Source organism: Paenibacillus aceris (genome assembly GCF_017874035.1).
Classification (GTDB): Bacteria; Bacillota; Bacilli; order Paenibacillales; family NBRC-103111; genus Paenibacillus_E; species Paenibacillus_E aceris.
This window is the reverse complement of the sequence record NZ_JAGGKV010000019.1, coordinates 57,672-115,342: the sequence shown is the minus strand read 5'-3', so window position 1 is coordinate 115,342 and position 57,671 is coordinate 57,672. Positions and strand designations below refer to the sequence as shown.

Annotated in this window: 49 protein-coding genes and 1 pseudogene (2 of these 50 cut by a window edge); 41 read left to right on the top strand and 9 right to left on the bottom strand. The window is 43.3% G+C overall.

The window, feature by feature from the left end:
* From J2Z65_RS26660 to J2Z65_RS26635, 6 genes are all read left to right on the top strand, one after another.
* A protein-coding gene (locus J2Z65_RS26660; RefSeq protein ID WP_167052304.1) for a cache domain-containing sensor histidine kinase crosses the window boundary here: on the top strand, window positions 1-1,284 show its 3' portion. It extends 510 nt beyond the left edge of the window; 1,284 of the gene's 1,794 nt are visible here — the last part of the coding sequence; the start codon falls outside the window, past its left edge; it ends in the stop codon at window positions 1,282-1,284.
* Between the two features lie 231 nt (window positions 1,285-1,515).
* Window positions 1,516-2,376, top strand: coding sequence for an ABC transporter permease (locus J2Z65_RS26655; protein ID WP_420850755.1), 861 nt, complete (start codon window positions 1,516-1,518; stop codon window positions 2,374-2,376).
* Window positions 2,370-3,230, top strand: coding sequence for a carbohydrate ABC transporter permease (locus J2Z65_RS26650; RefSeq protein WP_167052301.1), 861 nt, complete (start codon window positions 2,370-2,372; stop codon window positions 3,228-3,230). Before J2Z65_RS26655 ends, J2Z65_RS26650 begins: the two co-directional genes overlap by 7 nt.
* Before the next feature lie 97 nt (window positions 3,231-3,327).
* Window positions 3,328-4,866 (top strand): extracellular solute-binding protein, encoded by a 1,539-nt coding sequence (locus J2Z65_RS26645; protein WP_167052299.1) that lies wholly within the window; start codon window positions 3,328-3,330, stop codon window positions 4,864-4,866.
* A 109-nt stretch (window positions 4,867-4,975) separates the two neighbouring features.
* Complete coding sequence (locus J2Z65_RS26640) at window positions 4,976-5,803, top strand: phytanoyl-CoA dioxygenase family protein (protein ID WP_167052297.1); 828 nt, start codon at window positions 4,976-4,978, stop codon at window positions 5,801-5,803.
* Between the two features lie 28 nt (window positions 5,804-5,831).
* On the top strand, window positions 5,832-6,590 hold the full coding sequence (locus J2Z65_RS26635; protein ID WP_167052295.1) for an SDR family oxidoreductase: 759 nt from the start codon (window positions 5,832-5,834) through the stop codon (window positions 6,588-6,590).
* A 438-nt stretch (window positions 6,591-7,028) separates the two neighbouring features.
* On the opposite strand, the pseudogene J2Z65_RS26625 reads toward J2Z65_RS26635, so the two are convergent.
* A pseudogene (locus J2Z65_RS26625) lies at window positions 7,029-7,897 on the bottom strand (DUF3231 family protein).
* Between the two features lie 184 nt (window positions 7,898-8,081).
* Between J2Z65_RS26625 and J2Z65_RS26620 the strand changes: the two are divergent.
* The gene (locus J2Z65_RS26620) at window positions 8,082-9,782 is read left to right on the top strand and encodes an S-layer homology domain-containing protein (RefSeq protein ID WP_167052289.1); all 1,701 of its coding nucleotides are present in this window, start codon (window positions 8,082-8,084) and stop codon (window positions 9,780-9,782) included.
* Window positions 9,783-9,851: 69 nt separating this feature from the next.
* Here J2Z65_RS26620 and J2Z65_RS26615 read toward each other — a convergent pair whose 3' ends face one another.
* From J2Z65_RS26615 to J2Z65_RS26595, 5 genes are read right to left on the bottom strand one after another with little or no spacing between them, the layout of a single operon-like run.
* Window positions 9,852-12,200, bottom strand: coding sequence for an S-layer homology domain-containing protein (locus tag J2Z65_RS26615; RefSeq protein ID WP_167052287.1), 2,349 nt, complete (start codon window positions 12,198-12,200; stop codon window positions 9,852-9,854).
* 48 nt (window positions 12,201-12,248) lie between these two features.
* Window positions 12,249-13,814 carry a DHA2 family efflux MFS transporter permease subunit gene (locus J2Z65_RS26610; protein WP_167052285.1) on the bottom strand — a complete coding sequence of 522 codons (1,566 nt, stop codon included), beginning with the start codon at window positions 13,812-13,814 and terminating at the stop codon, window positions 12,249-12,251.
* 11 nt (window positions 13,815-13,825) lie between these two features.
* The gene (locus J2Z65_RS26605; protein WP_167052283.1) at window positions 13,826-15,148 is read right to left on the bottom strand and encodes an efflux RND transporter periplasmic adaptor subunit; all 1,323 of its coding nucleotides are present in this window, start codon (window positions 15,146-15,148) and stop codon (window positions 13,826-13,828) included.
* 21 nt (window positions 15,149-15,169) lie between these two features.
* Window positions 15,170-15,829 carry an HlyD family secretion protein gene (locus J2Z65_RS26600; protein ID WP_167052281.1) on the bottom strand — a complete coding sequence of 220 codons (660 nt, stop codon included), beginning with the start codon at window positions 15,827-15,829 and terminating at the stop codon, window positions 15,170-15,172.
* Window positions 15,826-16,179: a MarR family winged helix-turn-helix transcriptional regulator gene (locus tag J2Z65_RS26595; protein WP_167052279.1), complete on the bottom strand. Its 354-nt coding sequence runs from the start codon at window positions 16,177-16,179 to the stop codon at window positions 15,826-15,828. Before J2Z65_RS26595 ends, J2Z65_RS26600 begins: the two co-directional genes overlap by 4 nt.
* Window positions 16,180-16,544: 365 nt before the next feature.
* Here J2Z65_RS26595 and J2Z65_RS26590 point away from each other — a divergent pair, with 365 nt between their 5' ends.
* From J2Z65_RS26590 to J2Z65_RS26565, 7 genes are all read left to right on the top strand, one after another.
* Window positions 16,545-16,994: a MarR family winged helix-turn-helix transcriptional regulator gene (locus J2Z65_RS26590; RefSeq protein WP_167052278.1), complete on the top strand. Its 450-nt coding sequence runs from the start codon at window positions 16,545-16,547 to the stop codon at window positions 16,992-16,994.
* 31 nt (window positions 16,995-17,025) lie between these two features.
* Entirely contained in the window at window positions 17,026-17,400 is a 375-nt protein-coding gene (locus J2Z65_RS26585; RefSeq protein ID WP_205300868.1) for an ABC transporter permease subunit, read from the top strand.
* 73 nt (window positions 17,401-17,473) lie between these two features.
* Window positions 17,474-18,019 carry a GNAT family N-acetyltransferase gene (locus tag J2Z65_RS26580; RefSeq protein ID WP_167052276.1) on the top strand — a complete coding sequence of 182 codons (546 nt, stop codon included), beginning with the start codon at window positions 17,474-17,476 and terminating at the stop codon, window positions 18,017-18,019.
* Window positions 18,020-18,046: 27 nt separating this feature from the next.
* A complete protein-coding gene (locus J2Z65_RS26575) occupies window positions 18,047-18,733 on the top strand; it encodes an N-acetylmannosamine-6-phosphate 2-epimerase (protein ID WP_338111543.1) in 687 nt (228 codons plus the stop codon).
* Between the two features lie 14 nt (window positions 18,734-18,747).
* Entirely contained in the window at window positions 18,748-18,906 is a 159-nt protein-coding gene (locus J2Z65_RS26570; RefSeq protein WP_167052272.1) for a hypothetical protein, read from the top strand.
* A gap of 1,128 nt (window positions 18,907-20,034) precedes the next feature.
* Complete coding sequence (locus tag J2Z65_RS36315) at window positions 20,035-20,166, top strand: phospholipase D-like domain-containing protein (RefSeq protein WP_476739241.1); 132 nt, start codon at window positions 20,035-20,037, stop codon at window positions 20,164-20,166.
* Between the two features lie 196 nt (window positions 20,167-20,362).
* Window positions 20,363-21,901 (top strand): nucleotidyltransferase family protein, encoded by a 1,539-nt coding sequence (locus J2Z65_RS26565; protein WP_167052270.1) that lies wholly within the window; start codon window positions 20,363-20,365, stop codon window positions 21,899-21,901.
* A 391-nt stretch (window positions 21,902-22,292) separates the two neighbouring features.
* Here the strand turns inward: J2Z65_RS26565 and J2Z65_RS26560 are convergent, their stop codons facing one another.
* Window positions 22,293-23,066 carry an SDR family NAD(P)-dependent oxidoreductase gene (locus J2Z65_RS26560; protein WP_167052268.1) on the bottom strand — a complete coding sequence of 258 codons (774 nt, stop codon included), beginning with the start codon at window positions 23,064-23,066 and terminating at the stop codon, window positions 22,293-22,295.
* A 312-nt stretch (window positions 23,067-23,378) separates the two neighbouring features.
* Between J2Z65_RS26560 and J2Z65_RS26555 the strand changes: the two genes are divergently transcribed.
* Window positions 23,379-23,549 (top strand): hypothetical protein, encoded by a 171-nt coding sequence (locus J2Z65_RS26555; protein WP_167052266.1) that lies wholly within the window; start codon window positions 23,379-23,381, stop codon window positions 23,547-23,549.
* Here the strand turns inward: J2Z65_RS26555 and J2Z65_RS26550 are convergent.
* Window positions 23,542-24,438 (bottom strand): LysR family transcriptional regulator, encoded by an 897-nt coding sequence (locus J2Z65_RS26550; protein WP_167052264.1) that lies wholly within the window; start codon window positions 24,436-24,438, stop codon window positions 23,542-23,544. The genes J2Z65_RS26555 and J2Z65_RS26550 overlap by 8 nt on opposite strands.
* 172 nt (window positions 24,439-24,610) lie before the next feature.
* Between J2Z65_RS26550 and J2Z65_RS26545 the strand changes: the two genes are divergently transcribed.
* Window positions 24,611-25,654, top strand: coding sequence for a YeiH family protein (locus J2Z65_RS26545; protein WP_167052262.1), 1,044 nt, complete (start codon window positions 24,611-24,613; stop codon window positions 25,652-25,654).
* Window positions 25,655-25,749: 95 nt separating this feature from the next.
* Entirely contained in the window at window positions 25,750-26,169 is a 420-nt protein-coding gene (locus J2Z65_RS26540; protein WP_167052260.1) for a YidH family protein, read from the top strand.
* On the opposite strand, the gene lgt is transcribed toward J2Z65_RS26540, so the two are convergent.
* Complete coding sequence (gene lgt, locus J2Z65_RS26535; protein WP_167052257.1) at window positions 26,093-26,887, bottom strand: prolipoprotein diacylglyceryl transferase; 795 nt, start codon at window positions 26,885-26,887, stop codon at window positions 26,093-26,095. The genes J2Z65_RS26540 and lgt overlap by 77 nt on opposite strands.
* A gap of 189 nt (window positions 26,888-27,076) precedes the next feature.
* On the opposite strand from lgt, the gene J2Z65_RS36190 reads away from it, so the two are divergent.
* From J2Z65_RS36190 to rpiB, 24 genes are all read left to right on the top strand, one after another.
* A complete protein-coding gene (locus J2Z65_RS36190) occupies window positions 27,077-27,388 on the top strand; it encodes a potassium-transporting ATPase subunit KdpA (protein ID WP_167052255.1) in 312 nt (103 codons plus the stop codon).
* A 101-nt stretch (window positions 27,389-27,489) separates the two neighbouring features.
* On the top strand, window positions 27,490-27,771 hold the full coding sequence (locus J2Z65_RS26525; RefSeq protein ID WP_167052253.1) for a hypothetical protein: 282 nt from the start codon (window positions 27,490-27,492) through the stop codon (window positions 27,769-27,771).
* A 925-nt stretch (window positions 27,772-28,696) separates the two neighbouring features.
* Window positions 28,697-29,398: an RNA polymerase sporulation sigma factor SigK gene (sigK, locus tag J2Z65_RS26520; protein ID WP_209856171.1), complete on the top strand. Its 702-nt coding sequence runs from the start codon at window positions 28,697-28,699 to the stop codon at window positions 29,396-29,398.
* A gap of 64 nt (window positions 29,399-29,462) precedes the next feature.
* Entirely contained in the window at window positions 29,463-30,137 is a 675-nt protein-coding gene (locus J2Z65_RS26515) for an ABC transporter ATP-binding protein (RefSeq protein WP_167052251.1), read from the top strand.
* Between the two features lie 577 nt (window positions 30,138-30,714).
* Window positions 30,715-33,081 (top strand): helix-turn-helix domain-containing protein, encoded by a 2,367-nt coding sequence (locus tag J2Z65_RS35955; RefSeq protein WP_167052249.1) that lies wholly within the window; start codon window positions 30,715-30,717, stop codon window positions 33,079-33,081.
* A gap of 341 nt (window positions 33,082-33,422) precedes the next feature.
* Entirely contained in the window at window positions 33,423-34,367 is a 945-nt protein-coding gene (locus J2Z65_RS26505) for an ABC transporter permease (RefSeq protein ID WP_167052247.1), read from the top strand.
* On the top strand, window positions 34,361-35,263 hold the full coding sequence (locus tag J2Z65_RS26500) for a carbohydrate ABC transporter permease (protein ID WP_167052245.1): 903 nt from the start codon (window positions 34,361-34,363) through the stop codon (window positions 35,261-35,263). The genes J2Z65_RS26505 and J2Z65_RS26500 overlap by 7 nt, the downstream gene beginning before the upstream one ends.
* A 30-nt stretch (window positions 35,264-35,293) precedes the next feature.
* Window positions 35,294-36,889, top strand: a complete 1,596-nt coding sequence (locus J2Z65_RS26495) for an extracellular solute-binding protein (protein WP_167052242.1) — start codon at window positions 35,294-35,296, stop codon at window positions 36,887-36,889.
* 29 nt (window positions 36,890-36,918) lie between these two features.
* Entirely contained in the window at window positions 36,919-37,818 is a 900-nt protein-coding gene (locus J2Z65_RS26490; protein ID WP_167052241.1) for a sugar phosphate isomerase/epimerase family protein, read from the top strand.
* Window positions 37,806-38,501 (top strand): histidine phosphatase family protein, encoded by a 696-nt coding sequence (locus J2Z65_RS26485; RefSeq protein ID WP_167052239.1) that lies wholly within the window; start codon window positions 37,806-37,808, stop codon window positions 38,499-38,501. The genes J2Z65_RS26490 and J2Z65_RS26485 overlap by 13 nt, the downstream gene beginning before the upstream one ends.
* A 129-nt stretch (window positions 38,502-38,630) precedes the next feature.
* The gene (locus tag J2Z65_RS26480) at window positions 38,631-40,355 is read left to right on the top strand and encodes a sensor histidine kinase (RefSeq protein ID WP_167052237.1); all 1,725 of its coding nucleotides are present in this window, start codon (window positions 38,631-38,633) and stop codon (window positions 40,353-40,355) included.
* Complete coding sequence (locus J2Z65_RS26475; RefSeq protein WP_167052235.1) at window positions 40,333-41,166, top strand: response regulator transcription factor; 834 nt, start codon at window positions 40,333-40,335, stop codon at window positions 41,164-41,166. Before J2Z65_RS26480 ends, J2Z65_RS26475 begins: the two co-directional genes overlap by 23 nt.
* A gap of 119 nt (window positions 41,167-41,285) precedes the next feature.
* Complete coding sequence (locus J2Z65_RS26470) at window positions 41,286-42,086, top strand: PHP domain-containing protein (protein WP_167052234.1); 801 nt, start codon at window positions 41,286-41,288, stop codon at window positions 42,084-42,086.
* A gap of 187 nt (window positions 42,087-42,273) precedes the next feature.
* Complete coding sequence (locus J2Z65_RS26465) at window positions 42,274-43,350, top strand: ABC transporter substrate-binding protein (protein ID WP_167052232.1); 1,077 nt, start codon at window positions 42,274-42,276, stop codon at window positions 43,348-43,350.
* Window positions 43,351-43,448: 98 nt separating this feature from the next.
* Window positions 43,449-44,573, top strand: a complete 1,125-nt coding sequence (locus J2Z65_RS26460; protein WP_167052231.1) for an ABC transporter ATP-binding protein — start codon at window positions 43,449-43,451, stop codon at window positions 44,571-44,573.
* Window positions 44,566-46,218, top strand: coding sequence for an ABC transporter permease (locus tag J2Z65_RS26455; RefSeq protein WP_167052230.1), 1,653 nt, complete (start codon window positions 44,566-44,568; stop codon window positions 46,216-46,218). The genes J2Z65_RS26460 and J2Z65_RS26455 overlap by 8 nt, the downstream gene beginning before the upstream one ends.
* Before the next feature lie 23 nt (window positions 46,219-46,241).
* Window positions 46,242-50,627: a carbohydrate-binding protein gene (locus J2Z65_RS26450; protein WP_167052228.1), complete on the top strand. Its 4,386-nt coding sequence runs from the start codon at window positions 46,242-46,244 to the stop codon at window positions 50,625-50,627.
* Window positions 50,628-50,794: 167 nt separating this feature from the next.
* Window positions 50,795-51,859, top strand: coding sequence for a HupE/UreJ family protein (locus tag J2Z65_RS26445; RefSeq protein WP_244999179.1), 1,065 nt, complete (start codon window positions 50,795-50,797; stop codon window positions 51,857-51,859).
* A gap of 695 nt (window positions 51,860-52,554) precedes the next feature.
* A complete protein-coding gene (locus J2Z65_RS26440) occupies window positions 52,555-53,889 on the top strand; it encodes an ABC transporter substrate-binding protein (RefSeq protein WP_167052225.1) in 1,335 nt (444 codons plus the stop codon).
* Between the two features lie 77 nt (window positions 53,890-53,966).
* Complete coding sequence (locus J2Z65_RS26435; RefSeq protein WP_167052224.1) at window positions 53,967-54,857, top strand: carbohydrate ABC transporter permease; 891 nt, start codon at window positions 53,967-53,969, stop codon at window positions 54,855-54,857.
* On the top strand, window positions 54,836-55,708 hold the full coding sequence (locus tag J2Z65_RS26430) for a carbohydrate ABC transporter permease (protein WP_167052222.1): 873 nt from the start codon (window positions 54,836-54,838) through the stop codon (window positions 55,706-55,708). Before J2Z65_RS26435 ends, J2Z65_RS26430 begins: the two co-directional genes overlap by 22 nt.
* 103 nt (window positions 55,709-55,811) lie before the next feature.
* On the top strand, window positions 55,812-56,519 hold the full coding sequence (locus J2Z65_RS26425; RefSeq protein ID WP_240159454.1) for an RraA family protein: 708 nt from the start codon (window positions 55,812-55,814) through the stop codon (window positions 56,517-56,519).
* Between the two features lie 28 nt (window positions 56,520-56,547).
* Window positions 56,548-57,234: an RraA family protein gene (locus J2Z65_RS26420; RefSeq protein ID WP_240159453.1), complete on the top strand. Its 687-nt coding sequence runs from the start codon at window positions 56,548-56,550 to the stop codon at window positions 57,232-57,234.
* A gap of 133 nt (window positions 57,235-57,367) precedes the next feature.
* Window positions 57,368-57,671: the 5' portion of a ribose 5-phosphate isomerase B gene (gene rpiB / locus J2Z65_RS26415; RefSeq protein ID WP_240159452.1), read on the top strand. 140 nt of this gene lie beyond the right edge of the window; the window shows 304 of its 444 coding nt (coding positions 1-304); the start codon lies at window positions 57,368-57,370; the stop codon falls past the right edge of the window.

Sequence of the window (57,671 nt, the reverse complement as noted above, 5' to 3'; positions counted from 1 at the left end):
TCCTCCTCGACGAAGTCATTAAAAGGGATTGCTGTCGTGGAAATCGATCTCGTTGAATTAACGAATCTGATCGCTCAATTCATGAATACGAAAAATCAAACATTTGCGATCATCACCAATAAAAAGAATGTTGTCCACTCGTTTGACGCTAGTCTCCCGCTTAATTCATACCGGCTGCTTCCTTATAACATGTCAGTGTTCCCGCCGGAGTTGGATGCAAGCTTTGTCGATAAAGTGTCGGAGCTTCCTCTCGGAGCAGCGGAGATCGATGGTCCACAGGGCGATTTGGTTGCTGTGAAGTCCGGGATGAATAAGCTTGGCTGGTATTTTATCGCCTTCTATGAAAATAGTTTTTTCTATCAAAATATACGCAGCCTTTACCGAAATTTCAGTACGGCGGGCGTTTTTTGGATCTTCCTTGTCTTAGCCAGCACTTACATGATAAGCCGGTATATTACGCTGCCCGTACGTACATTGGTTGCGAAGATGGACCGGATACGGGATATGGAGGTGCTTCACACCATACATGCGACTGGAAATGACGAGATCGGTCGATTGACGCGAAGCTTTAATGCGATGATGGAGCGGATTCATCATCTGCTGCACGAAACGAAGGAAGCGGAGCGACGCAAGAAGCATTTCGAGCTGAAAATGCTGCAGAGTCAAATCGCCCCGCATTTTTTGTATAACACCCTTGCTTGTATCAGTTCTTTGGCCAAGCAGCACAAAATCCACGAGGTTCGGGAAACGATCAAGACGCTTGTTGGCTTGTTGTCTTTCAGCTTTGATAAAAGCACAGAATTCGTCACTTTGGCGGACGAACTGGAAGGGCTGCGCATGTATGCGTATATTCAGAAAGTACGCTACGGTGATAAGTTCACGATGGACATCGACGCCGCTACTGCAACGCTATCGAAAACAATTTTGAAGCTAACCTTGCAGCCGCTTGTGGAGAATGCCATTTTCCACGGGATTGTACCGCTTAAGCGTGCAGGAATGATCCGTATACGGACGAAGTGCGTGAAGGATAAACTGATAATTACGATCAGGGACAACGGGCTCGGGATGGACTCGGAGGTCCTGAACAGTCTGTTTGAAGTGCGGCACAAAGCGCCAAATAAACACAGATTCACAGGAATCGGGATCATGAATGTCCATGAACGAATCGGGCTCCATTTCGGAACGGAGTATGGATTGTCCATTTTCTCCCTGCCGGAACTTGGTACGTTGATCCGAATCGAGCTGCCAGCTGTGGAACACGAACATGCAGGAATAACCAAATAAAGCGTTTGCAATAATTCGGACATTTTCGCAGGATCACTGTATATTTTCCAAAGAAAGCGCTTGCTATACTAAACTCAACCCGTTAGGAAGCGAGTGATCAGATGGAAAAGAGGTGGCCTCATGGAACAGCAAGTTGCAATTGGGAAGGAAACAGGGGCGGGGAGCAAAGTAAAGGAAACGAGGCTTAAATTATCTGCGAAGCAGGTTTGGGCCTTTCGGGCTTTCTATCTCATGCTTTTGCCTGGCGTTATTTATTACGTAATTTTCCGCTATATTCCCATGTATGGTGTGATTATTGCATTTAAAGATTTTCAAATATTAGATGGCATTCTCGGCAGTGGTTGGGCTGATCCATGGTACAAGCATTTTCAAACGTTTTTTGATTCCCCTTATTTCGGACAGCTCATGGTCAACACATTCGTCATTAGCATCTATAAGCTGCTTTTCGGCATGGCACCGCCCATTATTATGGCGCTGCTTCTCAATGAGTGCAGGCTGCGCTGGTTTAAAACTGTTGTACAGACGCTAACGTACATGCCGCATTTCTTATCATGGGTGATTATTTACGGTATTTTAATTGCACTCCTTTCGCAAAACTCCGGAATTGTCAACCGCTTTATCGAAGATGCCGGCGGACAATCGATAGGATTCATGACATCGGTTGATTACTTCCGGACGATTCTGGTCAGTTCGGAAGTTTGGAAAGATCTTGGCTGGGGCGCGATCATCTACTTGGCAGCGATGACAGCGATCGATCCGACCTTGTACGAGGCTGCACGAGTGGATGGCGCAAGCCGCTTGCGGATGATTTGGCACATTACGCTGCCAGGCATTCGAAATGTTATTGTGCTTCTGCTCATCTTAAAGCTGGGGCATATTATGGATGCCGGATTCGATCAAATTTATATTCTGTATAACATTCAAGTGTATCAAGTTGCGGATATATTGGACACCTGGGTGTTCCGGACAGGATTGCAGCAGCTTAATTTCTCGCTGGGGGCAGCCGTAGGATTGTTCAAATCGGTTATTGGGCTTGTCCTGGTACTAGGCTCCAATCACTTATCCAAGAAATGGGGTGAGGGCATATGGTAAGAGGCTGGGAAGACCGGATCGTAAATACGATCGTCGTCGTCATCCTCGGGCTTGCTGCACTGGCGGCGATCGTACCGCTGATGTATGTGATAGCCGTGTCCATCACACCTTTCTCCGAGGTACTGAAAAACGGAGGTTTCATCCTCATTCCTAAGTCCGTCACCTTTAGCGCTTATCACAAGCTTTTCACCGAAACGAATATTCCAAAAGCCTTCTGGGTGACGATCTTCATCACCGTCGTAGGTACGATTGTGAATCTGATTTTGACTTCGCTGATGGCTTATCCGCTTAGCCGTCGCAATCTCCCAGGCAGAAGCTTCTTCCTTCTGATGGTCGTCTTTACGATGCTGTTCAGCGGAGGACTCATTCCGACTTATTTGGTTGTGAAATCCTTAGGACTCTTGGATTCCGTCTGGTCGATGATTTTACCCAATGCGATTTGGAGTTTTAACATTTTGATTATGAAAAGCTTTTTTGAAAGCCTTCCGGAAGAGTTGTTTGAATCGGCCCGGATGGATGGCGCTAAGGAATTCCGTATTTTATGGCAAATCGTATTGCCGCTTTCTGTTCCTTCAATGCTCACAATTGGGTTGTTCTACATGGTCGGTCATTGGAACGAATTTTTCCAAGCGATTATGTATGTGACAGACCGCAATTTGTTTCCTTTGCAGGTCGTTATTCGCGAGATTCTCATGCTGACCCAGCAACCGCTTGAAAATGCCGAAAATATGCTTCCTACCGAAACGATGCAAATGGCGTCTGTTGTCGCTGCAAGCTTACCGATCATTCTTGTGTATCCGTTCATTCAAAAGCATTTCACCAAAGGAATGCTAATGGGCTCCGTCAAAGGTTGACCCCGTATGTCGAATGCATCAGGACTGCAGCCTGGTTCGTTCTGTTACGGCGACAATAGAAGCAACTTTAACTTTTTTAAAGAAAGAAGGGGTATCTATGAAAAAGAAATTGCTCGTACCAATTCTTCTCGCCATGACTTTCGCTGGTGGAACACTTATAGCCGGCTGCGGTGGAACACCTGCTGCGAATAAACCTGCCGACAAAACAGCGGAGAGCGGCAAAACGCCAGCCAGCTCCAAGCCAGTTAAGCTTGACATTATCGAAACGGGCAGCGGCCTTCCTTCTCCCGATCAGGACATTATTAAGCAGGAGCTGGATAAGGCGTTGGGCACGGATCTCAATCTAACCGTGTATGCATCCGGCGATGATTACAAAAATCAGTTAAACGTGCGTATGTCATCCGCGAACTTCCCGGATCTATTCGCTGTCGACCGCCAGCAATTGAAGCAATTTACAGATCAAGGGCTCTTGCTTGACCTCACGCCTTATTTGGATAAGCTGAAGTCTGTACAAGACTTTATTGGGGCTGACAGTTTGAAGAAAGGGATGCTGAACGGCAAAACGTATGCCATCGCCAAGTCGCCGCAGGTTCCTTACAATACGTACTGGATTCGCCAGGATTGGCTCGATAAGTTGAATTTGAAAGTTCCTACGACACCGGAGGAATTGCTTGAAGTTTCCAAAGCGTTCACCGAGAAGGATCCGGACGGCAATGGGAAAAAAGATACGTATGGCCTCACAGGAGGTAAACTGGGCGCTTTTGATACCGTTTTTGGTGCCTATGGCGTAGGTATGGACGGAGGTACACCAACCGTTTATGTAAAGGATAATAAAGTGGTGAATTCCCTGTATGATCCCGGGATGAAGGATGCGCTAGCTTTCGTCCAGAAAATGATTGCTTCCGGCTCGGTGGATCCAGAGCTATTGGCAAACTCAGGCCTTCAACATCAACAAAAAGCGATTAAAGGGCAAGCAGGTATCGTTTATCTGGATTGGCCGAATGTTACGAAGGAGCAATTTGTTGAGCAAATTAAAGCCGTGAACCCGAACGCCAAATGGGTGCAGGTTGATGCCATAAAAGGACCTGGCGGTAAATATGCAAGCGCCTACGACATTGGGAAGGCAGCAGCGTTGTACGCCGTTCCGAAGTCGCTTGAGAAAAATCCGGAGAAGCTGCAGAAGGTCATTGATTTATTGAACTATGTGTCCTCCAAAGATGGTTCCTTGTTGGTGCAATACGGAGTGAAAGGCAAGCACTATAATCTGGATGGCAGCAAAGTTGTTCCGACAGATTTGATGGGCAAAGAAGGCGGTTATTTCTGGCTGTATCAATTCGCAGGCCGCCCGGAAATGGATTATTTGACGGTGAAATTCGGACCGCAGGCACAGTTTATGGAATTCGCGAGCAAACAGCCGCATATTGATGGATTGGCTGGATTTGTCGATATGCCGAATGGCTACAATGCTGCAGATGCGAGTCGCTATATTGAAGAAGAATTCTCCAAATTCTTATATGGCAAGCGTCCGCTCAGTGAATACGACAGTTTTTTGAAGACATTGGAAAGCTCGATGAATTATAAGGCTTATTTGGACGCTGCGGACAAAAGAATCAAAGAGCTTGGCTACGTGAAATAATAGCCTGAGGAAAAGGAAGGAGAAAGGGGCTTCCTTTTCCTTTAAAAGCAATATTTACACGTGTAAAACAAGAGAATGACCATTAAATTAAAAAGAGGAGTGTATTCACATGACACAAACAAAACTGGATATTCCTGCACTGATTCAACAATTTAACGAGAACGGTTATTTGATCCTGCCGGGCGTTCTATCGGAAGATAAAGTTAATCGATTGAATGCCGCGATTGACCGAATCGTCTCCGAAGAACCGGAATCATTAGCATATAACATTTATAACAGTATAGAGCGTGACGATGAGATTGCTTCACTTATCGATGAGCCCACTCTGCTTCCTCTAATGGTTAATCTGCTTGGCTATAACATTCAACTGCACATCTCACATTTAACCATTCGTAAACCGAATCCGAACGATGTGAAAACCGAGTCGCACAGTTTCATCAACTGGCATCAAGACGGGCCGCATCCACAGTTTCCGAAGCAAAATGGCATTACCTCTACCTATTACATTAAAACTTGCTATATTCTGAGCGATATGACCCAACCGGACCGCGGTAATACGAAAATTATCCCTGGATCACATAATAAGGTGTTTCATCCAGAAAGTCAGGATGTGCAAGGGCAGGTGGCAGGGGAAGTGCAAGTATGCGGCAAACCGGGTGATGTGTTTATTTTCCCGCAAAACCTGTGGCATGCCGGAGCGCCTAATCGCTCGGAATTTACACGCCGGCAGCTGTTCCTCGGTTATAGTCCGATTTGGCTAAGACCTATTGATTATCGAACGGCGTCTGACCGGCTCCTGGAAAACGCTTCACCTTATCGGAATCAGCTTCTGGGCGTCATAGATGAGAACCCGTTTAAATATTATGTTCCCTCAGAATCTATGGTACCATTGAAGGAGCTGTACAATCAGGATGCTGGCAACAGTGTCTATAAATAAGAGTGCTACTTAGGAAGAGGTGGACCCATTGAATTCATCAACAAGGCTGGAGGGGAAGATCGCGCTTGTTACCGGTGCTTCCCGCGGACTAGGGCGGCATATCGCAGCTGCACTTGCGGCAGCAGGGGCCGACGTCGCTGTCAATTACGCGAATAACGTACAGGATGCGGAGGAAACGGTTCGCCTTATCACTACCGCGGGCGGCAGCGCGATTGCTTTTCGCGCTGATATCACAAACGAGGCAGAAGTGGCCGATCTCAACGGGCGCGTGGAGCAGCATTTTGGCAGGAGTATTGATATTCTGGTCAATAATGCGACAGGCCCGCAGCCGATGCTATCGATTGAAGAGAGTTCATGGCAGACTTACATGGATCAGCTGGAATTTTTCGTGAAGGCGCCCCTGCTGCTTGCAAAAGCGGTGCTCCCAAGTATGAAGCTTAAGGGAGAAGGCAGCATCATTCACATTGGCAGCGAGGTGGTTCAAATCGGGAATGCGAATTTCTCCAGCTACGTGACGGCCAAGTCAGCCATGGTGGGAATGACGCGATCTTGGGCCAGTGAGCTGGGTCCACATGGTATTAGGGTGAATCTGATTGCACCGGGATGGATACCTGTGGAGAGGCATGAGGGCGTTAGTACGGAAGGCTATAGCGCCGGTGTGCCCCTTGGGCGGGTCGGCGAGCCTGCGGATATCGCAAATGCTGTTGTTTTCTTAGCTTCGTCAGAGTCTGCGTTTATTACAGGGCAGTGCCTTTCGGTAAACGGCGGTAATACGTTCGGTATTTGAATTTGATTTGAATGGCAGCAGGGTACCTACGCCTTAATTATTTTGAAAACAGCGTTTAAGCCCTGTGGATAAAGATAAAAGGGTGCTGTCTCCAAAGGCTAGGGATGACCACCTGTTGCTAATGAGAACAAGAGTTCGATATTTGCCCCAATGTCAGTGATTTGATGAATAAGTGGGAACCTTGTTCCGCTATTCTGCCGATTTTAAGCGATGTGAAGGCTGCTTGGGCAAATAAGCGACTGTAGTTCCGTTAACAACGTGAAAACAGCCCATCGAGCACAAATAGCGTCCTGTAGTTCCCGATCTTTCTCAAGAGCACAGCAGTGGATGCCCCAAAAAAGGAGATAAGCAGGTAAAGCCGCTTAGCTCCTTTTTCATTTTATCGAATGGGATTCGTCTCGCGTGAAACTAAACCAGCACAAATTTGCCAGAGCTTCCCTATTTGCTGCATGTGGCGGCTTTTCCATCCATCCGTGATCTATAAGAATTTCTGCTACATCCGCCGCCATAATTCCCAAGTTTAGCAGATAACCGCGTATAAGTAGATGCTAAATCAGCTCGAGGACTTTGCGACAGAGAAGCACCATATTGTCCAATTCCTGAAGCGACTAAACTCGTAATTTGGACCATCATGAGTTTGTCCGAAAACGGTGGTATTTTAGAATCAGTGACATCGGCTTCTAATGTCATCGGTGATGGTAAGAAACTTTCTCTTAGCAGCATACTAAAAACATCAATTTGTTTTGTGCGATTTCCCTGCCGCGCACAAAGTATTTGCGCACCGCTTCTATTTTAGCAACCTGGCTAAAACTAATAATAAGCGATTTTCCTAAAACATTGCGTTCAACGTTATACGTAAGATTGGCGATTTCATTTGCGATTAGTGGCCGTTTCTCCGAAAATAAACCACCTAAAAAGCTCTGTTTATGAACGAATTCCACGCTGCTAGGCGTAGGTATAATAGGACAATGGATATAGACGCCTTTTTTCTGCGCCATCATTTTGGCATTGTTATGCAGCTCTTTTGATTCCATCAAGCAAGTCGAAATTAATTCTATGATATCTGCTCTCTCTGAAAAAGTAAGCCCAGTGCTGTAAGCGAATAACCCGAGCTTCGCCATGTTTAACATATAATAGAGTATTAACTTATCGCTATACAGTCTTGGAGCCGTTAAATTTACATCTTTATCAGTAAAGCCTTGAGGAACCGGATACTTCTCATTGGCAAATAGTTGAGCGACCTTATCCACATGATTTTGTGAAAAACCTAGCGCGAAGCAGCCCGCGAATATCTTGATCTTCAACATGATTTGTGAATATTATCCCCCTACTGGTTTAAATCATCCAACGACCAGGACATTCGAATTATGCCTTGATGTCATAAAAACGCGAAAAACATTGCTTAAGTCTCAAATTATATGTCGATTTTTCTTGAATTTGGTAGTACTATCGTAATATGAGAGTTAACTACCGAAAGGATGGAATGAATTCATGAGACGGAAATTACTTGTGATTAGTTTGTCTACCCTGTTAACCTGCGGTTCTTTCGTACCGAGCGCCGCTTTGGCAAGCGCGGCGGCTAATTTGGATGCGAATGTGACAGTTGCGAAACAAACAAACGACACTCTGCTGTCGGCCTTATCCGGACCTTCCTCTGTGCAGCCAAGTCAAAGCTTCAAGGTTGTATTCGGGCTTGCCAATGTGAAGAGCCCCGCGTACGCTCAGGATTTAAAGTTTCAATATAACGCAGATTTGTATACGTTTGTAAAAGCTAATTCGCTCATTGATGGCGTAACGATTATCGCTTCCGAGAACAATATGCCGGGGCAACTCCGTCTCTTAGTGGCAAGCGAAGGAGCTGAACATCCGGTGACGGGCAGTACAGATGTCGTCGAACTGGAATTCACTTCTAAGCAGCTGTCACAGACCGCATCCGGCACAATTACGGCAAGCTCGGTCAGCTTAGGTGACGCTTTCGGGAAAGAATTTCAGGCAGACGGTTCTACGGTGGGTGTGAGGGTATTTGTCCAAAGTTCGGACGGGGGGTCCGACAACAACAAAGACAAAGACAAAGACAAAGACAAAGACAAAGACAAAGACAAAGACAAAGACAAAGACAAAGGCAAAGAGAAGGAAATAGTTATCGTAGAGTTGGACAAGGGGCAGACGAAAGCCGAAGTTCCGTTATCACAATTGACTGGAAACGGACTCCAGATTAAGAACGGGCAAGTGGCGATTACCATCGGCAAAAGCACCTTGGACAGCTTAAAGCAGCAAGCTGGAAATGTGGATGGTGCCTCCGTACAGGTGCAAATGGTCCCTGTTGCTGACACGGGTGCAGGGGCTGCGCCGGCTGCCGATCACTCCGCAAAAGTGAGAATAGCAGGGCAGGTTTACGAATTCAGTATCACGTTGAAAAAAGCGGACAGCACCGAGGTGAAACTGACCAAGTTTACAGAAGGCTTAATGCTCTCTTTACCTCTCGAAATGGCTGATAAGAATAAGAAGCTGCTTGGCATCTATTATCTGAACGAACAAACAAATGAATGGGAATACATTGGCGGCAAGGTTGATAAAGAAGCGAACACCATTAACGTCAAGCTTTCTCATTTGAGCAAATATGCGGTATTGGAATACAACAAAGAGTACAAGGATGTACCGGCCGATCATTGGGCGCATGAAACTTTGCAGACGCTTTCCGCAAAGCATATCGTGGGCGGTGTGACCGAGAGCGAGTTTAACCCGAATGGCTTAACGACACGAGCGGAGTTCACTTCACTTCTTGTGAAAGCACTGGGATTGCAGCCGCAAAGCAAGACCTCAACCTTTACCGATGTTTCTTCCAATGACTGGTACGCTGGTGATGTGGCGGCAGCCAATGCGGCCGGGTTGATCACCGGGTTAACCGACAGCACGTTCGCCCCGAACGCACAACTGACTCGTGAGCAGATGGCAGTTTTGCTTGTAAGAGCCTACGAGTATAAGAACGGGAAATCCGTTAGCGCAAATAGTACACAGCAGAGTTATACGGACACAGCGAACGTTTCAGTATGGGCGCAAGAAGCCGTAAACAAAGCTTCTGCGATGAAATTGATGCAGGGAAGAAGCGGAGGTCAATTCGACCCGCAATCTGACGCCGTACGTGTGGAAGCGGCGCAGGTGATCCTGAATCTGCTTGAGACGGATATGTAATTCTAACAATAAAAAACGGAGCCGCGCGAGTTAGCGGGCTCCGTTTTTTATTGTCATTTTATCACTTGATTATTTTAATTCTGCAATGAATCTGTCTACTTCGCCATTTGGTGTATTCACCGTTTCGTAGACCCTGATGGACACATTGTTCTGAACTTGGTTTTGGGTAAGATTGTTGAAGCTCAGCAATTGGGTACCGCTCACTAAGCGATTAGTTCCGGTGAAAGGGAAGGAACTCGAGCCCAATGAACTTCCAGAACCATCCACCAATTCAAATTTCAATTTGGAGAAGTTATTATCTACGATGACCTCAGGATCACGCGTAATATCCATATCCAGATTTAATTTGTACGTATATGATAAGGACGGAGTTGTCATAGTCAGCTGAGATAATGTCCAGCTTTTGATGTTCAACTTGAATGGGTATAAGGAAATATTGTTATGATCATTGTCGCTTTGCGTGCTGACATTGTAGCTGGCAATCGTAGATTTATAGGCAGAAGAATCACTAGCCGATTGTCCTTGTGCAGCTCCTGAAAGGACTCCTTGCACATTTAATTTATACTGATCACTTTGGTCAGTGGATGGAATGGTATAGCCATAGCTAACTACGACTCCTGTTCCGGGAGCAATATCTGAAGCACCCATTGTTTGTCGGCTTCCTGTATAGGTGTGACCATCTTTACCTGCTAATTCCGCGGCAAAAGTCGGTACTGGAATAGGCTTATCGCCTTTATTGATCAGTTTGAACTTAGCCAGACCCGTCTTATTTCCAGTCTCTTCGTTATTCGTTACATGCAATTCTTCCAGTGATACAGCCAGATTTGGATTGATAAACTCATTCCCTTGCTGGAATACCATCGGGGTACCAAAGGTATAATTGCCTCCAGCTGGAGTTGTGCTTGTATCTGTTCCACCATTAGCCGGAAGTCCGAATCCGATGCGTCCGGTATAGTATTGAATCGGTGTTGTCTGTCCTTGTTTCAAGTAGTTTTCAGGCGTAAGAACATAGAAGGCATTCAATTGCGTATTCGTATCGGTCGTGATCGCAAAGTGAATATATTTCTGCTCCCCAGCATTGAGACTTATTGGGGACTCTTCAATTCTTTTGCCAATAAAAGATTGGCCGTCCGATTTTCCGCTGAGTGTAAAATCTGGAACGGTTTCAGCATAACTTCCTGAATTTTGAACCTTAACCTGCACGATATAAGTTGGCGATTGCCCAGTGAACTGCTTGGACATACTCGTAGCTGAATACTTCAGAGATGAGGTCACGCCTGGAACGGAGAAGGTAGCTCCCCAATCTCCCAAGAGGGCAGGGTCATTAATGACAGCATCTTTACCGCGCCATACAATCGAATCAACGGGAGAGTCCGCAAGCAGCGTTTCCTGCTTAGGATACACTTTTTGATCAACATCGATCCAAAGGATATCTGTTAAATTAACTTCCGACTTTACATTGATATCGGTCATATAGCTAAGAGTCACATCGCTCTGCGGCAAAATCGAACGAGCGTTGCTTGCGCTCGGCACTAGCGTATAATTCGTGCCGTCTGCCGTTTTGGCACGGAGTTCATAGTCGGGAATCCGTATCGTCGAATTGGACGAATTGATCAGCTTAACAACAGTCCCAATTCTCCAACCGTCTGTTGTTTTTTCCTGTAGGATACTTTTGATTTGAGCCTGTGAACCACCTGGGAGACCGTAGGTTTTCATATCATCTACATGGATTTCCGCATGTTGACCGGAAGTGGAAGTATTTCCTCCATTAGATGCAAATTGCTGCTTCGCTGCATAAGAGGAAGTAACCAGCAGATCGCGTGTGGCAGGTACGATCCCACCGAAAGTACCATCAGCCTGGTTCCCTAGCAAGTTCAATTGAATAGCAAGCGCAGCATAGCCCTTTGCCCAACTCGAGACGGTGCTATCATTAACCCCTGTAGTCCCTTTAGCTTGAGCATCTTTATTCAAGCCCCGAATCAGGAATGCGGCCAGCTGTTCTTTCGTTACTTCACCTGCCGGGTTATAAGTGCCTTGACCAAAGCCATCGGTAAGGTTAGCGGCTTTCAGCGCTTCGATGTAGGGTAAGGCATAGCCGTTAGCCGGATCTGAGCTGCTCACATCGCTGAAGCTAGATACTTGCAAAGAAGAATCTACTTTCAATCCGAAGATTAAAGCAGCTACTTTGGCAAATTGTGCACGGTTCATTTGATCATGAAGACCAAACACGCCATTACTCACTCCATCAAAAATACCTGCGGCAATCATCGCATCAAATTTAGATTTGGTTGCCGCATCAAGCTGATTTAAATCACTGAAATCCGCGGAGGATTTAGGGGCAGCCGCACCTAGAGCTACAGATGAAAACAAAGTAAGGGCCATAGCTGAGCTCATAATAACTGATAAACTTTTCTTCATTTTCGTACTCCTCTCAAAAGCTGGATATAAAACTGGATGTATAAAAATTTACTTTTTGACCTCGGTTGGCGCTTTTTTTCTCTGGATAAAGAAAAGGACGAAAGGGATACATATAAAAGCAGGAATCGCAGAAATATAAAAAGTGTCAGCGATTGACCTGACCAACGATTCTTTTTGCATGATTCCGGCTAGATAAGTAGCCGCTGTTCCTGAGGCTGTTGCCATATCGACCGACCATGAATAAATGGAGCCTGAAAGCATGGATACCGTATTATTTGCTGAAACTGAATCAACCGGTACACTGTCGCTGATGTGTTGATAGTGAGTAATTTGACGGTTGCTCATGAGCGCCGTAAAGATCGCAATCCCCAGGGAGCCAGCAACCTGACGAACTACGTTGGATAGCGGCGAGGCGTTACCGACCTGCTGAGGAGCTACCGCACGCATTCCTGCAGTGGTTAGTGGCATCATACAAAGCCCGATTCCAATACCGCGGATCGTAAGTATCGTATTTAGCCAATGATTAGGCGTATCCGTCGTCAGATGGTGGAGATCCAACGTAGTGACACCCAGAATTGTAAGACCTGTGATACATAAAGGAACAATCCCGAATTTATCTGCCAGTTTTCCACTAATCGGCATCATAAGCGCCATTGCGATGGACTGAGGCATCATCACAAGGCCTGTCTGCATCGCGGAGAGCCCTTGAATATTTTGCAAATATAACGGGGTCAAAAACGTACCGCCCATCATACCCATCATAACTAAACTGCCCGCAATAACGCTAATGGCAAATTTTAAATTTTTAAAAAGCTTCAAGTCAAGCACAGGCTGCTCAACTCCGAGTTCTACCCAGATCAGCAGCAGCAAGCTGAAGAAAGCAATAAACAGCAGGCTAATGATGAATAAAGAAGTCCATCCTTGCTGCTGCCCTTTACTTAGGGCTAGTAGCAAGCTTCCAAAGAAGAGCATGGATAGAATAGCCCCGGTTAAGTCAAATTTCAATCCTTCTCTTCTTGGAGATTCTTTCAGCAGGACCTTTCCGAGTATGACGGCAAGAATTCCAATAGGTACATTAATGAAAAAGAGCAATCTCCAGCTGTAATTTTGGATCAGATATCCACCGAACGTTGGCCCGAGTGCAGGGGCACACATCGCTGCAACCCCCCACAAGCCAATCGCCGTACCGGTTTTCTCCCGGGGAAACGTGGTATAAATAATTGACATCCCGATTGGCATAATAAATCCGCCGGCAAAACCTTGAATGATTCGGAACAAGATCATTGTACTAGAGCTCCAAGCCAGACCGCAAACTACGGAAAATAAGGTAAACCCGGCTACAGAGTAAATAAATATATTTTTATTTCCGAACTTGGCTCCGAGAAAGCCGCTCATCGGAATTACCATCGCAGATGCCAAGGTATATCCTGTAATGACCCACTGCATCGTATTGATATCCGAGCCGAATACGGCAACGAACTTGTTCATGGCTACATTCATTAAGCTGCTGTTCAAAACGGCAACAAAGGTACCCATGACGATGGCGATAAGCGACAGCCACATTTTGCCGGAGCCTTCTGATTCTTGTTGTTTTACTGCCGATGCATCGGCCATAGCTGCGCCTCCTATTCGGCTTTTACCTTCGTGCCTTCAGCAATCTTATCTGTAGGATTCACGACAATTTGTTCATTAGCTTTTAATTTATCGTTAGGCAGCACGTACAACCAGTCTTGGTTTTTTTCCTCCGTTTTTACTTCAACGAGGTGGGCTGTATCGTCGTTTGCTGTGAATAGATACTCTTTTTGATCCTTTTTAATAATCGCGGTTTTAGGAACTTCCAAACGGCTCTCTTGAGCTGCATTCATTTTTACTTCTGCCACCATTCCTGCAAACAGCAAACCATCTTTATTGTCCACTTTCACTTTGACAGGGAATGTATTGCTATTCGCATTAGCAACTGGACTTACGAAAGATATTTCACCTTTAAAGGTTTGATTCGGCAAGTTTTGTATCGCAACGTCTACCTGCATGCCAGCCTTTACTTGTGTGATTTGGCTATCGGATACACTGAGTTCCACTTGGACTTGATCCATATTCACAAGAGAGAGGACCTGCACGCCGGGTTGAGCAAGCTCACCCACCGAAATGCTTTTTTTGACAATAAGACCGTCTATCGGCGCGGTAATCGTGGCATTGCTCAAGCCGCTGTTCGCAAGCTCTAATCCTGCGTTCAAACGGTCAACATCGGCCTGAAGCGCTGAAATGGTGTTATCCGTTGGCCCGACTTTGGCCAATTGCAGCTTAGCTTCTGCGCCTTGCAGCTGTGCTTCAGCCGCTTTTTGCGCACCTTGTGCTTGTTCAGAGGCAGCTTTCGCCTTCTCATAATCAAGCGTACCTTTATCCAAATCTTCTTGAGTCACACCGGAATTACTGTCGTATGAATTTCTTAAACGATTATAAGTGCTTGTAGCGAGATCAAATCCTGCTTTGGCTTGATCCATGGCCGCGGTTGCTTGTTGATAGGCTCCTTGAGCAGCGCTGACTGCGCTTTGAAGTCCCTGAATTTCCTGCGAACGGGCACCGGCTTTCGTATCGACCAGTTTCGCTTGCGCCGCAAGGAGGGCAGATTCGGCTTGTTTCACTTGTTGCGTCAGATCGCCTGTTTCCAGTTGAACCAACACATCGCCTTGTTTGACTTTACTGCCTTCTTGCACATTTACGCTGGCAACTTTACCAGCTACTTTGGATACAATTTTAATATCCTGATCGGGAATGACTTTACCGCTTAAGCCTGCAGAAGCAGGTTGTCCCAGTTTAATGACATGGACCGGGACTGCTGTGGAACTGGAATCCGCTTGTCCTGAAACTTTGGCGCCACATCCAGGAAGGATAGCAATGGCTGCAAATATGAGAATCGCTGGAACGATTAATTGTTTTCGTTTACTCATCGTCGACTAACTCCTCTTTTTTTAGTTGCCCTTCAAATGAATTTTGATCGAAGTGCTTATACCAGGCGATAAATCAAGTCCTTGGTTGTCATCGATCGAAATTTTGATAGGGATACGTTGGGTTACTTTCGTAAAATTCCCGCTGGTATTGGTAGAAGGTAACAGCGAAAAAGTCGACGCAGTGGCCTTACTAATTTCTTTCACTTTGCCTAACAACACTTTGCCTGGAAAATTGTCCAAACTGATTTCTACCGTTTCGCCTTCCTTAACCTTATGAATCTGTGTTTCCTCCACATTGGCCGACACATACAATTTGTTCGTATCTACGACCATCGCGACGGTTTGACCCGGTGAGGAGACTTCTCCGGCTTTAACCAATGTTTTAATGACAGTTCCTTCTATTGGTGACCGCAGTGCCGCTTGATCGAGGCTGCTTGTAGGCAAATTATTGTTGTCTTGCTGTCCGATAATCTGATCGGCAAGAACGTGATCCCCTTCGTTAACCTGCAACGATGTCACTTTTCCGGTAATTCGCGGCATTACTTTATAGATGTCTCCGGCAAGTCTGGAATCATCTGTAGATAGAAAGTTTTGGCCTTCATACCAAAAATAACCCCCGATTCCTCCGCCGACGACGACCAAAGCAGTCAATATGACGTACAACATTACTTTACGCTTCATGATTTCTCCTCAACCTTCTTTTCCAAATGTCTTGTAATCAAATCGAAAGAACTATGGATTGTTATTAATTCTTCTTCTGAGAATCCATTTAGAAATTTAGAATAATTAGATTCTTGAAAAAAAGAATTTCCCTCAAACTTTGCTTGCATTTTCTCCGACATATAAATCCAAGTCACGCGGCGGTCCACTTCGTCCTTCACACGTTCAATCCATCCATCGCGTTCAAGCCGATCGATGATCCCCGAAACGGTACTATAGGATAAATCAACGGCTTCGACAATCTGTCCAATCGTCTTGGGCTCCTTCTTAATTTGACACAACGTCATGAATTGGGGAGGTGTTAAACCCATACAATTAATCCTTTTCGCTAGTGACTCTTTATGATATCGCGTCAATTGTCTCAAAAGCTTTGCGATGTTCGTCTCGAGATACATCCTCACACCTCATTTCAGATAAAATCTGAACTAAAAATTGCCTTGCCATCATGGAAACAGGAAGGCCACTCCTGCCATGATCCACTCACGTTCAGTGACATAAAAAGAGACTTGAACAATTGACGTTGACTCCTCCAAAAACAAGTTGTATCATGAAACTACATTATTGTATTATACAACTTTAAGTCGTGTTGTCAATAAACAATTCTAGTCCCTTTTCTTATTCAAAATTAGAGCGGGGTATGTTACCATGGTTCATATATCTAATGAGGTGAAAAAGTATGAAATTAGATTCATTGGAGATCATAGAACTAGAAATGGCCATTTTTGTTCGACGTCTCACGTCCTTGTCATCAGATAAAAAATTCGGTAATATCGATCGCTCTGCTTATCTTTTGTTACACCAAATATCGACTCATGGTGGTGCTGGCGTAAAAACATTAGCGGATATCTTCCATTTGGACATCTCCACGGTCAGCAGGCAAGCAGCTTCATTAGAGCAGAAGGAATATGTGTACAGAATACCTGATCCGCAAGATCGAAGAGCATACACCTTTCAAATAACGGAATTGGGCAAACAAGAATTAGATGAATATAAAAGGGCTAGGTCGGTCAGATTTAAGGAAGTGTTAAAAGAATGGTCAGATGACGAATGCCAAACATTCGCACAGTTACTCAGAAAATTCAATCTTACGATCAATGAAATACGTGTAAAAGAGCCCAACCAATGATAGGTTGGGCTTATATTTCGGAGTCGACTGTATGAAGTCGGCGATGTATATGTTAGTACTTAAAACACTGCCCAAACGAAAAATGGCAGTGTTTTTTATTTTTATGCTGCTGACCTTTTTTGACGAGGTTCCGAAAGAAATTCGGGAAGCAGCTTTAGTGGAAGGTTGTTCGGAATTATCACCATTTGCTAGAATTGTGCTTCCCATTACACATAGGGGGATTGCAGCTACTTTCATTCTTACTATACTTGGAATATGGAACGAATTTCTCATCGGTTTGATTTTGAGCGGTAAAAACACCCAAACACTGCCAGTTACAGTAACCTCGTTTATTACTTTTCAAGGAACGGAGGGGGGCCGCTTACAGCTGCAGGAACGTTCATTCCCATGTTGGTTTTTGGATTAATGGTTCAAAAACATTTGGTTAAAGGAATGCCACTAGGAGCAGTTAAATAGAATTCCTATAGGAGATGAGTCGTATGAAAAGAATTTCCCTAACAATGGTGCGTCAAGATCTAAACAACATTCCGACATTTGCATTTCCCCCCAATTACCGTGTTAGAAACTATAAGCCGGGTGAAGAGCATATTTGGGCAGATATTGAAGTAAGCGTAGGCGAGTTTGAAGACAAGACAGCCGGACTGAAGCATTTTGACAAAGAATTCGGTTCTTTTCCGGAGGACATGTCAGCACGTTGTTTATTTATTGAGAACGAGGATGGCAAAGTAATAGGAACGACAACCGCCTGGTATGGTGCGTTTCAGGGGGAGGAAGCCTGGGGAAGAATCCATTGGGTGGCCGTTCATCCGGATTATCAAGGCCAAAAACTTGCGAAACCGTTGCTAAGCGCAGCTCTTCAAATCTTGTCTCACTATCATAAAAAAGCCTATTTAACCACGCAAACCACGAGTTATCAAGCTATCAATATGTATCTAAATTATGGTTTTGAACCATTGATTACGAAATCTGACTGTCTAGAAGGTTGGCGCCTATTAGAAGAGGCATTACATCGAAAAATGGTATGACAACCAGCAGCAGAAAGGATGGGTTTGGTGAATACACATAAAAGAACCTTCTCCCAACGAGGACTGATCGTGTCCTGCCAAGCGCTGGAGCATGAACCGCTGCATGGCGGAGATACGATGCGAAAAATGGCCATTGCGGCACAAATGTCCGGCGCGATAGGTATTCGAACGAACGGCGTGCACGATATTCGAAGCATCAAGGGAGCTGTTGATGTACCGGTTGTCGGCTTAATTAAGAGGGATATCCCGGAGTCGGACATTTTCATTACGCCGACGCTGGATGAAGTGAAGGCAATCCTTGATGCGGGAGCCGACATCGTAGCGTTGGATGTTACGGATCGGGAAGGGCGCTTGGACATCGCTTGCGAGTTGATTGCTTATGTACACCAAGCGGGCGCTGCCGTGATGGCAGATGTGTCGACCTTTGAGGAAGGGGTGGCAGCCGAGCGTCTCGGTGCCGACTATATCGGAACAACGTTGTCGGGCTATACGCCGTACAGTCCGCAGCTGGAAGGACCGGATTTCGAGCTTGTGCGTCAGCTAAGCGAAGCGGTGAACATCCCCGTCGTAGCTGAGGGGCGGATTTGGACTCCTGCGGAGGCAGTGAAAGCGCTCGAAGCGGGAGCGACCTACGTTGTTGTTGGAAGCGCGATCACCCGTCCGCAGTTGATTACGACGAGATATGTGGAGGCGCTGCGGAAGCTAATTCCGTAGGGAGTGAAATTGGGATGGAGAAGTATTTGTATGATGTGCAATCTTCCTATGCCGCCGGCGTGGACATCGGCGGTACAAAGATTAATACAGGGATCATTAATAGGCAGGGGGAAGTGCTCTATTCTTTCAGTCTGCCTACGTTAGCTGGAAAGCGAGTGTCATCGAGCGGGTGATAGAAGCTATAGAGACGGTTTTGGCTAAGCTGAAAGACGTCTAATGACATGAATACTCACTTTATGGAAACCTTGATTTATCTAGGTTTTTTTATGTTTGCGGAAGATTTATATCTTTTTTTACGACATGAATTTTCCCACTAATATTTAAAGTACCTGATTCAGAAGTATTTGTATCAGTTTATGGAAGTGCTTCGGCTCAGATCGCGGCGAACCCGCCATGCAGGCGGATCGCTGAGCAACAACAGCAGTTAAGAGGTGGAGACGACAATACTTCTTAAATTTCGTCAGACTCAAGCTAATTCTCTCTCACGAATTGTATGACAAGATACAGTGATCTGGGGGGAATAATGATGGATGAACGCGAAGGGTCAACTATTAATGGTTTATTTAATGGTATCTGTTTGTCTATAATGCTTTGGATTATACTCTATAAGATTTTCTTCTAAGGAGGGTGGCGCGGTTGTGCTCTCTAAAATACATAACCGGATAAAAGAACAGGTCAAGGTCAAACATGCTGTAATAACGGGTAGCATTCATGTCAAATGCTGACTGAGAATTTGTGGGATATCGGTACGGACGCCCGAGAAACGCAGCCATTCATGTACTGCTTAGTTATACGATGCGATTAGACCTGGGATAATTAAAAGAAAGCAATTCGCATCTAATGAAAAAGAGACCCCGATATGAGTAAAGTTTATTATTTGTCATCGAACAAAAAATGGGAGACAAATAAGTTTTTGAAGTAGACAATAAAGTTTTGAAGTAATTAGGCGTTCACTCAACCGGTGAACGCTTTTTTAGCAGGGAGTGGACGAGGTGATCATGCTAGATGAACGATTCATTCATTATTAGGCTGTGGTTGTAGTGTGATGGTCGCCCAGCGATGTTTAGACATTCCAAACCAATTAGTGGTGTGGAACGTGATCATCATGGGACAATCTCTCTATTAGAGAAAGAAGCCAGTGTATCTAGTTGTTTTTACAAACCCTTTATTTTGTGCCGGAAGATACGTGCTAGAAGCTTTGAAATTTTCAGGTTTATCCGGTGTGGATGTAAGGATTATGATCCCTTGGAAATCAGATCATAAATTTATGTCTTAGGCTGCTAATTTTATGCCTTGGAGATTTGAATGTAAATATAAAGGTATATTTATATGAAAAAGGATTTATTCATGCAAAAACGATCATGGCGGATGGTGCGGTTTGCAGTATTGATACAGTCAACATGGACATTAGAAGCTTTAAATTAAACTTTTAATTGAATAATTTTATATACAATAGTAAATTTACAAAAAGTTTTTGAAAATCGCTTTCATGGGGATATTAAGGATTGTAGAGAAGTAATGAAAGAAGAGTTAATAAATAGACCGCTAACTGAGAAAATGATGGAATTCATCATTAGACTTATTTCACCAATTTTATAAATGATAACAAAATGGCCATAAAGGAGTAGCATGATGGAACTTAAAATATTCGACTTTATTGAAGAAACTATACAATATTTAGAAAAAATAGATGATGAGTTACAACATGCAGCGAAGGAATTAGAAGTATGTTTCCGGCAATTACTGGAAAGCAACCGTGATAGAGATTTAAAGGTGAGTTCAAGGGTCAAGTCTTCTTCCAGCTTGAGGGAAAAAATAATCCGAAATAATTATTATAAAAAGTATAAGACAAGCGAAGAGATTCTTCTAAATCTTACGGACTTGGTTGGAGTAAGAGTAGAATGCAGATTTATTGAAGATGAAGAGCATATTCATAAAATGTTAAAAAAGTTGTTTAACAAAAGACATGCAGGCGGGTATTTTTATAATGCATTAAATGAAAATATTAGATTGGAGTTAGCCAGCAAGCAGCCTCAGGAACAAAAAAATGGATTTGAAATCTTTAGAATAGATGGTGTTTATGAAAGTAATAATAGAACATTCAAATTTGAACTTCAAATTAAATCATTGGTTAACATATTTTGGGGTGAGCTGGAGCATAAAATCATATATAAAAACAATAACTATAGAATAGCGGATGGTTTTTTAAAGGAACTGATGGGATCGATTAAGAAAAATCTTGCCATGATCGATAATCAGCTCCTTATCATTTATAATCAGTTTAATAGTACAAAAAGTCTGGACCCTAGGATGAGAAAAGCTCAATTAGAAGTTTTACTTTCGAAAATTATTAATGATATATACGCATCGAAATTGCAGAATAGCATAGGTTTCGGCGTTGATTTTAAAAAATCCTGCGATGCCATCATGAAATATATTTTGAGAACGAGCAATGCTGAGCATTTGGAAGATTACAATAAAACAATACTTAAAACAATGGATCGATTAAATGATATTAGCAAAAATGATGTGAATTTTAACAGCGAGCTCGAATTTGAAAGGGATGTACGTTTTGAAGATGATTTTTCCAATCAATTTGGAATGGTTATTTTAAACTCCATAAATAATGACTTTCAATGGAATTTGTTTTTTAGAATATTGTTTGAAATCGAGCTTGGAAATAACGCGGAGGATTTTGAGACATTTATTAAATTTATAAGAAATAGGTTTTATGAAAATGACAGCTTTTGCAGGTTAGAATCTATTTTAAATAAAGAAGAGCTTCATCGTATAAAAAACGACATGATGTTGACCATTGCCTATAGTTTTGAAACTGTAGGCTCCATTGAGTTTGTATATGACAATAAAATGGAGGAAATCAATGAAGGAGTCGCTTCTTTTATCGATTTATTATGTGAAAAGATAAGCTCCTATGAGGATTGGGAAAAAATTCGCGAAATCGGGCTAACTCTGTTGAAATGGAAAGTGATGTCTATTTTTAATTGTACCGTTGAAACCTATAAAGTAAAGGAACTGATCCAAATGGTTAAAGATGGTCATTATAAAATAGAAATCAGTAAAAGAATTTTCAAATATATCGATAAGCTGGATGAGATGGATAAGTTAAAAGCAGAAGATGCGGTTAGACTTTTTAAAATTGATTTATAAATAATGATCGTATCGCCCGGGAAAATACATAACTTCTGTATGCATTGACTGAATTTGAAATCGAAAAAATCTTAAAGATGCAGACATGTCTGTAAAGCCGGCAACATGGCGAGAAAAACTTACTCGTTGAAAATAATATCCACCGAGCAAACTGAACAAATGGCGCTTTCAGGAAAGCTGATATAGAAAGAAACCAACCAACAAATCTTGTTTAGATATGGAAAGACGACCATAATCCCAAAAAAACTGGGAATTATGGTCGTCTTTTATACTCGTACCACTTAGCTGCTCTGAAAAACAACTAGTTCTTCAGTTTCCTCGATATTAGATAGGCTCGTTTTTTTGTATTATGGATAATCTGCGTTACAGTTAACAGTATCGTCCTAACTTTTTAGTAATAAACGGTATTTCCAATGCCACCAGTTACCGAAATGACATCGCCGCAAATCGATGCCGACAAAGGTGAAGCCAGGAAGGTAACGACATTAGCAATTTCCTCCACTGTAATCAACCGACCGAGCGTATTCATTGCCGCTAACTGGCGTAAAGCATCCTCATCAGTAACCTGTTCTCTAAATGCTTCCGTACTTACAATCCCTGGATAAACTGCATTGACGGTAATTCCGTGCTTCCCTAATTCCATTGATGCGGATTTTGTCAAATGGACAACAGATGCATTACGCGGACCGGAACTAAAATAATTGCCACCTATTCTGGCAGCCAAACCGCTTATATTAATGATACGTCCCCAATTATTTTTTATCATATAAGGTGCTACAGCACGGATACTGCGAAAATAGCCCAAATACTTTTCTTCAAAATCTCTCAGAATAAGTTCATCTTTAATGCTGTTAAAATCCTCTGGCACTTGACCGCCAACACGGGCCCCGCAATTGATTAGAATATCAATACTCCCCATCGCCTTAGCTGAATTTGCAACTAAATTTAGGATAGAGTCAGGATTCGTGGTATCTGCCACAATCGGATAGATATTTCTTTTTGTTTCCTGAGCCAATTCCTCTGCAGCGATGTTTAGCGAGGATTTGTTTCTTGAACAAATCGTACAGTCTACACCTTCCAGAGCCAATTGGCGGGCAATCGCTTTACCAATGCCACGGCTTCCTCCTACAATAAGTGCTTTTTTTCCAAATAACTTTAAGTCCATAGCTGCAACCTCCTGGTTTAAATTAACACGATACTCGACAAAGTCGAAAGTGAGTTTTGTGATTATTAACTCATTTCTTCAATTAATTTTACCTATAAATAAATACTTAACTCAACTTTCGTACCTAATGAAGCAGTCTAATCGCTTGCAACTGTAAGAGTGCGGAAGGAAAAAAATTACCTCTTTTTACAAAAAAAATTCTTCTGGCTTGGTATCATGGAAGTGTCGAGCAACCATGCACCGCAAAGAAAGTTGTTGTAGTAAACACTGATCATGGCATGACATGGCAGCGTGCGCAATGGTTAGATTCGTATGAGCCTTATTCATGGACGACATTTGTATCTAAAATGGACGGCAACGAATTCCGGAACTGACGTCTGTGTGCCTGTTACGGACATTGCAGGAAATGTTCAGCCGGAAACGGCCGATTGGAACAAAAAAGGCTATGGTTATAACGACATTCAAAAATACGAGTTTATGTAGAATAAAGCGGTGTCCGCTCTAACAGTTTTTGTATGAACATATTGATTGCCATTGACGAAGAAAAATCTTTATTTTGAATAATCCAGAAATCGCGTTCTGTTAACTTGGGGCTGAGAGGGATAGCCGTAATCTCTCCAGCTTCTAACTCTTTCCGAACAATCCAGCGTGACAGAATGGAGATTCCCAAGCCAGCAGAAACGGCTTCTTTAACTCCTTGACTACTGGTAAATACATATGACTGTTTAATTCGCAAACTATTTGTTTGGATAAAATTATCGCTATAAGACCGAGTACCGGAACCATGTTCCCTGAGAACCCAGGTGTAATCATGGAGCATATCCGGCTTCACGGTCTTTTTTACACATAATGGATGATTGCGAGAAGTAATGAGGAGCATTTCATCTTTCATATAAGTTGTAATTTGAATCCCGTTATGTGACACTTCTCCCTCGACTAAACCAAGATCAAGTTTGTTGGCTTTTAGCGCTAACGCAATCTCCTCTGTATTTGCAATGGTCAAAGACATTTCTACCTCTGGGAATTGATTTGCAAAATCCGCAAGCAGCCGCGGCAAGATATATTCACCAATTGTAAAACTAGCTCCAATTTGAATAGATCCTGTTACCTTCTGATTCAATAAATGAATGTTTTGTTTTCCTTGTTCGTAAAGGGAAAGAATTTGCTTAGCTTGCCTGTATAGAATTTCTCCTGCATCGGTAAGAACTACATGCTTTGGCGAACGATGCATGAGTTTGGCATTGAATTCGTTTTCTAGGTTTCGAATTTGTAATGAAACGGCAGGCTGAGACAAGTTTAACAGTTCTCCTGCTCTAGAGAAGTTATTTTGCTCTGCTACAGTAACAAAAACACGAAGTGCATCAACAATCATTTCCAATACCTCCTAGAACAACATTTTATATATATTTGGGAAGGGCTACAATCTAATCATAAGTTTTTCTCATGATAAAGATAGATTATTGGTATTTAACTTATTATTCAAACGGCCTTATAGTGAAGAATATAAGGACAACGAAGTATAACTGAAGGAGAGGGTGAGGATTATGGTGGAAAATTTATATACCTTACCGAACAAGCAAAATAGGGAATTCGGCGTAGTAAAAGGAATTAGCTTAACATTCGCTCTTGCAATCGCTGCAAAGTACTTAGCGGTCTTTCCGTTTCTCAGTATTATGGGCCAGCTTGTGATTGCGATATTGCTCGGTATGATATGGAGAGGCATTATTGGGGTCCCTCAGCATGCAGTGAAAGGTGTTTCTTTCTCAAGTAAAACACTTTTACGATATGGCATTATCTTGTTGGGGATGAGATTGAACTTGATTGATATCGTTCATGCTGGTCCTAAAGTCTTGGCCATTGCGATCATTAATATTGTTTTTACGATTTGTGCTGTTTATGGCATAGCAAAGTTGTTTAAGGTAGAAAACCGCTTAGGCATTTTGACGGCCTGTGGCACCGCTATTTGCGGGGCTGCTGCAGTAGTAGCGATATCTCCGCAAATTAAGGCGAATGATGATGAGACAGCTATTGGAGCGGCGACTGTCGCTATTTTGGGTACCATTTTCACACTTCTCTACACGATTCTATATCCGGTACTAGGCTTAACAGCAAAAGGTTATGGTATCTTCTCTGGGGCAACCCTTCACGAAATTGCGCATGTCATTGCAGCTGCGGCTCCCGGAGGTAAAGATGCAGTAGATCTGGCTGTTATTGTGAAATTAACACGAGTTGCTCTTTTGGTACCGGTGGCAATCGTTCTCGGTGTCTGGACAAACCGTATCGAGCATAAGAAAAACACCAACATCCAAAAAGCGAACTGGAGATCCATCCCGATTCCATGGTTTATTCTAGGTTTCCTTGTTATGAGTGGTGTAAACACATTAGGTATTATTCCAACTGGTTTTACTAACCAAATCATCGTTGTTGCATATTTACTGATTGCGATGGCTATGGCTGGTCTTGGGCTTAATGTTGATTTGGCCACGTTCCGACGACTGGGATTGATGTCGTTTGCTGCGGGTTTTATAGGGTCCGTATTGCTTTCAATTCTAGGCTATCTCCTGATTGGTCTGTTTGGATTAAAGTAACAACATAATATAATAAGAACTCAAACCAGTTTATTATGATATTAGTTTGAGTCTTTTATCATACTTTGGAGATAGTAAATACGAGGAGGATACAAATGGAGGAAGGGAACACACATGAATCGAAATTTGTCCAACAGCACCTTGCGAATGAGCGAACATTTCTCGCTTGGGTCCGGACAGGAATCGCTACCGTTGGAATTGGTTTTTTGGCTTCGGGAATCGTATTTCGAGCAACCCAATATTCCTATTATATTCATAATATCGCTTCAATCGTAGGAATAAGCTCAGTTATTCTTGGGGTACTTGTTACTGTGTTAGCTACGCTCGATTATTTTTCTAAACGAAAAGGAATAAACAGTGGGAGCTTTCGCTCGTCAAAAATAATTGTTATGTTCATTTTTCTTTCTCTTATCCTTATTGGTTTGATGTTGGTTTTACTTATTGTTCTAATAAATCCTTTGGAGGAGATTGCTTTAAGCGAAGATATAATCCTGCTGCTATACAAATCACAATAATGCTTACTGAAGTCCATTGAGCAGTAGTCCAACCCAACATATATTTAGGTGTATCACCTCTAAGCATTTCTAACAGAAACCGCCCAACATTGTATAAAATGTTCGTTATGAGGAATAAATAGCCACGCGTTAATTTTTTCTGTAAGAGCATCATTACAATAGCGAAAATAATGACGTCCATTTGACCTTCCCAAACTTCTGCTGGATACAAGGGTTGGTTTTCAAATGTTTCTCTTGCATTCGTGCCTTCCGGGTACAAAATTCCCCAGTTGCCCCCTGTAGGGTCCCCGAATGCGTCACCGTTCATCAGGTTGGCGTCTCTACCAATACTTTGTCCGAGGATAAGACCAGGTGCACATAAATCTGCAAGTTCCCAGAATGAAAGCTTATGCTTTTTCACATACCAAATCCCGACAACTACGGCCCCAACAATTCCACCTTGAATCGATAATCCGCCATGCCAAATTGCTATAATTTCTCCTGGGTTCTTGGAGTAATACCCCCAATCAAATAAAAAGACTTGCCAAAACCGAGAACCTATAATAGCACCAATAAACATAGGAACGGCTAGATTTAACAAATGATCTGCAAGCTCATGTTTCTTTTGCAGTTTTGCTAATGTTACTGTAACACCAATTCCTAATATACAAGCTAATACAAATAGGATACTGTACGAACGAATAGGGAATGAACCAATATGACCTAAAAATTGAAGCATTTGAACCTCTCCTTATGGGGGGAAACCGATTGTTTTCAAGCTTTAATTTATAAACCTTATAGATAAATGTAATGGCTTTTCTTGCATTCGTATTAACTAATTCCAGCCTGTCCAGATAACCATAACTTTCTCCAATTGTAATTGTAAAAGAGCATGTGCCTCGTTTAAGTAAATCAAAATGCATTTGCGTTGCTTGAACTGGATATAAGGTCCAAGTACCTCCATCAGGATTGGCCGGGGTGGGGATGGTTTGGCACGAACTCGGCACATCCATTTGAGAATCCGACACCGTTAACGAAACTAATAGTATTGCGTGATTTGGTATCTACCATAAAAGCTGCAGCTTTACTTACGTTACCGGCAGAAGGAAGTATAATGGTTCTCAAAATACAGGAAGGGAGTCCGGAGAATGAGTGGTATTGGTTTGATACGTTACATTATAGCGAACAGGAACATTCTCCTCAAGCATGTGTAAAATCGCGAAGGATGATAATGATTTAAAGCGTTATTTAGAGCGTCCGCAACTCAACCGGCTTCGGAAAGATATTTCTGTTGGACTAATCTCTCATGTATTTGTAACTCATCCGAACAAGGGAATATGAATGCTGAGAAAATTCATTATAGCTACTGAACGAATTCAGGAGTTTATCGAAGACGGTGGTACAGAACTCTCGTTTGATGACAAAAGAAGGATTGTTGAATGGCTCGTAGATGAGGTTCGAGTTCATTATTTGGGGGATGAAGTTCAAATTACAACGATTGGCCACTTAGAGGGCTTGTTAGCTGAACAAACAAATAATAATACAAATGTTGGCATGGTATTGCATAGGAAGTTTAAGTTAAAACGAGCTAATGTCTATAGTCCGAAAAAAATAGTTGAGTAGGGAATGCTCTTTCAAATGAAGTATCTGGAGCTCGTTACGAATATTAAGGAGAATATTCGTGCGTACCAAATGACAACTGACAAAAAACGAATTGAGTGGAAGGAGTCGGAGGTTGTAAGTAAGTTTGTTTCGAGTAAGGAGTATAACTGGGATAAAGAGGCTTTAAGGAGCTGTTTTTTAATCTAGGTATATTAGTAGAATCGTGCTCCATTAGCAGTGAACAATTAAGTAATTACCAACGCAATACCTTGGACTATGAAAGAAAATCGCGAGTAGATAAGTATGTTCGATTTACCCCGAACAAGCAGCTAGAGTCTAAAGAAGATAATGAATGGTGGGCGAGTTTAGACATTCCAAACCTTAATGGTGTGGCGTGAACATCATAAGAAGCTTGAGGCATTATCTTCAGAATGGGATAAAGTCAGAAAGCTTGCAGTTTCTTCTTTGATTCTACATAGAGAGAATAAGGCCAAAATTGATTATGGGACAATCTCTCTATTAGAGAAAAAGCCAGTGTATCTAGTCGAAGATTTTGTAAGACTCTTTGGAGGTAATGAATTGTTGAACGCGGCGGTTGTAGATATCTCAAAAATAGAAGTTCTTGCTGCCAGTGGGTTCATTAATATGACCGAAATTAGAAACTACAGAGAGGTTATAGACGTCAAAATGAAGTTTTATTTGATGGAGATTTCAAAAGAGAAAGTGATGTTCGAGTTCAATGAAAGGAGAATAAAGTTTTTGTCTCATCTCAGTATTATACGGACCTTCTCATGTGATTTAAATAAGTTAAGTCCTGAAGACTTATTCACGTAAGTTATTCAGTACAGGCACTTCTAGGCACAAACCCACATACACTAATACTAATCTTTAAAGCGGAGGCATCCGAAGCAGCTAAGATCCGCACACATCGAAGGGGGTGGCTAGAATGCCTGGGATTTTCAGTGCAATTGCTGTATTAATCAAACAGTTAACTTTACTTGTATCCTATGTCAAAAATAACGCGTTTCCACAACCTTTAACTGAGGAAGAAGAAGAAAAGCATCTTAGACTGATGGCCGAAGGCAATGATCATTCAAGAAATAAACTGATTGAACACAATTTGAGGCTTGTCGCGCATATAGTGAAAAAATTCGATAATACGGGGGAAGATCTCGAGGATTTGATTTCGATCGGGACGATTGGATTAATTAAGGCGATCGAGTCGTTCTCGCCGAATAAGGGCACGAAGCTCGCGACTTTCGCGGCTCGCTGTATCGAAAACGAAATACTGATGCATCTGCGCTCGCTGAAGAAAACGCGCAAGGATGTGTCCTTGCATGATCCCATCGGAACGGACAAAGAGGGGAATGAAATTACTTTGATTGATATCCTCGGTACGGAAGCCGACGATGTCGTAGACAAGGTTCAGCTCAAGATAGAGAAGAGTAAAATATATCGAAATTTAGAGATCTTGGACGATCGCGAGAAGGAGGTTGTCGTCGGACGGTTTGGGCTGGAGCTTGGCGGGGAAGAGCGTACGCAGCGGGAGATTGCGAAGGAGCTGGGGATTTCGCGTTCGTATGTGTCACGGATTGAGAAGCGGGCACTGATGAAGCTGTATCATGAGTTTTATAAAGCGAAGCGGTAAGGTCGGTTAGGTTGATAAGTCGCACACTTCATTTATTTGGGATCAAGTAATGGAGGCGAAGGGAATGACCTTAATCCAGATCGAACATGTGAGTAAGAACTATGAGATGGGCGGGGAAACGATTCAGGCTTTGGATGATATTTCCCTGGAAATCGATCATGGCGAGTTCGTGGCGATTATGGGCCCGTCGGGGTCGGGGAAATCGACGCTGATGAACATCATTGGCTGCTTGGATATTGCGGATCATGGGGATTATGTGCTGGATGGGATGGCAATTAATCAAATGAAGGATGCTCAGTTGGCTGAAATAAGGAATCGGAAGATCGGATTCGTTTTTCAGAGCTTTAATTTGCTGCCACGGCTTAATGCGTATGAGAATGTAGAGCTGCCGCTCATTTACCGAGGGATGAGCAAGAAAGAGCGGGAGCCGCTTGTCATGAAGGCTTTGGAAGCGGTGGATTTAGTGGAACGCAGGCGGCATCTGCCTTCGGAGCTTTCCGGCGGGCAGCAGCAGCGTGTTGCGATTGCCCGGACGTTGGCGGGTGATCCGGCGATTATTCTGGCGGATGAGCCGACAGGTGCGCTGGATTCGAAGACGGGTGTGGAGATTTTGGAGATTTTTAAGAGTTTGAATGAGCAGGGTAGGACGGTCGTTTTGATTACGCATGATCTGGCGATTGCGCAGCAGGCGAAGCGGGTTGTGTATTTTCGGGATGGGCGGCTCTCTAAGGTTGGATAGGTGGAAAAGGACCGGGACTCCGAGGGGGGGGCGGTTTTTGCTTCGGTTGGCGTCGGCTAATTACCATTTCTACGTAGTTGCTCAATCCCATGAATTCATTTGAATCATGTAATCGTGTAATAGAGCTTGCACCACAACCTTGGAATGAACAGTGTAAGAAAGATGGCAATTGAAACCAAAGTTATAATTAATCGTGCGCGCTATAGACATACGTAATCATCCAGAAAATATTCTGATTAGAATATTTTCTGGATTCAATGACATATTTTTCGTTTTTATAAATGAATTATTCGTATTCATAAAAAAATGATTTGCCTCTAACTTGATAGTGAAGACTGCAAGATTCTGCCCTTATTTATTTCACATATTCATGACAGATGTTGGAGATTCATAAGTAAAGTTTGGAATCATGGCGGAGAACTGCTGGCAGTCTACTATATTTTTTATGTAGACTTTTTCGAAGTAAACAGTTTACAATACTTTAAAACAAAACAATTGGCAAACTCTTTATAATGATTGTAGACTACCCCTTCAAACGGAAGCGCTTTCAATAATTTAAAAATGGGGGAATTTGACAGTGGGAAATATAGTCGGTTTTTTCAGAAACCGCAAGTGGAAGAACCGGTTTTATCATTACTTATTCTCTTACATTTTTCTTATTGTGACACTGCTGATATTCGTAGGCGGAGTGGTGTATCAATCGTTTTTTCATACGTTAAGTAATGAAATTGAAACCTCCACTTTTTCGACGATGAGTAAAATTAAAGATGAAATGGATACAAGAATCGGCGAGATGAATCGAATGGCTCTGCAGATCTCTTCCGATTCTTTATTAACGCCTTTTATGGTCTCAGAGGATGCGTATTCATCATATAGAACTGTGGAAGAATTGAAAAAATACCAGTCGACGAACCTGTTTATCCGCGACATCATTCTATATTATTCTTGCCCAACCTGTACTTCGATGTACGCAGCGAGTGGAACTTACGATACAAATAACTTTTTCAACTACATTTATAAATATCAAAATTGGAGTTTTGACCATTTTTCAAGTATATTGCCCTCTATGGTTTCTCCTGTTATGCGGCCATTGGAGCAGGTTAGTATTAACGCAAAGTTGACGAATATATCCACTTATATATACCCTATTTCGAACAATTCAACCAAGCCGCTTGGCGCCGTCTTATTCTTGATTGAGGAACGGACCATAAATCAATTAATTCAAAATGTATTGGGTAATAATCACGGTTTCGTATATATTCTGAACGGCCGCGATATTATCGCGCATCATACAAATAGCGAAAGCGGGGCAGATGAGGCGGATGTCCTTCGTTGGGTCCAAACACAAACGAAAACGGATCCTGTAAGTGAAGTGAAGATTAACCAGAACAACTATACCGTCATTCATGTTAAATCTGATTTTAATGGATGGTCTTACATTACGGTTATGCCGAGTGCGCAAGTGATGAGTAAAGTCGATCAAAGCCGCGAGTTGTTTGCTTGGACAATAGGCGCTGTATTAATTTTGGGCATTTTGATGGCGATATCCTTCTCAGAACGAAATTACAGACCGCTCAGAAAGCTCATATCGGCTATAAGCAACGGTCAACATACGCACTTAACGGTTCTATCGAAAAAATCAAATGAAATCGATCTGATATCCGATTATGTATCGGAAATGAATAAAGAATGTGACGGATTAATGTACAAGCTGCAAAGCCAGGCAAGCATCGTCAAGGAACAATCGTTGCTTAAGCTGGTCAAGGGAAGCGCTAAAAAGAAGGAACAGCTGGATACGACGTCTGCCATTTCCAGCATGCAGCTGGATAAATCGCATTTTGTCGTTTTGTTATTTTTGATCGACAACTATAAGCAATTCATTCAGGAATACCCCAAACCGATGCAAGAAATATTAAAATATAGTTTAATCAAGGTCACAGAAGAATTATCCTTAGAGCTTGGAAAAGGGTTCGGAGTAGAATTATCCGAAGATCGGGGAATCGTCATTTTACTGAACATGGATGAAGAAGCGGCTCAACTGGATCATATTAAAAGTTTAGCCGATAAAGTTAAACAATTATTTAAACATGACTTCCATGTGACGGTGACCGTCGGAATCGGAGGTATTTATACCGATCAATTGATGATTCATCAATCTTTTTTGCAGGCCCGTCAAGCGATGCGGTATCGTTTTATTAGGGGAAGAGACCAGATCATTTGCTACAGCGATTTGCAAAACTCCAATAAACGAGAAAGCTGGTATCCTCTCGAACTGGAAATGCAGCTGCTCAAGGCAATCAAACAGGGGAATGCCGAAGAAGTCCAGAAAATCATCAGGGACACGATGGACAATATCGTAACCAGGCAGATGTCACTTGAGGCTGTGGAATTCATTTGTTTTGGCATTGTGAATACGATGATGAAGGCCTTGAGGGAAATGAACATCGAAACCGATCAAGGCATTGAGCAAATGTTGGAAGATCTTTATATTCCGCGTTTTGAAACCATTGAAGAGTTGGAAACCTTTATTATTGATTTCTGTAGAAACGTTTGCACTCATATTGTAAAAAAGAAAGAAAGTAAAAATTTCATGCTGCTTGAAAACATGAAAGCATATATGGATGATAATTTCCGGGACAGTACGATTGATCTTAACAGAATAGCCGATACTTTTGGCATTTCCGCTTCTTATGCCACCCGATTTTTTAAAGATCATACGGATTGTTCGCTCATGCGTTATATTGATCAACTGAGAATGGATCTTTCCAAAAAATTAATCGGAACGACAGAGATGACGTTAAAGGAAATTATGCTTGAAGCCGGTTATGTCGATGCAGCCAATTTCATCCGAAAGTTTAAAAAAGCCGAAGGCGTTACACCGATGGAGTATAGAAAGATTATTCAAGGTAGCTCTCCAGAGATGAAAGCAGATATTGTGAGTTAAACGGTTTTGTAAGCTATCATATTCATTTGGTATAAAAGGGCTGGAGATATCTGGCCCTTTTTTCGTCATGCCATGAGTTTGTAAATATAAGCTGATGGATGAAAAAATGCTGATAGCAACTTTCGAATAGTTGATTATTATTGAAGCGATGGACGTTGTGTTAGGGACAGAATCCAACTATTTGAGGGGAATTTTCTGATTGAGGGGTTAATTACACGCTATTGTAAAAATTAGCTGATGGAAAAAAAAACTGCTAATGGCTAACATTCCGATCGTTCAGTATTGTAGACACAGGAACGTTCCAAGATTTCAGATACAGAGGGAAGGTGTTTTGCAACGCGATGAAAGATGTATCAGCGAGCATGAGGACAACAACAAAATACCGTAGAGTCTGGAAATCAGCTATTAAAAACTGGCGATTATATGTGATGCTTTCTCCGGTCATTATTTATTTTCTCATTTTCCATTATTGGCCGATGTATGGCGTTCAACTGGCGTTCAAAGATTTCGTTGCGACGAAAGGTATTTTCGGTAGCCCGTGGGTAGGATTCAGACACTTTGAACGTTTCTTTGACAGCTTTTATTTTTGGCGGCTCATCAAAAACACATTAGGCATCGGCTTGTATGAACTTGCCGTGGGGTTTCCGGTGCCCATCCTTCTGGCGCTGATGATCCATGAAGTGCGCCATCATTTCTACAAGCGGTTCATTCAAACAGTCACTTATATGCCGCACTTCTTATCGACTGTCGTTCTGGTCGGTATGATTATGATCTTTTTATCTCCGGACACCGGGATCGTTAATTTGGTCATCAAGCTGTTTGGCGGAAAGCCTATTGACTTTTTAACGGAAGCGGGATGGTATAAAACGATCTTCGTTCTGTCAGGCGTTTGGCAGCAGATGGGATGGAGCTCGATCATTTATTTGGCCGCACTCAGTGGAATCGATCCTCAACTGCACGAAGCGGCCAGAGTTGATGGAGCATCAAGGCTGCAAAGAATATGGCACATTAATATCCCCGGTATTATGCCGACGATCGTGATCTTGCTCATCTTAAAAGCAGGCGCAATTCTGGGAGTAGGCTTCGAAAAGGCCTTTCTGTTGCAAAATAGTTTAAATATGGATAGCTCCGATGTAATCTCCACTTTCGTATATCGAAGCGGAATTATGGAAGCTCAATACAGCTTTGCGACGGCTGTCGATTTGTTTAATGCCGTCATCAACTTGATCTTGCTGGTAACGGTCAATTTCATTGCCAGAAGAGCCGGAGGAGCGAGCTTATGGTAAAAGGCGCGAGTGCACTTACGCGGCAGACGAAGGGTGACCGCATGTTCGACTGGCTGAACTATACCGTTTTAGCCGTCATTCTTCTTATCATCATATACCCGCTACTGTTCGTAATCAGCGCATCGGTCAGCGATCCGCAGCTAGTAAACAGCGGGAAAATGTGGCTTTGGCCGAAAGGCATTACGTTCCTTGGCTATGAAAAAGTTTTTCAGAACAAGGAAATATTAAGTGGGTACCTGAACACCATTTTATACACCGTTCTAGGTACCTCGATCAATCTCTTCATGACGATTTTAGCGGCATTTCCTTTATCGCGAAAAGATTTGGCCGGAAGAAATATCGTCATGGCCCTGTTCGTTTTTACCATGTTCTTCAGCGGCGGGCTTATACCAAGTTATTTGCTGGTAAAAAAGCTTGGCATGTTAAACACGATGTGGGCACTGATCATACCGAACGCGGTATCCATCTGGAATATCATCATTGTGCGCACTTTTTTTCAGCACAGTATTCCTAATGAAATACAGGAAGCCGCGGCAATCGATGGAATTTCCGATTTTCAAATGTTATGGAGAATTATTTTACCGCTGTCTATGCCGATCCTTGCCGTGATGACATTGTTTTACAGCGTTGCACATTGGAATTCGTATTTCAACGCGCTCATCTATTTGACCGATCAAAAGCTGTTCCCGCTTCAATTGGTTTTGAGGGAAATATTAATCCAGAATCAGATGGACCAAATGGCGGGCAGCTCGGAAGCGATGACCCAGCAGATTTTGTACGCTCAAACAATCAAATATGCTGTCGTTATTGTTGCCAATCTCCCGGTTCTCATGCTTTATCCGTTTTTGCAGAAATACTTTACCAAAGGTGTCATGATTGGAGCCATAAAGGGATAAAAAGACCTAATCATACGAGGAGGATTTACGATGAAAATGAAAAAGTGGATGGCCGTATCAATGGGAACGATCATGATTTCATCGCTTCTGGCCGGATGCGGCGACACAGGCAATAAGCCTGAAGCGGAAAAGCCGACAGCAACTTCATCAAATGTGACACAGTCTGGAATGCCTATCGTTAAAGAACCGGTCACAATCAAAGTTTTTTCAGGGAAGCGATTCGCTTCTCAAAATTTGAACGACATCATGCTTTGGAATGAATATAAAAAGTTATCGAATGTCAACGTAGTTTGGAACGATGTGAACCGTGAGCAATTAATAGAGAAAAGAAACATTGTTTTGGCAAGCGGGGACTATCCGGACGCGTTCTATGGAAGCCGGTTTTCAAGCACGGAATTGCTGAAATACGGTCAGCAGGGCGTATTCGTCAAACTCAACGACCTGATCGACAAGTATGCGCCTAATTTAAAACGTATTCTGGAGCAAAACCCTGACATCAAGAAAGCAATCACATTGCCGGATGGGAATATTTACGGACTTCCGACATTAACCGATCCATCGTTCGAAGCCATGCGTTCGGGAAGCTTTATGTGGTACCAGAAATCGCTGCTCGACAAGCTTGGCGTGTTGGAACCCAAAACGACGGATGAGCTGTATAGCTTCCTCAAGCAAGTGAAAGAGAAGGAGCCTAATCTCATTCCGCTTGGCGGCAGTAAAATAGATTCATTAATTCCACTGATCAAGGGTTCATGGGGACTTGGCAACAATGGAGCTTCTCATCCGAACGTAGACACAGATCCGAAATCGGGAGCATTGCGATTTATTCCAGTCTCTACAGAATATAAGGAGATGCTGCAGTATATTAATAAGCTTTACAGCGAGGGACTCCTTGACAAGGAAACGTTCTCAGCCAATACGGACCAGATGATTGCAAACGGAACACAAGGGAAGTATGCGGTTACCCCGGGTTATAATCCCGAAGCAACGTTTAGGCAAAAAGGATATGTCGGCGGATTGACGTTAAAAGGGCCACACGGGGATCAACTATACGCGAATGTGGGATCATTGGTAGGATCGCTAGGGAATTTTGCCATCACCAAAAACAATAAAAATCCAGAGGCCACGATGAGATGGGTCGATTATCTGTACAGCGATGAAGGCGCAAAAATGTTTTTTATGGGCTTCGAAAATGTGACCTACAAAAAAACGGCCGATGGCCAATATGAGTACGTGGATGACATCAAAAACAATCCGAAAGGTTTGACGCAAGATCAAGCAGTCGGGCAATACCTGACCTGGCCTGGCGGCGGTTATCCCGGAATTCTGAAACAGCAATTTTTTAAAGGTTCTGAAGGAATGCCGGCTTCCGTCGAAGCTGTTAAGAAAGTAAATGCACAGTTCGTTAAAGAGGTTTGGCCGCCGTTCACGTACACGCCTGAGGAAGCGGACAAATTGTCGGCATTGCAAACGGATATTAACACCTATGTAACGGAGATGCAAGCCAAATTTATCACAGGAAACGTTCCGTTCACGGAATGGGATAACTATACCGCGAAATTGCAAAAAATGGGTCTGGACGAATATATGAAAATTTATAAAGCTGCTTATGATCGATATAAAAAATAAGAACGGAATTCGGAAGTGGAGCGAATACGATGAAATTATCTACATCATTAAACGTATTTAACAATTCTGTAACTAGAAATGACGCCATTCGAAGATGTGCTGCGGCCGGTTTTGAAGTGTTGGACATGAATTATTGGGATCTGCAGAGCCAGATGCTGCAGGTCAGTTGGAGCGAGGAAGAAACATGGGCGAAGGAAATACGCACACTTGCGGATCAATGCGGAGTTCGGTTCACCCAGATGCACGGGCCTGTTCACGGAGGAGCATTTGCGAACCTCGTTCCAGGGCTGACGCTTGATTCATTTGTCGGCCTCGCGGAGAGATCCCTGCGAACAGCTGCAATTCTAGGCATTCCCTGGGTCGTCTTTCACCCATCCGATATCGCTAAAGACGGGGAAGAAGCATTCCAGGAAGTATTGGACTTCAATGTGAATTTCTACAGCCGTTTAATTCCGGTGCTTGAAGAGACTGGAGTAGGTATCGCGCTTGAAAACACGTGCTATGTTCAAGGCTGCAACCGATTTTTTACGGTTGCTGAGGAGCTCGTCCAACTGATCGATATTCTCGATCATCGTTTGATTGGCGCCTGCTGGGATACAGGTCATGCCCATGTGCACAAGATCGATCATGCATCTGCATTCAGGTTGCTCGGCAGCCGGTTGAAAGCGACTCACATCCATGACAACGATGGCGTTAAAGACCAGCATCTTCTTCCTTATCAAGGCACAATCGATTGGACCAGGCTGGTGGGAACGCTAAAAGAAATCCAGTATAGCGGCGATTTTACCTATGAAGCACATAATGGTGTGAACAAACTTCCTGACGCGATACGGGATGCCGGTCTAAAATTCGCGTACGAGCTGGGCAATTACGTCATCTCGCTCGGAAAAGAAAAAGAGGAACGGAGGAGAATCAAATGCGAATCTTAATTATCCGTCACGCCGATCCCGATTATCCCAATGATACCATTACAGCAGCGGGACATTTGGAAGCGCAGGCGCTCGCTCAAAGGCTGAAAAAAGAAGGGATTGACCGGATTTACTCCTCTCCGGTCAATCGCGCGCTCCATACCATGCAATATACCGCCGAATTGCTCGGAATGGAATCGACCATTGAACCGTGGACCCGCGAATTAGACTTGAATCCTGTGAATGTCGCGGGCAGTAACGTCGCGGCCTGGAATATTCCTGGTGAAACCGTTCGGTCGATCCAGCCATATCCCGGCCATGAAATATGGCCGGAGCGTGCCCCTTATCACGATTACGCAAAGGATTACGAAAAGCTCAAAGCGGATTCCGACGAATTTCTTCGGCGTCATGGGTATGAAAGAGAAGAGGGCAGGTACCGCATGGCGTCGTCTAATCGTGAAACGATCGCGGTATTTTGCCATCATGGTTTTGGGGTGACCTGGCTGGCCCATTTGCTGGAGCTTCCTTTACCGCTAGTTTGGAGCGGATTTTGGCTCCCACCAAGCTCAGTTACCACGATTTTGTTCGAGGAGAGGAGTCAGGACTGGGCAGTCCCACGCTGCACCGGACTGGGCAGCATCGCCCATCTGCATGAGGCGGGGTTGAAGATATCGACGGCCGGACTTTTGGCCAATGATGTTTGAAGCTTGTAGGATATCTGTAAAGCAATGTATTATCCCGGGATTTGTGATTTAGATTGGAAATATAAGGAAATGTAATTGGAGAGGCGAGCGGACGAATAAGTCCTCTTCCTCTTTTCTTAAGGGGAATATATGATAACAAATTACAGGCGCTATAGGGATGATATCAGGAAAACTTTTATTAGTCATGCGCTCATTCCTGTCATCATTATTACATTAGCCAGTTATGTCTTGTCCTTTTCCAGCCTTTACAGGACTATTGTTTCCCGGAACTATACGACCAATTCTCAGGTCGCAGAAACGTTGGATTTTATCATAGGGTATTATCAAAAACAGGCAGCACGATTGTCAACGGATGAAAGAGTACAGTCCTATCTGGAGTTGAAGCAAGCGACGAGCGAAATATATGAAGTGTTTTATGATCTTGTGAATAAAATGGATGTAAAAGCAAATTTCTATATGTTCGATAATAAATTGCAGCCATTAGTACTAAGCTCGAATCATATCCCTGAATATGCCCAGGGTGGAAGTGAGCTTAAGTGGGGATTTGTAAGCAGAATGCTGGAAATGCCTGATAAAGTCATTCTGGCCAGACCGACTACAATGACTGGTGTTCAAACCTTGGTGGTAGGTAAAGCTATTGTAAAAAAGGATGGCTATGTTGCCGGCTTCATCACTTTTGACTTTAATGAAAAAGACTTAGTCAAGCTTATCAGCAAAAATTTCTCGACCAACGTGGTTATAACCGATCAATACGGATATGTGATTGCGAGTGCTAATGAATTGCTGGTCGATCAATTAGGGAAGCTTGACATGATTTTCAGGGACAAGTCGGGGGTTATCAAGTCGAAAGAAGATAGTCATTATGTGACGAGAACGGAAAATTTCGACGGGGAGATTATTATTTATACTCTCACCTCCATCGGTTATTTCAGTTCGCTGCTTATTTTGGCGGGAGTATTGTTGATTTTGCTTTTTGCTGTGCTGACCTGGACGACTTATTTATCTGCAAGAAAAATAGCAGATAGAAAAACCCGGGTCATTGACGATATTGTAAGAGCAATCGAGAATGTTCAAACCGGCAACCTGGATACCAGGCTCAATGTCAATTCGAATGATGAGTTCCAGGTTTTTGCTGAAGCGTATAATCAGATGCTGACGGATATAAAAAACTTGATTGAAGTGAACAAGGAAAAAGCACGGCAAAACGTTTTATCCGAAATTAAACAACTGGAATCCCAATTCAATCCACACTTTCTATTTAACACGCTGGAAATGATTCGATATATGGTAAAAATGGACCCGCCTTCCGTGAATAAGATTATTGTAGGTCTATCCGAATTGTTAAGATATAGCATCAACAATACCATTACAGAGGTTAGTCTGGGAGAAGATGTTGAATATACAAAGAACTATCTATTTATTCAAAAATATCGTTTCGGTGAGAAATTCAATTTTAATTTTGATATTGATGAAGAAACCTTGGCATGCATTGTTCCCAAACTTATCGTTCAGCCGATCATAGAGAATGCAATCAAGTATGGATTTGCAAATCGTCAGACCTTGTCTATACAGATAGAGGCGGCTATAGATAAGGAAAACCTGGTAGTCATCATTACTGATGATGGCGAGGGAATGGAACCAGAAGTTCTGGAAAAAATGAGGGACATTCTTGAACGAAATAAAAACAATACTTCACATGTCGGATTGTTTAATGTCCACAGAAGAGTACAGCTCATGTACGGTGAAAAGTACGGAATTGACATATCTAGTCGGCAGCATGGTGGAACTGTCGTCAAAATCACATTGCCGATCAACAGGGGTGAAGGCGAACATGTTGAAGGTGTTAGTCGTTGAGGATGAAGAGATAATCAGAAGAGGACTTGTTCATACCGTTGACTGGTTGTCTATGGGATGTACCGTTGTGGGAGATGCCGGTGACGGACAGGAAGGACTCCAACTGATCCAGCAGCTTCGACCGGATCTGGTTATTACGGATATCAGGATGCCTGTCATGAACGGGATAGAGATGGTTGAACAAGCTTTGAGAATATTTCCACTCCATAGTATCATCCTGACCAGCTACTCCGAATTTGAATATGCCAAGCGGGCTATTTCACTCAAGGTTTTTGAGTACTTGTTGAAGCCTGTAGATGAAGTAAAGCTTGCTGGAGTAATCGAGAATATAAAGAGAGAGATCAGGCAGGATAAGGTTTTCGATGACATCATCAAAAAAACGAAAAATATCGATGAATTCAATCTAATCGCGTTGGATGTTTATCTTTTTGCCGAAAATAAGCTTAATTATTATGTCAGTGAGACAATCAAGCGAATCAAGAACGATTACCATCAAAAGTTAAGCATTGAAGGTATCGCTGATGAACTGGGTGTTAGTCCTAGTTATTTAAGCCGTAAATTCAAGGAAGCTACCTCCCAAACTTTTTTGGATATCCTTTACAAATACAGGATTCAAAAGGCTGTAGAGCTGCTTGAAACGGGTAAATGCCGAATATATGAAATATCCGATTTGACGGGCTTTAGCGAATACAAGAATTTTTGTAACGTGTTCAAAAAATATACGGGCACCTCCCCCACAGATTTTATGAAGTCTGGCAATTGTGCAGTTGTTATAAATCAGTCAAAGGAAGTCATTGAGGATATGAAATAGTGCAGTGTGCACCTATTGTATAGTGTTCACTTTTACGGATAGTTGTACTCTTTATGGGATTGTTAACAGGGTTTATTTCACTATAATCAGTAATTAAAAGTTTTTAATGGGGGAGAAACATGAAATTCAATTATCATATGCATTCCTGCTATTCTGACGGTACGGACACTCCGGAACAATTAGTCGAGCTAGCCGCAGAGCATGGAATACAATCAATAGCATTAACCGATCACGATACGATTGAGGGCGTAGAGGCCTTCATGGCTGCGGCTGCAGGGACTGATATTGAAGCAATACCCGGTGTGGAGATTTCATCTCGTATCGGACAAAAGTATGTGCATATTCTTGGTTATGGTATAGATACCAAAAGCGCGGAATTGCTCGAATTGCTGAATTCTTTAACTGCGGAAGCTACAGCTTATACGAAGTATGTATTTGAAGGATATGTAGCTGAAAATTACAACTATTCTTGGGAACAAGTGTTGAATCATAATAAGAATAGAAAAGGGTTCTATCTTTCAAGTTTATACGATGCAATGCTGAAGGATGGACTGTTTAGCGACTGGGGAGCCTACTCGAATTTTGTTAGACACTGTTTCCGGTTTGAAGGACAGTGTTATTCTGCTCCGGTTGAGAAAAGCTTCGATGTAATAAAGAAAAGCGGCGGAAAAGCATTTCTGGCCCATCCAAAGCTGATGAAACTGAGCCTGGATGAAGAATATCAGTTTTTTAAACAGCTGAAAGATTTGGGGGTGGATGGCATTGAAGCTTATTATCCTGAACACTCTCCAAAAGAATCCAGTTGGTATGAACTCTGCTGTGAGAGATTGAATTTGGAAGTATCTGGCGGAACCGATTGGCATGGAATGGCTCGTGTTAAATCACCTTTATATTTTTTTGGAAATATTCGTGTCAATTAAATGGATGCTGGGGACAGCTTGCGAGGGTGTTAACGTCTTGCAAGCTGTTTTTTTCGAGTAGCTTTCTGCAAGGATAAATTCTTATACAGTGTTCATTTTTTAGTATAGTTGTACAGTTTCTAGCATTGTTAACCTTACGTCATTTTACTAACATTGAGATGTAACATACTAATGAGGGGGACTAAGGATGAAGAGGATTTTCGTTTTATTGCTAACAGGGTGCTTGGTATTATTAAGCGCCGCTTGCTCAAGCGCAACACCTTCCAGCACTGGGGGACCTGCCAAGGCTGGCACAGAAACTAAGAAACCCGATCAAGAAAATACAAAGAACGAGGGATCTAAAAAGCTTGTCGTTTATACAGGAGCGGCCCAGGATGTCATGAATGTCGTAATTCCGGAATTTGAGGCCAAAACAGGCGTCAAGGTTGAAGTTGTTACAGCAGGCACAGGTGAGCTCCTCAAGAGAATCGAAGCCGAGCAGGCGAACCCGTTGGGTGATGTCGAATGGGGGGGCACTGCATCGGTTGTAGCTCCCAAACAACAATTATTCGAACCTTACAAGTCGCAAAATGAAAACGCTACAATTAATATTGCTTGGAATACTGAAGGATCGATTACCCGTAATAACATGATTCCGATGGTTCTTTTAGTGAACAAGAATCTGATTGGCGATATCAAAATTGAAGGCTATGCGGATCTACTCAATCCGAAGCTGAAAGGTAAAATAGCATTCTCTGATCCTGCCAAATCATCAACGGGCTTGACTCATATCGAAAATATGCTTTTTACCATCGGAGCAGAGGATCAGAATAAGGGTTGGGAATATATCAAAAGCCTGACTAAGAATCTTGGTGGTAAGCTTCTCGCAAGTTCATCCGCAGTGCCTAAGGGTGTTGCTGATGGGGAGTATGTTGTTGGATTGACGCATGAAGAGTTGGCATCCGCTGCTGTAAGACAAGGCTCTCCGGTAGAGATTGTTTATATGAAAGAGGGGGTTGTCGTATCCCCGGGTACCGTACAGATCATTAAGGGTGCAAAAAATATGGAAAACGCTAAAAAGTTTGTTGATTTCCTGACATCCAAAGATTTGCAAACCATAACAGCGAACAAACTCAATATGCGTGCAACAAGAAACGATGTTCCCGCACCGCCAGGATTAAAACAGACTTCAGAATTCAAGGTTATTCAAGAAGATCTTAAGGCCGTACAAGCAAACAATCAGGCTTGGCTCGACAAATTTAAGGATGTTTATACAAGCAACTAAGAGGAATTAGGAAACATATAAAAATATTGGGCTAGGAGAACCATTTAAGCCTGTGACAGTCTTGTGTAGCGGGCTTATATGGTAAGGAGGGAATCAACATGAGTGTAGCAATCCATGTAAATCATATTACAAAGAAATACGATAACGGCAATATAACAATCATTCCCGATCTTTCGGTTAAAATTAAGAATGGTGAATTTTTTACACTTTTGGGGCCATCCGGTTGCGGAAAAACTACGCTACTTAGAATGATTGCAGGGTTTAACTCTATAGAGGCAGGAGAAATCTCGTTTGACGATACAATCATCAACAGTATACCAGCCCATAAAAGAAATATCGGAATGGTATTCCAAAATTATGCCATCTTCCCTCACTTGACAGTACAGCAAAATGTAGAATACGGCTTAAAGCTCAGGAAACTACCCAAAAACGAGATTCAGAAAAAAACAGATGAAATTATGAAAGTTGTAAAAATCGATCAGTACAAAGATAGACTTCCGGAGAAACTTTCCGGCGGCCAGCAGCAGCGCGTAGCGCTGGCAAGATCGATTGTCATTCGTCCTAGTGTGCTTCTGATGGATGAACCGCTGTCGAATCTGGATGCCAAGCTGAGAGTTGATATGAGAACAGCGATCAGGGATATACAAAAAGAAGTAGGTATCACCACTGTCTACGTTACCCATGATCAAGAGGAAGCCCTAGCTATATCAGACCGAATTGCTGTTATGAAGGATGGCGTCATTCAACAAGTGGGCAAACCACGGGATATTTACACCCGTCCGGCCAACATATTTGTATCAAGCTTTATTGGCCATTCCAACTTCTTTAAAGGACATATCGAGTTGAAAGGGAATGAAAAACGGATCGTGTTCAAGGATGGCTTCAGTTTGGCGATGCCTAATCTGGTGGATGCGGTGAAAGACGGTCAAAGCATTATTATCACGGTCAGACCTGAAGAATTCACCATTGCGGATAACGGCTTGAAAGCAACAATTAATAAAAGTACTTTCCTCGGCCAGTATATCAATTATGAGGTACACTTCAATGATGACATGATGATGGAAGCAGGTCTGTCTAGTGAATTCGTTCAGGACTTGGGCAATGCAAACAAATTTTACGAATTGAAGGAAACGCTTTATCTTGCTCCTAAGAGTGAAAAAATTAATGTGTTTACCGAAGACGGAGAACAGAGCTTAATCAAGGATGTGAGAAAATATGACTAGACTCAAGCTCAAACTTGATTTCTGGACAATAATAACCTTGGTAATAGCCGTATTATTCTCCTTATTTCTAATATATCCTTTGTTTTCATTGTTCATAAGCGGGTTTAAAGATGCTGTATCAGGAGCATTTACATTCAATAATTTCATTAAATTTTTTCAGAAAAAATATTATTATCAAGGTCTTATCAATAGTTTTATGATTACATCTCTTGTAACCGTTCTCTCAGTCTTGATCGGCGCCCCATTGGCCTATTTAATGACTGCGTACAAGATCAAGGGTAAAAAGCTGATTGAGATTCTGATCATTATCTCCTTGATGTCTCCGCCATTTATCGGAGCGTACTCCTGGGTGCTTCTGAGCGGACGCAGCGGCGTGCTTACTAAATTCTTTGAAAGTATAGGTATTCATATGCCAAGCATTTATGGCTTTGGCGGGATTTTGCTGGTATTAACTTTAAAATTGTATCCCTTTATCTATCTCTATGTATCAGGAGCATTGAAAAAGGTTGATGTATCTCTTAGCGAAGCTGCCGAAAGCTTGGGATGCAATGCGGTTAAGAAAGTATTTACTATCATGCTGCCATTGATCGGACCAACATTGCTTGCCGGTTCGCTCTTGGTATTTATGAATGCACTTGCGGACTTCGGTACTCCAATGCTTATTGGTGAAGGATTTAATGTAATGCCTGTCATGATCTATTCCGAGTTTATCAGCGAAGTGGGAGGACAGGCAAATTTTTCAGCGGCAATGGCTACACTTATGGTATTCATTACAGCTTTGTTATTTTTAGGCCAAAAATATATTGTCAATAAAAAATCATTTACAATGAGTTCTTTGAGGCCCATCCAGCCTTCGAGTTTCAAAGGGATTAGGGGAATTCTGGCACATGCCGCAATTTATTTTGTCGTTTTACTTGCTATAATTCCGCAGTTGACGGTTTTTATTACTTCCTTCCTCGAGACCAAAGGCTCTCGGTTTATAGCGGCTTTTTCAATGGAGAGCTATAAGCAGGTTGTAACTACACTTTGGAAATCGATAACCAATACTTATCTGTTAGGTTTGGCAGCGATCCTGCTTATTGTCTTATTGGGAATGTTCATCGCGTATTTATCAACCAGAAAGAAAAACGTACTCACCTCAATCATCGATGCCACTACCATGTTTCCGTATATTTTACCGGGGTCGGTACTTGGTATAACACTTCTTCTGGCTTTTAATAAGAAGCCGTTGCTGCTGAGCGGAACGATTACGATTATGATTATTGCCTATATCGTAAGAAGGCTTCCATATACCCTTCGGTCCAGTGCGGCAATCCTATACCAGTTAAGTCCGAGTATGGAGGAAGCTTCGATCAGTTTAGGGTGTTCGCCTGTGAAAACATTCTTTAAGGTTACGGCAGTCATGATGATGCCAGGTGTGCTTGCCGGAGCGATTTTAAGTTGGATAACCGTTATTAACGAATTAAGCGCATCGATTATCCTGTATACCGGTAGCACCAAAACGATGTCGGTTGCCATCTATACGGAAGTCGTCAGGTCGAGCTACGGAACGGCGGCAGCGATATCAAGTATTCTTACTGCCACAACCATTATATCACTATTGATTTTCTTCAAACTGTCAGGAAGCAGATCGGTTAGTGTATAAGCAGATAAAAGGAGTTGAAAATTATGGTTAAGTTAACGAAGTTACGCAAGTCAGTATTTTCACTCATCCTGATCTTCTCACTCTTGATCAGCAGTTTTGGCTACACGCCGCCGGTGCATGCGGCAAACGACGCTTATAGTTTGATCGAAGCGGAAAGCTTTAGTTCCAAGTCAGGGTCCTATCTTAAGATCGAAAGTAGTCCGGATGGCGGACAAAGCGTAGGAGGAACGAATGACGGACAGTATCTGGTTTATAACAATTTAGACTTTGGCAGTGGTACGAATGGCGCTACCAAATTTAGCGCAAGACTTTCAGTCAAGGGATCTAATGCAGGCGGGAATATTGAAATCAGGCTTGACAGTCCGACTGGTACCTTAGCGGGAACACTTGCAGTCACAGCTACAGCAACCGACAACTGGAATGTTTATCAGACGCAATCCGCCGATCTCGCCAACGTTATTGGAGTTCATGACGTGTATCTTGTATTGAAGGTAGAGGCGGGAAAAACGTATGTAGCGAACATCAACTGGGTTCAGTTTTCTAAAACGTTGAACAGCATTGCGATTACGACAATGCCAAACAAGTTAGCTTACTCGGTTGGAGAAAGCCTTGACATTACGGGCATCGTAGTTACCGGCAGCTACATGGACGGTTCGACAAGAACGGAAGAAGTCAGAGTTTCAGATATAAGCGGCTTCAACAGCTCGACAGCGACGGCCAGTCAGACACTGACCGTAGGCGTACGGGGCAAGACAGCAACCTACATCGTAAGGATCGGCGGTAATAGCGCATATTCGGTAACGGAAGCAGAAAGCTTCAGTTCCAAGTCAGGCGATTACCTGAAGGTCGAGTCCTGTCCGGATGGCGGACAAAGTGTGGGAGGCACGAATGATGGCCAATACTTAGTCTATAACAATATTGACTTCGGAACTGGTTCTAATGGAGCTACGAAATTCAGTGCAAGACTTTCTGTCAAGGGATCCAATGCCGGCGGCAATATTGAAGTCAGGCTTGACAGTCCGACTGGTACTCTAGCGGGGACGCTTGCCGTTACAGCTACAGCTCCAGACAACTGGAATGTGTATCAGACGCAATCTACCGATCTCGTTAACGTTACCGGTGTTCATAACGTATACCTTGTATTAAAAGTGGCAACGGTAAAAACTTTTGTAGCGAACATCAACTGGTTTCAGTTTTCTAAGACGTTGAACAGCATTGCCGTTACAACACCGCCGACAAAGACTTCATATCGTATCGGTGAGAGCCTTGATCTCACAGGCCTAGCAGTTACCGGTACATACATTGACGGTTCGACAAGAGTGGAGCAAGTTAGAGTTTCCGATGTGAGCGGATTCAACAGTTCGACAGCAGCGGCCAGCCAGAAATTGACCGTCAACGTACGCGGCAAGACAGCAACGTTTACGGTTGAGATCAAGTCGAAGACGCTAACAAGCATTACATCGCCTGCCGCAATTACCGGCGTCGTCAATGGAACTGCGCCAACACCTGCGGCGCTTGGGTTGCCTAGCACAGTCGTTCTGGTGACCGATAACGGCAATGTGAATACGTTTGTAAACTGGAATATAGCCGCTTCAGGTTACAATACTGCTGTAAAGACCGGGCAAAGTTTTACGGTACCAGGCACGGTAGATCTGCCGTCGAGCATTTCAAATCCGAATAATGTCCCATTGTCAATAAGCGTTAATGTAACGGTTCTTGCTGCGGCATCGCCGGATAAGGATACCAGCTATAAATTCAGCTTTATGGCCTTTTCCGATACTCACGGAACCGTTCAAGGCGATCCTCGCGATATTGCACTTGATAATGCTATGAAAGATGCTGTGAGCAATAATGCGGGATCTGTAAGTGTTGCTGGAGATATTACCGATTATGGAACCGATGCGCAGTATGATGTAGTCATGAATACCATGAACAAGTATCCTCAGGTGGAGAAAAATTTTGCCTATGGGAACCATGATGTAAGATGGCTTGGCGGATACGAGATTGCAAAAAGTAGATTTATGACGCATACAGGAATGCCGGGCATTTATTTTGATAAGTGGATAAATGGCTACCACTTCATCTATCTGGGATCGGAGACGGACGATAAGGACAGTGCCTATATGTCGGATACTCAGTTGGAGTGGTTAAAGGCGAAGTTAGCTGAGAATGCAAGCAAGGACAAACCGATATTTTTGTTTATCCATCAGCCATTAAAGGATACGGTGTCCATGTCGCATGCAAATGAAGGATATTTTAGCGACGAGGCTCAGGATCAGAAGGTTAAGGACATTGTGGGACAATATCCTCAAAGCATTTTAATAACAGGGCATTTGCATAATGATATAAAGATTCCGGGTAACTTGTATAACGAACAATACTTTACAATGATCAGAGACGGAGCAGTTGTTGTTACTTCCAATCCGAATCAGCCGGGCGCCCAAGCGTTAATTTTTGACATTTATGCCGACAAGATTGTCATAAATGGAAGGGACGTCAACACAAGGAGTACGATCGCTTCCTGGACCATCACTAATTATACAACGGATGCTCTTTCGGCAGATACGCAAGCACCGACCGTGCCTACCAATGTCACATCGAAGGTCGTAACAGATACGATGGTCACTTTGTCATGGGATAAGGCTACGGATAATTTTAATGGAAATGTAGGCGTTATTGGCTACGATGTTTATAACGGCAATACCTTGATTGGATCGACAACAGGAAGTACGAGCTATAAAGTGACAGGGCTAACCGCTAATACAGCTTATCAATTTATTGTAAAAGCCAGGGACAAGGCTGGGAATGCTTCAGCTGCAAGCAGCCCGTTCAATGTGACCACGTTAGCCTATGATCCTGCTGCGACGAATCTTGTTCTGAACAAGACGGCTACATCCAATGGGAATGTGACGGGATACGATCCTTCCAAGGCGATCGATGGAAAGACATTAAGCGGCAGCAAATGGTCTTCATCTACGAACGGAGACAAGTGGCTGATGGTCGATCTTGGGCAAAATTATAATATTGCGAGATGGGTAGTTAAGCATGCGGGAGAAGGTGGGGAGACCGCATCGCTGAATACACGAGATTATAAGCTTCAGGGAAGTCTGGATGGATCGGTCTGGAAAGACCTTGATTCAATAATAGGCAATGTTTCGAACAGCTCGGACAGGTATATAGCAATATCCACCGTAAGATATGTTCGGCTCTACATTACAAACGGACAAAATGCTTTTGAAAATGAAGCAGTAAATATTTATGAATTTGAAGTCTATGGGGCGATCTCGACAACGCTTCAGAGCATCACAGCGCCAGCAACGGTTATAGGATTGGCAAACGGAACAGCGAAGACCGCAGAAGCACTTGGATTGCCTCCATCAGTCGTCATGACAACCAGTCGTGGAAATGTGAATGCAGATGTAGCATGGAGTGTGGTGACATCAGACTACGATCCGGCAGTAAAGACCGAGCAGACCTTCATGGTTGATGGCACCGTATCCCTGCCGGCAGGGGTAGCTAATCCCAACAATATACCATTAACAACAAACATTAGTGTAACAGTAAATGCAGTCGTGAAATCACTGAATGCGGTATTGTCGGGCAATGACAAGACCATTGCAGGTGCATCGTTTGATTTGACTTATGGCTTGCAGAATGTGGTTGCGACTATCTATGCCCAGGATTTGACTATCAATTATGATCCGGCGAAAGTGGAATTCGTTTCAGCGAATTCGCTGAGAGACGGATTCGTCATCGTGGAACAGAAAGACGACAAAGCGGGTCAAGTCCGCCTGCTTGCAGCAAGCATTGGCGATGGTAAAGGTGTGAATACGGACAGCGATCTGCTGGTACTGCATTGGAAAGCCAAATCATCATTACAAACCGCTTCAGCGATTTTTACGATTGCCAATACGAAGGTTGCAGACGGTACCGGTGCGGAAATCCAATTGAATGACGTATCCCACAGCACCCAAATCATTGCCGTGACAAGTAAGGATGAACTGAAAGCCTTGATCGGCGATGCCCAGCGCACGAACGACGGCGCAGTAGAAGGCACTCAGCCGCATCAATATCCTACCGGCTCCAAAGCTATCCTGCAGGCTGCCATCAACAAGGCTAAAGTTGTAGCGGATAATGAAATGGCTTCGCAGCAACAAGTTGACCAAGCGGTTGTCGATCTGAATACGGCGCTGCAAACGTTCAGAGACTCGGTTATTCAGCGAATATCGGAAGATATTAACGACGACGGTATCATTTCCATAGGCGACTTGGCCATCGTGGCCCGATATTACGGTATAACCTCCGCTGATCCGAAATGGGAGATGGCTAAGATTGCGGACATCGATGGTAACGGTATCATTGAGATCATCGATCTGTCGATGGTAGCAAGTAAAATTCTCGCTAACTAGAGCTTGATATAGATCTCGTTCGTGAATTTGAAGTGTATGGACGGTAATGCTTGAGAAGGATGGCCATTTGGTGTCATCCTCCTTCCAAGCAATAAAGTTGCCGGATGAGAGCTGTACCGGGCTAAAAAAGAGGATGGTGTCCAATCGAAATGATCCTTCTAAGGAAAATGATAATATGGCTATCGATCATGGTAGGTTGGTGCTCAATTCAACTGCCGGCTGAAGCGCATCAGCTCAATAAAGGCTACTCGCAAATTACGATTGAAGGCCGTCAAGCAGTCTACGAGCTGTTTCTTCCTGAAGAGGAATTGCCGTTTATCGATGCCAATGAAGATAAGCATGTGACAGCGGAGGAGCTTGCCACCGGCCGGGACCGGCTCGCCGATTATGTACGGCAGCATGTAGAGCTGAAGCGGGACGATGAAACGTTGGCCTATCGCTTCGTCTCAGCGAAGCTTTCCGACCAGGGGGAAAACCCCGGCATTACGATGCATTTGGAGTATACTTCGAGACTAGCAATTGGCGATCTTACTGTTCGTTATACGGCGATATTTGACGATATCGACCAGAATCACGTGAATTTCTTAACAATAGTGAATGGCGATGATGTGGTAGATACTTTGTTTGAAACGGGAACCCGCATGCATCAGTACAAGAGCTCGGGCAACGGCAGTGCCCTCCCGACGCTCCTTCAGTACGCCTGGCTTGGAATAAAGCACATATGGACGGGCTATGATCATCTATTGTTTCTGCTCAGCCTGCTTATTCTCGCTGCCGGGTGGCGGGATGTACTGCGAATTGTAACGGCGTTTACCGCCGCACACAGCGTAACGCTGCTGCTGACGGCAACGGAAGCGATTCGAGTCAACTCGCGCCTAGTCGAGATCGCCATCGCTCTTTCCATCGCGTATGTGGCAGCGGAAAATTGGTTCATACGCAGGAAGGCGAACACCCCTCGTTACCGGTGGCTGCTCACATTTGCCTTCGGTCTCGTTCATGGGATGGGGTTCGCCGGTGCGCTACAGGAGACAGGGTTGCCGAGCCGTTATTTTATCGGTTCGCTGCTCAGCTTCAATGTAGGTATTGAATTAGGTCAATTGGCTATCGTCGCAGTGATACTGCCTTTTCTTCTGCGATCTCGCTTGCAGAAATGGTATTCGCCGTTTGTTCTCGGCTTGTCTGCCGTTATCTTCGTGTTCGGTGTGGCATGGGCGATCGAGCGTGCCTATTAGCCGTGACGAGCGATTATAGTTTTAAGAAAAAGGGGTTGTGGTGCAAAGTTCTAATCCATGATACCATGATAATCGAAGTCATGCATATGCTAAGGAAAGGGCAGGTCGAATGCAATCATTCGTCTGTCCTTTCTTCAGTTGAATTAATCAACAAATTGTTTGGTTTGACAGCATAATCAAACAACGAAATCGTGGATATCTTTGATCAATTTTAATTGTTGCACCAAAACCGTTTGCGGGATGTGTCAGTATAGAGAGTAAAAGTTTAATAAAGCAAGCTTAATCCGTGAGATTGATTAGGGGTTAGGCTTGCTTTTATTCGTTCAATCCATTTAAGCGTCAGTAGCTCAACTACAACCTCAGCCCAACTATCGTGTTTTGTAGGAGCAAACTCCTTTTGTTCTGGGCGGGGCTAGGAAATCGATTTAGTGTATCGATTTCCTGTTGACAATACCGGATAGTTTGTTTTAAAATAAGTTAAGAAATCGATTAACTAAATCGATTAACTAATAATACGAACCTCACATGAACTTACTGCAAAGCAATGAAGTACAAACTGATTTTCCCTCCATCCAGACTTCCCACAACAAAAACGATCTTTGATGAATGATCTAGGCTATTTCACAAACCATGAATCGAATTGGTTAATGAAAAAGTGTGGATAAATGAGTTAGCCAAAAAAAGGAGGGCTTTAAATGAAGAAATTGAAAGCGCTTTTATTCATTCCTCTAATATCAGCTTTAGGATTAACAGCATGCAGCAGTAATAGCTCCACACCTGCTACCACCAACTCATCGGCAGCTCCGGCAGCGACGGTGGGGGCCAAAAGTGAAGAAAAGATATCCATCCGCTTCGCTTGGTGGGGGGATGGGAAGCGTCATGAGAAGTATAATGCCATTGCAGATATGTATGAGAAGCAACATCCCAATGTGAAAATCGTAAGGGAGTTTGGCTCTTTTACTGATTACTGGGATAAAATGGCGACCCAAACAGCAGGCGGGAATATGCCTGATGTGGTCGGAATGCATGCGACTTATGTTGCGGACTATGCACGTCGGAATACGCTGCTCGATTTGGGGTCTTACGTTCAAGATGGCACAATCAATCTGAAAGACTTCCCCGAAGCGGTGCAGACAGCTGGCAAAGTAAATGGAAAAACAGTCATGGTCGCACAAGGTGTAACGATGACCGGTTGGGAATATAACACCGCCATGTTTGATAAATTAGGTGTCAAATACCCTGATTACAACTGGACGTGGGATGATTTTACCGCTAAGGTGACTGAGCTTCAGAAGGCAATCAAAGACCCGGGGGTCTGGGCTTCTGGCGATAACAGTAACGATATTACAGGTCTTCAGGTATTTGCCCGTCAAAGAGGGAAGGAACTGTTCACGGCGGAAGGCAAACTGGGAGTAAACAAAGAGGATATGGTCGCATGGTTCTCCATTTGGGATAAACTGCGCAAAATTAAGGCGATTCCGGATGCGGCTACTACAGAGCAATATTTAACGGTATCTCTTGATCAAGGTTTGTTTGTTAAAGGTAAGCTTGCGCTCACGGTATTCCCATTCAATCAGATTCCGCTCTATCAAAACTACATCAAAGATGGCGAGGTCCGCGCGGTTCGCAGACCGACAGATCCGATGGGCAAGGAAGGGGAGTTTGTTGAAGGCGCTTACCTAGCTGTATCTGCCAATTCAAAGCAAGCAAAAGTAGCTTCTAGCTTCATCGATTTCTTTGTCAACAATGAAGAAGCCGAGAAGGTGTTTAAACTGGAACAGGGCGCGCTCGGTTCGACGAAGGGGAATGAAACAATAAAGCCGCTGCTTTCTCCGGCTGAGCAAAGAACAACGGAAGCGATTCAAACGAGTCTCAAGACAGCGGGTCAACTTCCACTTCCACCGGCAGGTCAAGGCGCGGTTCGTACGCTTCTCACGGAAACTGCACAATCCGTTGCCTTTGGGAAAAGCACGATTGATCAAGGAGCCATGGATTTTATCGATAAAGCAACAACTATATTAAATAAATAATATTTATACCATTCATTCTTGCGGTCGGATGTTAACGATATTAGGGTACATCTGGCCGCAATCTTGGGAGTGAAATCATGACGGCCATTAAGACGTTCTGGAAAAACAACTGGATAGGTTATTTATTTTTGACGCCATGGCTGATTGGATTGATTGGTTTAAGCGCATTTCCAATGGGTTTTTCGCTTTACTTGGCATTCACCAATTACGATTTGTTCTCTTCGCCGAAGTGGATTGGTCTTAGTAACTTTATAGAGATGTTTCATGACAAAAAATATATCAGCAGCGTAAAAGTAACAATTAGTTACGTACTGATGGCTGTTCCGCTTGCGCTTTCTTTTGCTTTAGCCGTTGCACTTCTCCTGAACAAGGGAATACGAGGAATAAGAATATATCGGGCTATTTATTATGTGCCGTCATTATTTGGGGGAAGTGTGGCCATTGCGTTGTTATGGCGGCAAATTTTTGGCGGTGAAGGTTTGATTAACAAGATTCTGCACTATTTGGGTGCAGAGGGTTTGAACTGGATTGCCACCCCAAGCACTGCGCTTTACACTTTGATTATTTTGTCAACGTGGCAATTCGGTTCTGCGATGGTTATTTTTCTGGCAGGTTTAAAACAAATTCCGATTGATTTATATGAATCAGCGAAAATCGATGGGGCAGGTACCTTCAGGCAATTTACAAATATTACATTTCCAATGCTGACCCCTATTCTATTTTTCAATCTTGTCATGCAAATCATTCATGCCTTTCAGGCGTTCACACCTGCTTTTATCGTAAGCGGCGGGTCTGGCGGTCCATTGAATTCCACCTTGTTCTATACCCTGTATTTGTATCAGAAAGGCTTCGCTCAATTTGACATGGGCTACGCAGCAGCTATGGCCTGGATGCTGCTCATCACCATTGCGCTTGTTACATCGCTGCTCTTCGTTACATCGAGGAAATGGGTCTATTATCAAGAATAGGGGTGATCCCTTTGGTCAAGAGCAGAGCATCCCATTATGCTCTCCATGTATGCATTATAGCCGGGTGTGTAATTATGATTTATCCGCTGTTATGGATGTTCATAAGTTCGTTCAAAGAAAATACGGAAATTTTTACGAATACCTCATTAATTCCGAGTAAAATCACATTTGAAAACTATAAGCAAGGATGGGCAGGCCTGTCCGGAGTTACATTCGGTCAATTTTTTCTGAATACTTTTTTTCTAGTTGCTATGTGCATAATTGGAAATTTGATTTCCTGCTCAATGGCAGCTTACGCCTTCGGACGACTACACTTTTTTCTTAAACAAGCGTTTTTCGCTATTATGCTCATGACTTTAATGCTGCCTTTTCACGTGACTGTAATTCCGCAATATATCATGTTTAATAAATTTGGCTGGATCAATACCTATTTGCCTTTAATTCTCCCGAAGTTTCTGGGGGTTGAAGCATTCTTCATTTTTTTAATCGTGCAGTTCATTCGCTCCCTTCCTCGAGAATTAGATCAAGCAGCTGAAATTGACGGTTGCGGTCCTATTAAAATGTATTGGTATATCATGATTCCACTTACGGTTCCAGCACTAATGACGACCTCGATCTTTACGTTTATTTGGACCTGGAATGATTTCTTTAGTCAGCTTCTGTATATCAGCGATATTCAACTATTTCCGATTGCTCTAGCGCTCAGAATGTTTACGGATTCCATGGGGGATAACTCCTGGGGAGCTTTGTTTGCAATGTCGATCTTATCCCTTATTCCTGTATTTGCAATGTTCATCTTCTTCCAGAGATATCTGATCGAGGGCATTTCTACAGGCGGACTGAAGGGGTAGAAGATTGCCTTTTAGAAAGCATGGCGGCTGATTTTTGTTCCTTAAAGATGTACACCATTTTTAGGGATGAAAATATAAATTTAGGCATTGGAGAGTGAGCTAAATGAGCAAGGACTATATGTCCAAAGAGGAAAGACAGAATTTGTTGGCGTTGTACAAAGATTTGCGTGTGGCCGACGTGCGGGATGGCATGGATTGGAACATGAAGCATCATTATGGTACGGTTCATCATGAAATCCGTCCGCTTTACCGTACAAGAGCGGTAGGTATTGCGCAAACCTCCAGATACATTCCTTATCAGGGTGAAATACCTAAAATGGCGCCAGATGAATATACAGAGTGGGCAAAATGGTATTACGCCAACATCACGAATAATAAAGGAATGAAAGCTTCCGAACCAGGTGATTTCGTCGTTATTGATCAGAGCGGTGTTGATGTAGGGATTCTTGGCTCTAATAATTCTTTGCAATACTTCTCGCAAGGAGCGGTTGGTTTTATTACGAACGGCGGTGTTCGTGATACGGATGAACTTATTATGCAGGAAGTTCCGGTCTGGTCCAAATTTATCTCCCAAAAAATGAATCAGGGTCGAATCCAATTCGATGCGAACGATGTGCCAGTCAATATCGGAGGCGTTGTTGTACATCCGGGCGATGTGATCGTAGCAGACGGAGATGGCGTCATTGTTGTACCGAGAAAAATCGCTGTAGAAGTAGCTAAATACGCTCATCAGGAATTAAAGAGCGATAAAGCAGGCAGACGCAGAATATATGAAGCGATGAATAGAGAATTGGATCACACAGTCATTTAACAAATACATATTGAAGGGATGAATGAACATGGACGACAGAGATAAAATTTTGGAACTATATAAAGATCTTAGGGTTGCAGATGTGCGCGATGGAATGGATTGGAATATGATGCATCATTACGGGTCCGTACATTATGAAATTCGCCCGCTGTTCAGAACCCGGGTAGTTGGCATTGCCCGGACAGCCAGATATGTGCCTTATGAAGAAGCCGTGCCGAGTATGACTCCTGATGAATATACGGATTGGGCAAAATGGTACTATAAAGAAGTATGCTATGATCCTTGGCATAAGAGCATTACGAACGGCGACTTCATGGTCATTGACCAAAGCGGTGTTGACGTGGGAATACTTGGCTCTAATAATACGCTAGGCGGTATTAAAGACGGGATCGTCGGTTATCTCTCGAACGGCGGAGTACGGGATACCGACGAGGTTATTTTGCAGGGGGTACCGGTCTGGTCCAAATTCATTTCACAAAAAATGGATCAAGGCCGTATCCGTTTCGACGCATTAGATGTGCCCGTCAACATCGGAGGCGTAGTCATTCGAACAGGAGACGTTGTTGTAGCAGACGGTGACGGCGTTATCGTCGTACCTAGAAAACTTGCCTACGAGGTGGCGAAGTATGCCCATCAGGAGCTGAAAAGCGATAAAGCGGGACGGAAAAGAATATATGAGGCCATGGGCAGAGCCCTTGATCATACGGTTATTTAATAGAGACAATATTTCAGAGCCGTTTTAGTAGCTCTTCGAAGAAACGGATATTTACCTGCCAACTTGGTCTAAAGGCAAGTAAATATCCGTCTTTCATTTCTTGATTTGTAGTTGAAAAATAAGGAGGGGACGGATGATGAGAATAGCTCTTGGAAACGATCATTGCGGTTATCCGATGAAACATAAAGTCATATCGCTTCTTGAGGCACTGGGGCATGAAATTACGGACGTTGGCTGTCATTCCGAGAATCCGGTTGATTTCCCAGATATAGCGAAGTTGGTTTGCTCGGAGGTGCTGGATCAGAAAGCAGATCGAGGAATTATGCTCTGTGGTACCGGAGTTGGCGCAGCCATTGCTGCGAATAAAATATCTGGCATTCGCGCAGCGGTGTGTCATGACTATCATTCCGCGCACCAATGCGTGGAGCATGACGATG

Excerpts from the sequence above, each read along its gene's own strand:
- J2Z65_RS26495 (WP_167052242.1), top strand. The coding sequence starts at position 35,294 with ATGAAAATGAAAAAGTGGATGGCCGTATCAATGGGAACGATCATGATT.
- J2Z65_RS26430 (WP_167052222.1), top strand. The coding sequence starts at position 54,836 with ATGGGTCTATTATCAAGAATAGGGGTGATCCCTTTGGTCAAGAGCAGA.
- J2Z65_RS26540 (WP_167052260.1), top strand. The coding sequence starts at position 25,750 with ATGGAGGAAGGGAACACACATGAATCGAAATTTGTCCAACAGCACCTT.
- J2Z65_RS26550 (WP_167052264.1), bottom strand. The coding sequence starts at position 24,438 with ATGATTGTTGATGCACTTCGTGTTTTTGTTACTGTAGCAGAGCAAAAT.
- J2Z65_RS26525 (WP_167052253.1), top strand. The coding sequence starts at position 27,490 with ATGCTGAGAAAATTCATTATAGCTACTGAACGAATTCAGGAGTTTATC.
- J2Z65_RS26420 (WP_240159453.1), top strand. The coding sequence starts at position 56,548 with ATGGACGACAGAGATAAAATTTTGGAACTATATAAAGATCTTAGGGTT.
- J2Z65_RS26500 (WP_167052245.1), top strand. The coding sequence starts at position 34,361 with ATGGTAAAAGGCGCGAGTGCACTTACGCGGCAGACGAAGGGTGACCGC.
- J2Z65_RS26650 (WP_167052301.1), top strand. The coding sequence starts at position 2,370 with ATGGTAAGAGGCTGGGAAGACCGGATCGTAAATACGATCGTCGTCGTC.
- J2Z65_RS26580 (WP_167052276.1), top strand. The coding sequence starts at position 17,474 with ATGAAAAGAATTTCCCTAACAATGGTGCGTCAAGATCTAAACAACATT.
- J2Z65_RS26455 (WP_167052230.1), top strand. The coding sequence starts at position 44,566 with ATGACTAGACTCAAGCTCAAACTTGATTTCTGGACAATAATAACCTTG.
- J2Z65_RS26615 (WP_167052287.1), bottom strand. The coding sequence starts at position 12,200 with ATGAAGAAAAGTTTATCAGTTATTATGAGCTCAGCTATGGCCCTTACT.
- J2Z65_RS26620 (WP_167052289.1), top strand. The coding sequence starts at position 8,082 with ATGAGACGGAAATTACTTGTGATTAGTTTGTCTACCCTGTTAACCTGC.
- sigK (WP_209856171.1), top strand. The coding sequence starts at position 28,697 with ATGCCTGGGATTTTCAGTGCAATTGCTGTATTAATCAAACAGTTAACT.
- J2Z65_RS26655 (WP_420850755.1), top strand. The coding sequence starts at position 1,516 with ATGCTTTTGCCTGGCGTTATTTATTACGTAATTTTCCGCTATATTCCC.
- J2Z65_RS26465 (WP_167052232.1), top strand. The coding sequence starts at position 42,274 with ATGAAGAGGATTTTCGTTTTATTGCTAACAGGGTGCTTGGTATTATTA.
- J2Z65_RS26585 (WP_205300868.1), top strand. The coding sequence starts at position 17,026 with ATGAAGTCGGCGATGTATATGTTAGTACTTAAAACACTGCCCAAACGA.
- J2Z65_RS26425 (WP_240159454.1), top strand. The coding sequence starts at position 55,812 with ATGAGCAAGGACTATATGTCCAAAGAGGAAAGACAGAATTTGTTGGCG.
- J2Z65_RS26435 (WP_167052224.1), top strand. The coding sequence starts at position 53,967 with ATGACGGCCATTAAGACGTTCTGGAAAAACAACTGGATAGGTTATTTA.
- J2Z65_RS26560 (WP_167052268.1), bottom strand. The coding sequence starts at position 23,066 with ATGGACTTAAAGTTATTTGGAAAAAAAGCACTTATTGTAGGAGGAAGC.
- J2Z65_RS26610 (WP_167052285.1), bottom strand. The coding sequence starts at position 13,814 with ATGGCCGATGCATCGGCAGTAAAACAACAAGAATCAGAAGGCTCCGGC.
- J2Z65_RS26460 (WP_167052231.1), top strand. The coding sequence starts at position 43,449 with ATGAGTGTAGCAATCCATGTAAATCATATTACAAAGAAATACGATAAC.
- J2Z65_RS26645 (WP_167052299.1), top strand. The coding sequence starts at position 3,328 with ATGAAAAAGAAATTGCTCGTACCAATTCTTCTCGCCATGACTTTCGCT.
- J2Z65_RS26595 (WP_167052279.1), bottom strand. The coding sequence starts at position 16,179 with ATGGGTTTAACACCTCCCCAATTCATGACGTTGTGTCAAATTAAGAAG.
- J2Z65_RS26475 (WP_167052235.1), top strand. The coding sequence starts at position 40,333 with ATGTTGAAGGTGTTAGTCGTTGAGGATGAAGAGATAATCAGAAGAGGA.
- J2Z65_RS26490 (WP_167052241.1), top strand. The coding sequence starts at position 36,919 with ATGAAATTATCTACATCATTAAACGTATTTAACAATTCTGTAACTAGA.
- J2Z65_RS26470 (WP_167052234.1), top strand. The coding sequence starts at position 41,286 with ATGAAATTCAATTATCATATGCATTCCTGCTATTCTGACGGTACGGAC.
- lgt (WP_167052257.1), bottom strand. The coding sequence starts at position 26,887 with ATGCTTCAATTTTTAGGTCATATTGGTTCATTCCCTATTCGTTCGTAC.
- J2Z65_RS26605 (WP_167052283.1), bottom strand. The coding sequence starts at position 15,148 with ATGAGTAAACGAAAACAATTAATCGTTCCAGCGATTCTCATATTTGCA.
- J2Z65_RS26445 (WP_244999179.1), top strand. The coding sequence starts at position 50,795 with ATGATAATATGGCTATCGATCATGGTAGGTTGGTGCTCAATTCAACTG.
- J2Z65_RS26515 (WP_167052251.1), top strand. The coding sequence starts at position 29,463 with ATGACCTTAATCCAGATCGAACATGTGAGTAAGAACTATGAGATGGGC.
- J2Z65_RS26600 (WP_167052281.1), bottom strand. The coding sequence starts at position 15,829 with ATGAAGCGTAAAGTAATGTTGTACGTCATATTGACTGCTTTGGTCGTC.
- J2Z65_RS26505 (WP_167052247.1), top strand. The coding sequence starts at position 33,423 with ATGAAAGATGTATCAGCGAGCATGAGGACAACAACAAAATACCGTAGA.
- J2Z65_RS26555 (WP_167052266.1), top strand. The coding sequence starts at position 23,379 with ATGAGCCTTATTCATGGACGACATTTGTATCTAAAATGGACGGCAACG.
- J2Z65_RS26545 (WP_167052262.1), top strand. The coding sequence starts at position 24,611 with ATGGTGGAAAATTTATATACCTTACCGAACAAGCAAAATAGGGAATTC.
- J2Z65_RS26570 (WP_167052272.1), top strand. The coding sequence starts at position 18,748 with ATGGAGAAGTATTTGTATGATGTGCAATCTTCCTATGCCGCCGGCGTG.
- J2Z65_RS26485 (WP_167052239.1), top strand. The coding sequence starts at position 37,806 with ATGCGAATCTTAATTATCCGTCACGCCGATCCCGATTATCCCAATGAT.
- J2Z65_RS26450 (WP_167052228.1), top strand. The coding sequence starts at position 46,242 with ATGGTTAAGTTAACGAAGTTACGCAAGTCAGTATTTTCACTCATCCTG.
- J2Z65_RS26640 (WP_167052297.1), top strand. The coding sequence starts at position 4,976 with ATGACACAAACAAAACTGGATATTCCTGCACTGATTCAACAATTTAAC.
- J2Z65_RS26590 (WP_167052278.1), top strand. The coding sequence starts at position 16,545 with ATGAAATTAGATTCATTGGAGATCATAGAACTAGAAATGGCCATTTTT.
- J2Z65_RS26480 (WP_167052237.1), top strand. The coding sequence starts at position 38,631 with ATGATAACAAATTACAGGCGCTATAGGGATGATATCAGGAAAACTTTT.
- J2Z65_RS26440 (WP_167052225.1), top strand. The coding sequence starts at position 52,555 with ATGAAGAAATTGAAAGCGCTTTTATTCATTCCTCTAATATCAGCTTTA.
- J2Z65_RS26565 (WP_167052270.1), top strand. The coding sequence starts at position 20,363 with ATGATGGAACTTAAAATATTCGACTTTATTGAAGAAACTATACAATAT.